Source organism: Paraflavitalea sp. (assembly GCF_059502485.1).
The window spans coordinates 1-57671 of sequence record NZ_JCACET010000008.1 but is presented as its reverse complement, the minus strand read 5'-3'; the positions used below and the strand labels follow the sequence as shown (position 1 = coordinate 57671).

Sequence of the window (57671 nt, the reverse complement as noted above, 5' to 3'; positions counted from 1 at the left end):
GCGTTTACAAATATTACCGCGTTACGATCTCAACCCTCAACGGTAACACGGCTTTCCAATTATCCGAATGGAAACTGCTGGAAGGATTGCCACCCGCAGCACCTACGGTACTGGCTGGCCTGGCTACTGCAGGTTCAGAAGTACTATTGAGCTGGCAGGACAACGCCTCCAATGAAAGCGGCTTCGAAGTAGAACGCTCTTCCAATGGCATCGACTTTGTGAGAGTCGCATCACTTACCTCCAACCGCGTTAGTTATGCTGCCACAGGTTTGTTGGTAAATACATCTTACCAGTTCCGCGTAAGAGCTATCAATGTTTATGGAAACTCTGCGTATTCCAACACGATCATAGTCTCAACACTTAACCAGAGTGGTCAGTTGACAGATGTAACCGACGATGGAGGAGTGCTGGCAGTATCAAAAGACAATGACGGCGGTCCCAACGCCGGAGAAGGCTCTACGAAGTTGATCGATAACAACTACAGCTCCAAGTTCCTCATCTTCGGCGCTATGCCGGTCGACGGCTACTGGGCACGCTACCGCTCACAAAATCCGTGGGTAGTTACTAAATACACCATCACCACGGGCGGCGATGCCCCCGGCCGCGATCCCAAAACATGGAAGTTCCAGGCTACCAACGATACCCTGGCCGGCTGGACCGATCTGGATACACGTACCGGCGTCACCTTCGGTGGCCGCAATACAGGCTACACCTTTGCATTCCCGAATAACACTGCTTATTCCTACTTCAGACTGTTGGTAACCCAAAACAATGGCGACGGCGGCATCATGGGACAGATCAGTGAATTGGAAATATGGGGTATGAGTCCCAATGCACCCAAAGTGCCTGCCGACCTGGACGTAACAGCCGTTACATTCACCACAGCCACTTTGAAGTGGACAGATAACTCCTCCAACGAAACAGGCTTTGAAATAGAGAAATCAGAAGACAGTGTAAACTTTGAAGCAGCAGGCACAGTTGCTGCCAACACATCTACTTATGAAGTACAAAATCTGTTGGGAGGTTTCAAATACTATTTCCGCATACGCGCTATAACAGCCGCCACCAAATCCATCTGGAGCAAGATCGTAGATACAGTTACAGATTATGATCCCAACCTGCCATTGACACCACGCAACCTGCAGGGCACCCCACTCTCCGAAACATCGATATCCCTCGTTTGGGACGATAGAGCCAACAATGAAACAGGCTTTGATATTGAGCGCTCTGTTAACGGCATCAACTTTACGCCACTGGGCAGCGTGAATGCAGATATTGAAACCTATACCGATAACGGCCTCAACCTCGCATCCCGTTATTACTACCGCGTTAAGGCTAAAAACACCTTCGGCAACTCTTACTACAGCAACGTAGTGACGGTGATCACCCAGGGTAAGAACACGGCCCCCACGCTGGACGCCATCACCAACAAAGACATCTGTACCACCGATTCCACATTCACCTTCGACCTCACAGGCATTACCCCCGGTGTAGAAGCATGGCAAATAGTAACACTGGCTGTTACCAGTTCAGATGCTACATTGTTCGACGAGCTATCAGTAACACCGGTAGTGAATGGTAAAGCACAACTGTCTTACAATGCCGCTAAAGGTGGCACGGCTACCATCACAGTGCGGGCACAGGACAATGGCGCTACTTTCAACAGCGGTGCAGATACCTACACACGCACCTTCACGATTGTGGTAAACCCGTTGGTAGTGAACATCGCTTCCGATAAAGGAGCCGTAATACCACGCCTCGAAACAGCCCACCTCACAGCCTCTGGCGCTGATACCTACACATGGAAAAGTGCACACGGTATCGTAAATGGAGAGACGACCCCTGTACTTACAGTACGACCAACGATCAACACTCCCTACACAGTATTGGGCGTAAATAGTCGCGGCTGTAAAGACACCGCTACGATCACCATCCAGTTGCAGGGCAACTACAACATCGATCCGGTGAACGTACTAACCCCCAACGGCGATGGCAAGAATGATCGCTGGGTGATCTGGAACATCAACACCTTCCCCGACAATGAAGTACGCGTAATGGACCGCTCAGGTCGCGTGGTGTTCATGCAGAAAAACTACATGAACGATTGGGAAGGCACCTACAACGGCAATCCATTGCCCGAAGGCGCATACCTCTACATCATCAAGCTGGGAACAGGTATCCCTGCCGCACAGGGAGTTTTAACCATCATTCGCAACCGTAAATAAGCACAACAACATGAAACAACTATATAACTTCCGGAAAACGATCATAGCATTATCAGTAATGCTGGTGGGCATGAATAGTACACAGGAAGCAGCTGCACAGCAAGACCCATTCGCAGCCAGCTATTTCCAAAACCAATACCTGGCAAACCCTGCCATGGTAGGCGGTGATAACAAAGTAAAAGCAGCGGTAGGCTACCGCAAGCAGTGGTCCGGTATCTCCAACAGTCCATATAGCCTTTACGCTACCGGCGAATACAGCAGCAGCGATAAACTGAACTTCGGTGTAAACGTGTACAACGATAAAGCAGGTATGCTCAATACGAGCTCAGCCATGCTGACCTATGCTTATTACCTGCCGGTCACAAAAAATGGAGGACGTGTGCACCTGGGTATTTCTGCAGGCGCTGTAAACAGGCGCATCGACATGAAAAACTTCAATGGCGATCCCGGCGATGTATTACTCACCGATGGCAACAAGATCCGCTTTGATGGAGGCATTGGCATAGCCTTCACCAATAAGCAGATCACGGTACAGGCAGCCTTCCCCAACATGGTTACTTATTTTAACAAGGAGAACGATAGCCTCGTAAACAGATCCACCTTCTTTGCAGCTGCCAGCTACAAGCTATCCTTCAATGATGGCGATCTCACCCTCGAACCCAAAGTTGCATACCGTGGCATGAAAGGCTTCGATAACATCATCGATGCAGGTGCCAATGTGACCTTGAAGTATGTAAACATTTTTGGTATCTACCACACTTCTAAGAACATAACCGCAGGTGCTGGTTTAATGATTGCCGAAAAACTGTGGATCAGTGCGGCATATACCTCAGCAGGTTCCGCTCTTAAAGAATATACCGATGGAAACTTCGAAGTAGGCCTTAGCTTCGCGCTCGGAGGAAAAGAAAAATAATGAAACTAATGAGAAAACACAAGATTAGAATTGTTCTATGCATGATGATCAGCCTGCCTTTGCTGGCAGTTGCCTGTAAGAAGAGTAGTGGCGGCGGAGATACGACACAACCACCGCCCCCCGTAGTAGTAGATCCACCCGATGCACCAATCAAAACCTGGCAGGAACATTGGTTCGAACATCAGCAGTTGCTTAGCCGTGTATACTACGATACAGTACTGGCGGTGTATTATGACAACGATGTTTCCCGCACCATCAACTGGCCATTCACCTTCCTGAAAGAAGTGTGGCTCTACAGCAATGCCACCTACGGCAGATTGTATGGCACAGATAAAAGACTGTACGCTATTTACCACACCGGTAAATACGGTGGAGGCCACCCTGCCTACTATTACGATGCAGGACATGACAACAGAAACGTGATCGACTGCGGCTCCAATGCCAACAACGCCTGGCTCAGTGGCACAGGCAACGACCTCGACCTGTCCACACACGAGATCGGCCACATCGTCGAAAGCACCACCTTCGGCACAAAAGGCTCACCAGCCTTTGCCCTGTGGAAGGATAGCAAGTGGATGGAGATCTACATCTATGATGTGTACAAGGGTTTAAAGCGCGATGCAGATGCGGCACGGTGGTTTAATATGATGAATGGCACCATTGACAATTTCCCGGCCGCCAATACACAATGGTTCAAGAACTGGTTCTTTCCCATCTATGATAAATACGGCGGCAGCAAAGTACTGGCTAAATTCTTCTCACTGCTGGCAACCCATTTCCCAAAAAATGGAGACAATCGTTACAGCAGAGATATGAACTGGGGTGAGTTTATACACTTCTGGAGCGGTGCTGCTGGCGCCAATCTGAAAGCACAGGCCACGATAGCCTTTGGCTGGCCCGCCGAGTGGGAAACACAATTCAACAAAGCAAAGACCGATTTTCCAGGTATTACCTACTAATATCGTTGAGGGCAGTCGCAGTTTTTTCTCTCGTAGCAGTGATTAGTTTGTATTAAGAATGGTCCGTACAGGACAAATGCGTCCCTCTTCAGGGGCGCATTTTCTGTTGCACACCTAACATAACAAAATAAAGCCGCTAATACTGGAGTTATGAAATTTCGCTAAGCGGAAGCATTAACTTACGATAAGGTTTCATCTTCATTTGAGCAAAGTAAGGATGCTCGGGATTTACAATTAATTCCTGGCGCAGTGGGTGAATGATGACATCCATATCCTCCAAAGGAATAGCACCCAACAGAGGTTCTGAATCGCCAGGAAGGACCATTGCCCTGCAAGTAGTTTGTCTGTTTTTAAAGCGAAGCTCAACAGGAGCCACCACATCGCATTCAACTATGTGCCCGTTGGCCAATTGGGCTTTTCGCTTTTCTACAATAGGAAACTGAAGCTGTTCCTGTATAGTTTCGTTGATGGCCAGCATATAAGAACCAGTGTCTACCAACGCATTTACTGTCATGCGCTTTATTTCATCTTCGCCAATCACATGCCTTCTTGCCAAAGCGAGATCATCGCCGTTAATTAGCTCTAATTCAGCGTATACAAGTCCCATGGTATGTTTTTCGGTAAGCATTATTATATGATGAAATTACTATTTATATTCCATAGTGCAATAGCAGGGCTTATAACACTTGTTTTCATATTTCCAACCCCAAACTCCCCTTTTTTCTATTAGCGAAAACCCTTTTCTTTGCACATCGTTAATTTTATACTATTTATTTCATGCTGCCCAAGTACAAACGCATCCTGTTAAAACTGAGTGGAGAATCATTGATGGGAGATAAAAGCTTCGGCATGGATCCCGCAGTGTTGGAACACTACGCCCGCGATATCAAAGAGGTCGTTGACCTCGGCGTTCAGGTAGCCATTGTAATTGGAGGCGGTAACATCTACCGCGGCATGAATGAAGCAGAAACCGGTATAGAACGCGCCCACGGCGATTATATGGGCATGCTGGCAACCGTTATCAACGGAATGGCCATGCAGGCCATGCTGGAAAAAGTAGGCGTTTTTACCCGCCTCCAGAGCGCTATCAAGATGGAGCAGATCGCGGAACCCTACATCCGCCGCCGTGCCATCCGCCACGTAGAAAAAGGCCGTGTAGTGATCTTTGGCGCTGGTACTGGTAATCCCTACTTCACCACCGATACCGCTGGCTCCCTCAGGGCCATCGAGATCGAGGCCGACGTGATCCTCAAAGGCACCCGCGTAGACGGCATCTATACTGCCGACCCCGAAAAAGATCCCAACGCTAAAAAATACGAAACCATCACCTTCCAGGAGTGCATTTCCAACAACCTGCGCGTGATGGATATGACCGCCTTTACCCTTTGCATGGAAAATAACCTGCCCATCATCGTATTCGACATGAACACCGCCGGAAACCTCCGTAAAGTTGTTTGTGGAGAACGAGTTGGAACACTGGTAAAATCCTGATAACCAGCGAACAAAATTTATTACAGCCAACTGGCTTGTATATGTGACATTATCGCACTAATTTAACGGGGTAAATCGTCCTGACCCAACCCCTGGCGGTTATCCAATTCTCCCCGCTATTCAAGTCCCCTTGAAAGATGTGGCATCCTGGGAAGAACCCTGTGCGTTAAGGAAATTCGGAACTGCTATGAACCCATTACTCATTTTACTGGCCGCTAAACTGTCTATAGGTCTTACTGAGATCATTGTATTTCAGTTGGTATCCCTCGTCTTGGGTTTTGCTATCCACTTCTACCTCACCCAGAAAAAAATAATGCCCTCCGCTACTTCCGAACCAGCCGTGCTGGCCGATGAGCCAATTGGTGGCCTGGATGAGTGGAGATTAAAATTCTATGAAGAAAAAGACCTCCACGAACAACTCAACCGTGAGTTGGAAGCATCCAAAGAAAAGCAGGAAATGCTGGAGCTCGAAGTAGAAGACCTGAAAGAAGAGATTACCCGCCTTGAAGCAGCCCTGCCCGAAGAAAAAGAGGAAGAAGAAACCGAAGAACAGCAGGTCGGTCCCACCTTTATGTCGCAATTGAAGAGCGCACAGGACAACCTCCACGTGCAAAATCAATACATCGGTAAGTTATTGCAACAGGTAGATACATTAAAAGAATCTGAGCAGAAGTATAGCGAAGTACAACAACTGAATGAAAACCTCGGCGCGCAGCTTCGCGAAGCACGCCGTTCATTGATGGATAAAGAGGCAGAGCTGAAACAGCTGCGTCAGCAACAGCTACTGAACAATGAAGTAAAAGGCCGCCTGGAAAGAGCCTACGAAGAGTTTGGCGTATTACAGGACAGGCTGCAGAAAATAGAATCAGCTACCGCTCCCCAACACAAGGGATTTGAATACGAAGAACTACAACAAGCCTACTTCAAGATCACCCGTGAGTTCGATGAACTCAAGATGAAGCAGGTGAATATGCTGGAAGAACATCAGCGCCTGGCCCGCCTACTGGCCGATACGGAAGACAAACTGCGTGAGTCCAACTTCCAGCGCCAGCAATTACTGAAGAAAGTAGGCTACCTCGAAGAGCTCAATACCGACCTCCAGCAAGTAGCCGAGCACAACAAAAAGCTCGACATCCAGCTCAAGCGCATCTCTGAAATAGAGAACCTCCTCACGCGCCTCTCAAACGAAAAAGACAACGATCAGAAGAAAAAGTGATCTTCGTCACCCATCAACATTTCAACCCGTCAACTTGTTAACTTTGTACTCTAACCTACATAGCCATGTCATCCATTGCAGATATCAGGAAAGATTACAAGCTGAAAGACCTGCTTGAATCTAAAGCTGAAAAGAACCCCATCGATCAATTTACCCGCTGGTGGCAGGAAGCCATTGCCGCTGAAATAGACGAAGTAAACGCCATGACATTGGCCACGGCATCACCTGCCGGTATCCCCGATGCCCGCATTGTGCTACTGAAAGAATACGATGCCCGGGGATTTGTATTCTTTACCAATTATACGAGCGCTAAAGGAAACCAGCTGCAGGAGAACCCCCATGCTACCCTCGTATTCTTCTGGAAGGAACTGGAACGCCAGGTACGTATCAGCGGTGAGGTAGAAAAGGTAAGCGATGCAGAGAGCGATCAGTATTACAACAGTCGCCCCGAAGGAAGCCGTATTGGCGCCTGGGCATCGCCTCAAAGCAAGGTCATTGAGAGCCGGGAATGGCTCGATGCCGAAGATGTAAAGTTCAAGGAATTATTCAGTGCTAAACCTATAGTGCGTCCTGCACATTGGGGAGGATATCGCGTAAAACCCGTTCGTATTGAGTTCTGGCAAGGCCGTTCAAGCCGCCTGCACGACAGATTACAGTATACTTTAAGCCAACAGGGAAGCTGGACTATAGAGCGGCTGGCGCCGTAGTGGAGTAGGAAAGGTTGACAAGTTAAAAAGTTGACAAGTTGATAAGGAAACACTTCCCCTTATCAACTTATTAACCCATCAACATATCAACTACTTGCTTTCCTTCTTAGGAGCAGCCTTCTTAGCCGTTCTTGCAGGTCTGCTTTTACCGAAAGAGCCCTTGAAAGTTTTTCCTTTTTTGGTTTTTTTATCACCTCTGCCCATTTTACTATGCTTTTAGTTAAGTGAAAAATTAGAGTGCAAAAATACTACTTCGGTCATGTCAAACAAAACCCTTTCTGAAGTGTATTTTTCGGCCGCTTTTTGAGCCCTTTTTCGCCATAGGGGCATAAAAAAAGCTCCGGTACCTTGGGCCCATATCGATGAGCGCTGTAACGGAGCTTTCAATGCAGTATGCAGCAATTATAACTTAGCTTGCAATTCTTTACCTGCTTTAAACCTGGCAACTTTCTTAGCCTTGATCTTGATCACAGCGCCAGTCTGAGGGTTGCGACCATTACGGGCAGCTCTTTTGGAAACAGAGAAAGTACCGAAACCTACGAGGGTTACTTTACCACCACCTTTCAGGGTCTTAGTTACTGCTTCAACAAAAGAATCCAAAGCGGAGTTGGCTTGTGTCTTAGTGATACCAGCGTCGTCTGCAAGCTTTGCGATTAATTCAGCTTTGTTCATAGTGTAATGTTTTAAAAATTTAAGCACGACAAAAATAGACGCTTTTTCAATGCAACAAAATTTTTATCCCCTAAAATTAACATTTGATAAAATGCTATAATCCGCTCGGGGTAAGGATTATACGATATGTGCCCATTTTTGGTGATGTCTTACTTTTCCACAAAGATGCTGTGAAATACAGCGCCAGTCTGCGTTTCACGCTGCGTGGCCTGAAATGCTGTACAGTCAAGGGTTTGCGAGGAATATACAATAATTTCCCACTTACAGCTGATTAAAAATTTATTATCCACACTTAGTTCACAAGCTCCATCAGCGTGCTGAATGATATACTACGCTCACCCCACTTGTTACGTTTCTCCTCTGAAAAACGCTGTTCATGAAGCTCCATGTATCGTAGATAATCATCCTTCGTATGGGAAAAATACTGCACTGCATAAGTAGGCCCGTCAGTCTCATCAGTCTCCAGCAAGCGCACCAGCTGAAACCTGTCGAAACAACCAGTAGCAACCAGAGCAGGCATGTGCTGTTGCTTCATCCACTGAAGCCACGCCTCATGAATGCTCCAATGAACATAAGTAGTTACATTGTATATATACATACAGATACTTGTTATGTTAACTCCAGGTACACAGGACAATGATCACTGTGCTTCACATCAGGATAGATATCAGAAGCCTTTAAGCGGTCGCGCAATGCCTCCGTTGCATTGATATAATCGATACGCCAGCCCTTATTTTGCAGTCGTACAGAGGGGAAACGCTGGCTCCACCAGCTGTAACGATGCGGATCAGGATTGAACTCACGGAATGTATCGATCCAGCCACTACCCAAAAACTTATCCATCCAGGCACGCTCCTCTGGCAAAAAGCCCGATGAATTCTTATTCCCTTTAGGATCATGAATATCGATTTCCTTATGCGCAATGTTATAATCACCACAGAGAATCAGCTTGGGATGTTTGGCGCGCAAAGAAGTTACATATGCATAAAACTCTTCCAGCCATTCATACTTGTATGTCTGACGCACATCACCGGTGGTGCCCGAAGGAAAATAAGCATTGATCAGTCGGATATCTCCAAAGTCCAGCTGAATCACACGCCCCTCCTCATCACTTACCTGGTGACCGGTGCCATACACCACATTGTCCGGTTTTATCTTGGTGAATACCGCCACGCCACTATAACCCTTCTTCTGGGCGCTGAACCAGTAATCATAATAATTGAGATTGTTGAACTGTTTGTAATCCACATTATCCCTGTGCGCTTTTGTCTCCTGGACACAGACAATATCGGCGGGATCTGTCTTCAGCCAGTCGATAAGCCCCTTGGTCATCGCGGCACGAAGGCCATTTACATTGTAGCTGAGGATACGCATGAGTATTATTTTTTACATTTGGCCAGCAATTTACAGTATTGATATGGAAGCAACATCAGTAAAGACCGGTATTAAGCCAATCATTCCGCCCAAAGAACACGTTTACCTCGATGGACCCAAGCCCCGTACCTACGAGTTGGGCTTCGCCTGGAAGGTATTTACCCAGTTCATAAAAGGATTCCGCTGCCTGCACTTTGTAGGCCCCTGTGTTACGGTATTTGGCTCAGCACGCTTTAAAGAAGACCACCCCTACTACGAAAAAGCAAGGGAGTTTGGCAAGCGTATCGCTGAAACAGGATTCACGACGATGACGGGAGGTGGCCCCGGTATTATGGAAGCTGCTAACCGCGGAGCGTTTGAGAACGATGGCCAATCCGTTGGCTGTAATATCCGGCTCCCCTTTGAGCAGAAAGCCAACCCTTACCTCCACCGCTCCATTACATTCGAGCACTTCTTTGTACGCAAAGTAGTATTGGTGAAATATTCTTATGCCTTTATTATCATGCCGGGAGGCTTTGGCACACTCGATGAGTTCTTCGAGACACTGACGCTGGTACAAACGAAGACGATCACCCAGTTTCCCATTGTACTCTATGGCAAAGAATACCACCGGGAGCTGTGGGATTACCTCGAGTACATGGCCGAGCAGGGAACAATTGCCCGCGAAGACCTGAACCTGGTGCTGCTCACCGACAGCGTCGATGAAGCCATGCAGCACATCCATACTTATATTCAGAAGAACTACAAACTAAAACCCAGAAAACGCAATTGGTGGCTGTTTGAAAAGAAATAGCTTACTTAATATTCAATCGCTGCTGAAACTGCTCCTGGTAAGTTTCACCTACAGGAATATAATTCCCGGCAATCACAATCCGGTTGCGCTCGATAAACTGTATCTTATCCAGCGCCACCAGATATGATTTATGCACCCGCATGAACTGGCTCTCAGGCAATTGCTCCTGGAAGCTCCGCATGCTTTGTAAGGTGAGTATTTTTCCTGCGGTAGTATGGATAGCAACATAATCACGCAAGCCCTCCATATACAAGATGTCCGACAGATCAACCTTCTGGATCTTGTATTCCGTCTTTACGAAAATATAGCTGGCAGGAGTGGGGGTAGGAGTAGAGGCTGTGGTACCCGGCGCCTGTATAACGACGGCAGGCTCAGTCGACAACCGCTCCTTTGCCTTATGCGCTGCCACAAGGAAGCGGTCGAAAGTTACCGGCTTTAGCAGGTAGTCTATCACATCAAACTCATAGCCATCCAGCGCATAATCCGCATAAGCAGTAGTAAGGATTACTTTACACTTATGGCCAATGATCTTCATTAACTGTAGCCCCGTCAGTTCAGGCATTTGTATGTCAAGAAATAACAAATCTACCTCCCCCTGCTGCACAAGCTCCATAGCCCTCAGTGGGTTGGTGGTTTGCTCCTTCAAAGTAAAGAAGGGTGTCTTCTGTACGTAATCGGCCATCAGCTTCAACGCCAGTGGCTCATCATCGACTACTACACACGATATGGTCTTTATGCCTGACATGTTTTGATCTCCAGTTGAACTTCAAAAATAGATGCTGTTTGCTGAACCTGTAACGTATACTTACCCGGATACAATAACTCGAGCCTGCGCTGCACATTTTCCAGACCGATACCGCCGCTCGCATCCTTCTGATGGTTTCCCACTTTATTAGTAATACTGAAGCGCATCATATCATCACCGGCATGCAGCTTCATCACGATGGGATGTCCACTCCTGATATCTCCGTGTTTAAAAGCATTCTCCACGAAAGGTATCAGCAGCAGCGGAGGGATATTGCATTTGCCGGGATTACCTGTCAGTTCAAGGTTGGCTGGTAGCGGCTGGTCAAAACGCATCTGCTGCAACTCCATATACTTGTTGATATAATCCAGCTCCTTTTGCAACGGCACCTGCTCATTCGTATCATACAACATATAGCGCAGCAAATCAGATAGCTTGGCAATGGCAGTGAGCGATTGATCAGACTGGTGATAGACCAGCGAGTATACATTGTTAAGACTATTGAATAGGAAATGCGGATTGATCTGCGAACGCAAGAACGATAACTCAGTTTGCTTATTGGCCAGCAACAACTTTGCCTCGTTTAATTTATGCTGCTGTTCGCTCTGCACAAAGAAGTAAACAATACCGAAGGCAGAATACAATACGGCAAAGTAGATATTATCGATGTAATAATAAAGGATAGACACCCCCTTCCGGTAGTTACGGAAATCGAAGATCGCCGGATATAGTAGTTCCTCCACTACATAGCGGATAGTAATAATTACAATCACACCTATTATCCAGTAAAGAAGCGCTTTCCCTTTATTTTTCCGGAACACCCTGTTAAAAATGATGAAGCTGGACAAAGCATACAGCAGGAAGATGAAAAACCCGCTAATGTTTAACATTTGCTCCTGCAGATCGTCGAACATAGAAAAAGGAGAATACCCGTTTACCCACAGCGAAATAGCACTGCCGGTTTCACGGAGCAGCTCAAACAAAAAGTAAAAGAGGATGATCCTGAGTAAATGTCTGCGCATAGCCAAATCTATGGCACTTATCGGTAATATTTTGCCCGGATAAGCCTGTCCCCGGCCTTTGTCTGCCAATCCCTGCCTTTTATCTTCCAAATCCCCCGTCTGATGAACCCCGGGCTTGCAGACAGAACCCACCGGTTGGCAGATCGACAAAAAACCAGCGGAAAGCAGCCGGTTACTTTGCTGAAAATTATAACCATGAAATATCTGCTCCCCCTGCTCGTCATGATCATTGCTGCAGGCAAAGCCGTGGCACAACCCGTCAACTGGAAAAAGATCGAACAGACAAACCCCGATAAAGTATTGATCGACCCGGCCCACCCACCCACAAAAGTATTGCTGGTAGGCGCTTTTCACTTTGGCTATCCCAACTTGGATGGACATAAAACGGACTCATCCAAAATGCTCGACGTGCTTTCTCCCCGTCGTCAAAAAGAGATCCAGCAGCTGGCAGATGTGATCGCTTCCTTTAAACCTACCCGTATTTACATAGAGTCACGTAGCCCACGTTATTCAGACTCTGTCTACCAGGCTTATCGTGCAGGAACGCACACACTGCGCCGCAATGAGATCGATCAGGTGGCTTATCGTGTCGCGAAAATGATGAACCTTCCCACGATCTATGCAGTAGATGCACCGGGGTTTAGCAATGAAAACTGGGACAAATACACTTTCCTCGACAGTCTGTGGAGGAATGACAAACCCGTTGATTCTGTCCGCGATAAGCTGTTCAACCAAAAGTATAAACGCTTTTATGACCTAGGCGACTCATTGGAAGTGGAGAACACGATACTGGAAAGCTTTCTCATCATGGCCGATCCGCTGGTGTCGCGTCGGATGCACGGACATTATATGACCGGTGGATTTAACACCGCCGACAATAAAGGACCCGATAGACTGACGATGTGGTGGTACACCCGTAACCTGCGCATATTTAACAACATCCTTAAAACGCAACCTGGTCCCAACGATCGCATCATGGTATTATTTGGCAGTGGCCATATGCCCATTATAAAACATTGCTTCGAAACATCACCTGAGTTTGAAGTGGTGGAACTGAAAGACCTGGCGCTCAAGATGCAGGCTGCCGGCAAATTAAAATAACAACGTTGGGGCGGCGTTGTTATGAACACAATGAAAAAGAGCCTAAATTAGAGGATACTAAACCACGTGCAATGGAACAAAACCCTCAACAACCCGAAAAACAACCAGGTTCCGCCCCACAACAGGAGAACCTCCTGGAAGATATGTACGATTACAATTCCATGGAAGGCTATGACAAGCCCGTTCGCAATGCCCGCATATTACTGTTTGTGCTTGCAGCATTACAACTGATCCCGATCTTTCTGGCCACAGACTTACCCGAGCCCGAAAACTGGATTACCATTGGTATTTACGTGGTACTGGCCGGCATATTCGCAGGGCTTGCATTCTGGACAAGGACCAAGCCTTACACAGCTGTCATTACGGCCCTCTCCATTTATACCGGCCTTATATTACTATCGGCTGTTTTGGAGCCCTCCAGCCTCTTCCGGGGCATCATCCTGAAGATTGTAGTATTTGTGCTGTTGATCAATGCACTGAGAAACGGCAAGGAAGTACAGGAGTGGCTTGATACCAAGAACGCCAGAAAGAACCAACAATAATCTCCTATAAAAAGAAAGCTGCCAGGTGCTTTACAACCTGGCAGCTTTTTTATTTGTAGAAAACAATGCTTATTCCAATACTGGCCTGAGCCACTTTTCAGCCTCGTCGAGCGACATGCCTTTACGCTTTGCATAATCTTCAAACTGGTCCTTCTCGATCTTACCGATACCGAAATATTTACTTTCAGGATGAGCAAAATACCAGCCACTGACAGAAGAAGCAGGATACATAGCGAGCGATTCAGTGAGCGTAATACCAGTAGCTTCTTTACCACCTAACAAGTCGAACAACTTGTACTTCTCAGTATGGTCCGGACAGGCAGGATAGCCGGGCGCAGGACGGATACCGAGGTATTTTTCACTGATAAGCTCTTCATTGCTCAGGTGCTCTTCCTTGGCATAACCCCAGAAATCCTTACGCACACGTTCGTGCAGCAACTCTGCAAAAGCTTCCACCATCCGGTCAGCCAGCACCTGCAGCATGATCTTATTATAGTCATCCATTTGCTTGGCAAATCGCTCCACGTGAGGCTCGATACCTTGCATGGTAACAGTAAACGCACCCATATAGTCAGCAGGAGTAGCCACACCATTAGCTGGCTTGATAAAGTCAGCGAGGCTTATATTGGGCTGGTCGGCAGCCTTCTTCACCTGCTGACGCAGGAAGTCGAGTTGCGTAGTACCCTTGTCACTATAAATCTCTACCGTGTCAGCTGCAGTAGCTTGTGCAGGCCACATACCAATAACACCGCGGGCGGTGAGCCATTTTTCATCGATGATCTGCTTCAACAACACCTTCGCGTCTTCATACAACTTGGTAGCTTCCTTGCCTACCTTTTCATCCTTCAGGATCTGCGGGAATTTACCATGCAGCTCCCAGGCAATGAAGAAAGGACCCCAGTCGATGTACTCAGCAATAGCCTGCAGGTCATAGTTCTCAAATATTTTGGTGCCGGTAAAGGTGGGCTTTACGGGCGTAAAGCTCGACCAGTCGATCTTAGTCTTATTCTTTTGAGAATCGGCAAAAGACAAATATTGCTTGGCTGATTTCTTATTACCGAAATCTTCCTTCAGCTTAGTATACTCCAGTTTGATCTTGCCCAGGAAGTCAGGCTTTTGTTCGTTGCTCAACAGGGAGCCCGCTACAGTTACACTGCGCGAAGCATCCAGCACGTGCACTACACCCAGATCGTATTCAGGAGCAATTTTCACAGCTGTGTGCATCCGTGAAGTAGTAGCGCCACCAATCAGCAGCGGCTGCTGCATGTTGCGGCGTTTCATTTCCTTGGCCACGTGCACCATCTCATCCAGCGAAGGAGTGATCAATCCACTTAAGCCAATAATATCAGCCTTTTCCTTCACGGCAGTTTCCAATATCTTATCGGCAGGCACCATCACACCGAGGTCGATAATGTCATAGCCATTACAGCCCAATACCACACCCACAATGTTTTTACCAATATCATGTACATCCCCTTTTACAGTAGCCAGCAGGATACGTGGAGCACCACCCTGTTGAGCATTGGGATTGTTTCTTTTCTCTTCTTCAATATAAGGAGTCAGCACGGCCACACTCTTCTTCATTACGCGGGCACTCTTTACCACCTGCGGCAGGAACATCTTACCACTGCCAAACAAGTCACCCACCACGTTCATGCCATCCATCAGCGGGCCTTCGATCACCTCCAGCGGACGTGAATACTGTTGACGTGCTTCTTCAGTGTCCAGTTCTATATAATCGGTGATACCATTTACCAGTGCGTGTGTCAGTCGCTCTTGTACAGAGCCATTACGCCATGCTTCATCCTTTACTTCTACTTTGCCCTTTGCCTTTACAGTGTCGGCAAAAGCGATCAGGCGATCCGTAGCATCAGGACGACGGTTCAGGATCACATCCTCACAGAGGTCACGCAGTTGAGGCTCTATCTGATCATACACCACGAGCTGACCGGCATTCACGATACCCATATCCATGCCCGCTTTAATGGCATAATACAGGAACACACTGTGCATGGCCTCCCGCACGTGATCATTACCACGGAAAGAGAAAGAGATATTACTTACACCACCGCTGATCTTGGCCAGTGGCATGCGTTGCTTGATAACGCGGGTAGCCTCGATAAAGTCGATAGCATAATTATTATGCTCCTCGATACCGGTTGCAACAGCAAATATGTTGGGGTCGAAAATGATGTCCTGCGGAGTAAAGCCTACTTGTTCGACTAATATGTTATAAGCCTGCGTACAAATGTCTACCCGGCGTTGGAAAGTATCAGCCTGTCCCTGCTCATCAAAAGCCATTACCACTACAGCAGCGCCAAACAACTTACAAATGCGTGCCTCGCGGATAAACTTATCAACCCCTTCCTTCATCGAAATAGAGTTCACGATACATTTACCTTGTACGCATTTAAGACCCGCCTCGATGATCTCAAACTTGGAGCTGTCGATCATGATCGGGATCTTGGCGATATCAGGCTCACTCTGTACGAGGTTGAGGAAGGTGGTCATGGCCTTTACGCCATCCAATAAGGCGTCGTCCATGTTCACGTCCAGCACCTGAGCGCCACTCTCCACCTGCTGGCGGGCTACGCTGAGCGCCTCTTCATACTTGTTTTCCCTGATGAGACGGGCAAACTTCTTGGAACCGGTAACGTTGGTACGCTCACCTACGTTCACAAAATTTGTTTCCGGGCGCACCACCAGCGGCTCGAGACCCGACAGCCGTAAGTAAGGCTTGATAATAATTTGTTCGGACATACTATTTATTTCCGTTTTGGAATTAACCAACAGGTTTAATGCTTTACAATACTTCCTCTACTACGGGCAACTTCCTCGGAGTGATATTCTTTACATGCTGGGCAATATGCCTGATGTGATCCGGTGTGGTACCACAACAGCCACCCACGATATTTACGAATCCCTCTGCTGCCCATTCTTCAAGGAAGTGAGCAGTTTGCTCGGGTTGCTCATCATATTCACCCATGGCGTTGGGCAGGCCCGCATTGGGATAAGCTGAAGTATAGCATGCAGCTATCTGGCTCAGCTCTTCAATGTGAGGGCGCATTTCAGCAGCACCCAGTGCACAGTTAAGGCCGATGCTCAATGGCTTGGCATGAAATACAGAGGTGTAGAAAGCTTCCAGTGTTTGTCCGCTCAGCGTACGGCCAGAGGCATCCGTAATGGTGCCGCTGATCATGATGGGCAACTCAGGCTTGCCGGTATCCTGGAAGAACTTTTTAGTAGCGTAGATAGCCGCCTTAGCATTCAGTGTATCGAAGATGGTTTCGATCAGAATGATGTCAGCACCGCCTTCTACCAGGCCCGATACCTGCTCATAATAAGCAGTCATAGCCTCGTCGAAAGTCAGCGCCCTGAAGCCAGGGTTGTTTACATCCGGCGATAAGCTCAGTGTTTTATTGAGCGGTCCTATCGCACCGGCTACATACCGGGGCTTGGAAGGATCCTTTTGCGTGTATTTGTCGGCAGCACGGCGGGCACACTGAGCAGCAGCCACATTGAGCTCATAAGCCAGTGACTGCATCTCGTAGTCGGCCATCGCGATAGTAGTGCTGGAGAAAGTGTTCGTCTCGATGATATCGGCCCCTGCATCCAGGTATTGGCCGTGAATCTCTTCAATGATATGAGGTTGAGTAATACACAGGAGGTCGTTATTACCCTTTACATCCAGGTGCCAGTCTTTGAAACGTTCTCCCCTGTAATCAGCTTCCTCGAGCTTATATCGCTGGATCATGGTACCCATGGCCCCGTCGATGATCAATATCCTTTTTTCTAATGCTTTCCTGATGTCCATATGCGTAAAATTTTATTTACTGCCGGCAATAGACCTGCAGCGATAAATGGCAGCGTTGGTAATGCATAAGATTGACAGGCAGTGGGTGAAAACTGTTCGATATCAGAACATCATAAACGTTGGGAAAATGGTGTGAAGGTTTTCCTGCGTTTATTAGTTCCGTTTTTAGCACTACCCTTGTGGGAGTGAGCCCCTTTACCGGGCTACAGGCCGAACAATAAACAAATCCGCCTGCGATCAGAGCGCAAAGTTACATTATGTTCCTTTAATATCAAAACAGGGGTCAAAGAGAGGCATTTAGCGGTTCGCCACATAGCTTTCCACAGGCAGGCGGTTCGTAATAGACCTGGCCAGCGTCATTTCATCGGCATATTCCAGCTCACCGCCGAAAGCGATGCCACGCGCGATGGTGGTAACCCGTACGGGGAATGATTGCAGCTTTTTTTGTATATAATAGATCGTGGTATCCCCCTGGATGTTGGGATTCAGGGCAAAAATGATCTCTTCGATCTTCTCCTTCTGCACCCGCTGTATAAGAGCTTCAATATGAAGCTGATCTGGCCCAATGCCATCGAGCGGTGATATAATGCCCCCCAGGATATGGTAGGCGCCGCTATATTGCTGGGTACTTTCTATGGCGATAACGTCACGCACATTTTCCACCACACACACCAGCTCCTGCCTGCGCATAGAGTTGGCGCAGATAGAACAGATATCCGCATCCGCCACGTTGTAACAGCGCTGGCAAAACCTGATCTCCCGGCGCATCTTGGTAATAGCCTCGCCAAAGTGCTCCACCTTTTCCGGTTCCTGCTTCAGCATATGCAGCACCAGGCGCAAAGCAGTCTTCTTGCCAATACCCGGAAGCTTGGCAAATTCATTCACGGCATTTTCCAGTAACGCAGAAGAGAATTGCATAATGCAAAGATACGAGTTTCGTATTTGGGGGTTTATACAATATCCACCCCTTATCTTCGTTCACCTGTTCAGGTTCTTAACCCCTTAATCACTTTTATGAGAAAAGTTCGTCAGCTCCTGCTGCCTGTATTATTATTCACCACACTTTTAACCGCCCAGGGTCAAACCAACTACCAACCCGGCTCAGTACAATTGAAAAATGGCCAACAGGTCAATGGCCTTATAGACTACCGTGAATGGCGCCAGAACCCCCGCACCATAAGCTTTAAAAAAGAGGCAGCTGCCCAGGCGGTACAGTATGGTGTAGAAGACCTGACAGCCTTTATTGTCAACAACCAGGATTCGTTCGAGAGAGCAGTAGTAACAAAGGATATGCGGCCGGTGGAGCTCCGGGAGTTGATAGATCAGGCTCAGGTGAGCGGCGATACAGCAGAAATGAAACAGGTCGATACGGTTTTTCTGCGCATATTATCAAAAGGTGGAAAAGCAGAGCTGTATGAACTGGTGGATGCAAAACCACACTATTACATCAGAGAGCAGGGCGATTATAAAGAACTACAATATAAAGTGTATTATGCTGCCGGAACATCAGGCTTGTCATACAGCTACACATTCCGCAATCAGCTACAACAATATGCATATGGCCATAAAGAAGAAAGCAAGTTGTACAGGCTGCTTGAGAAAGCTGAATACAACGAACGTGACCTGATGCGTATAATAGCCACTGTTAACAACGTACAGTTTACGCAAAAGAAAAAAAGCCCGCCACAGTTTTTTGTAGCCGCCGGACCGGCTTATTCTAACATGAAAGTAGAAGGCCCCACTAAAGCGGCAGGATTGGATTATAGCGGTAACCTGGGGTTTGCAGCAGGCGCGGGTGTAGATATCGTATCAGAAAGAAGCTTACAGGCATTTGTGATCCGTCTCGAACTCTTTTATTCATCCTTGAAGTATGAAGGGAAATCAGCGACTGCTACCTATACCGTTAAGCAGAATAATATTACACCAGCCTTGAATTTGTTGTACAGCTTCCTCAGAAAACCTACCTACAAAGCATATGTTGGTGCAGGCATTCAGTACAACTTCTCCTCCTATCCCGACAATGTATATGTAACCAAAGGCAATGAAAACAATCCGGAAAAAGACTTCATGGACTTTGAAAAAAGCTGGCTCAGTGTGCCGGTTCGCATTGGCGGCACCTTCAAAAAGATAGATGTAGGCTTGCTGGCCAATGTAGCAGGTGCATTTGAAACATTTAGCTTTATTTCAGTAAAGCCTTCCATTTATTCGCTGAGGATCGGCTACCGGCTTACAGGGAAATAACAGCACTTATCTATAAGGTAATATCGATTTCATTATCCCAATTGGCCTTGATATTTACCTTACGGGAAACCGGGGCTACTATTTCCGGCTGCAGGTGCTTACCAAAGAATTCACCGGGGTCCCATTTGCCGTTCTTATTCGTGTCGTACACGATGCGCAGGTCATACTCACCAGGCACGAACAACCGGGCATTGAAGTTCCGGTCAGTAAACACATGACTGAACTTTACCTGGTCGTTCTGTACAAACTGTAATACAGGGCTCTTCGACAGGTCGAGATTGAGGAAACGGAGACGCACCAGGCCATAATCACTTTCCTTTTTAGTGCGGAACTCCAGCGTGTCTGTCCGGAGGAGCTTATGACCGAGCGTATCCTCGGCAAAGTCCTTATCCACAATAAGATTATAAGCAGTATTCGGCTGCCATTTATATTGAAGCGTAATTCTCTTATTGCTATCGTTGATAAAGCGATAACCGGTAAGCGGCTCATACTTTTCGTTTAGGAACTGCACTTTGGTAGAGTCAAAGTATTTAAGCGGTGCTGTTTTGAAACTGATCTCCAGGTTGCCCAGTAGGTCCAGTTCCTGACCAGAAAGATTGGTTTCCATACGCAACCTTTTATCCTGTACTACACCACCGCCCCTGTTGGGTGTGGTTGGCCTTACAGTAGGCGTAGCAGGCTTCTTGTCTTTATCCTTTTCTTCCTCTTTATCTTTCTCCAGGTAAGCGTATAAAGTAAAGGTCTTACCACTTTGTGTATTCACTAGTGTATCGGAAAAAGCAAACAGCTGTTTATTACTGAGGTACTTCCGTTGCCCGCCTTCATCTTTAAACGCATACAGTGCAAAAGTGCCGGGAGGCAGGTTACGGAAAGTAAAATTGCCATCCCTGTCGGTCTTGGCCACATAACGAGGACGCTCTTTGATAACGGCAGAGTCATCCGTATTGCGGTGCAATACGGCAATGAGGGTAGAGTCGGTTTTACCTGTTTCGGCAATGATCACTTTTCCTGAAACAGTAAGTGAATCGATCCCACTGCCTGTGCTGAACACATAAGTAAAATCATTCAGAATATTACCCTCATTAATGTCTTTGATTGCTTTCCCGAAGTTGATAGCATAAGTAGTATTGTCTTCGAGCGTATCCCTGATGGTAACAGTGAGGGTGCGTAGCTTACTTACTACCAGCGGTGCTTGCTTGGGCACGGGAGACACCAGCAGGTTTTCCATGACGTTTTCCGGAGGCGCGATAAACTCATCAAATTCGAACACGATCTTCTTGCTCGCAAAATTCCGGGACGAGTCGTGCGGATTTACCCTTAACAAGGTGGGCGGGAGTGAATCCCTGGGACCGCCGGTAGGCGGAATAATATTGGCGCAGCCTGTGGTAAATACCTGGAATTGAGCAACGACTACTATGATGAAAAGAAAAGTTAATACCTGCTTCATGGAAATAAATACAACTTCAATAAGCTGCAAACATAGCTTGTTTGCGCGGATTATTCATGTAAGGCCACTGCCAGCCTATATGATTTAACAAAATGGCACCAGTGGCAGCCTGGCTTGCCGCAACCAATATAGAAATCACGCTGTTGGATACGTTGCCACGCAGTAACGATCTGTTGAGTGACGATAGTAACCTCTGCGGGCGTAATAAATAACCTTTCTTTATGGTAAAGCCCGCTCTTGTCCGGCTCGATAAAGTCGAACTCGGTGCTGCTCACTTTCCATTCCTTCTGTTGGTAATTATCCACCAGTATTTTATAGAACACAGCCTGCCGCCAGTAGTCTCCACCATTGGGGAGCGTTTCACCGGGGCGTTCTAACCGCGCTCTGGACTTATCCGGGTCGCCGGTTTTATAATCCACCAGGTTCACCGATCGGCCATCAAATTCCAGCTTATCTATCTTGCCTTTTATGGGTACACCGTCAACGATCACATTACGGATATTCCTTTCCACGGCTACGATCGTATGCCATTTGTGCGCATACTCATCGTAATAATTACTTAATATCTCATGACCATAATGTAAACGCCGGTTAAATTGCTCGGGTGTAAAGCTCTTGCGGTGCTGATGCATATACCCCTCGAAGTCGCTTATAAAAACGGCCTTCGACGGAAAAGCATCATTATCCGTTTGCATTTTGCGAAACAGCAGCTCCAGCGCATGGTGCACGGCAGAGCCAAACTCCGTAGCTTCATTACGGGGAGAAGGCACACGCAGCATACTCTGAAAATAAAACTCCAGCGGACACCTGAGGAAGCTATTGAGCGCAGTAACATGCAGCATGAACCGCTGTAGCAGTTTGCGCACTGTCGCTTCATCCAGTTGGCCGATCTCCGGCCTGCCAGCATGTACCGGCGCAGGTCCATTATATATTGTTTTACTTACAGGCTGATAAAGCGGTGCAAGCACAGCCATGATTTGTTCCTGACCATTGACAGGTTCTGGCAAGGTTGTTGGTGCAATGTGTTCCAATAACATCAACAGCTTCACCAATAGCTGCAGGTCCATAGCAGGATTGAGACGCACTTCTGCTTTGATGCGATCAATAAAGCTCATGACCGGTATTGCCTGTGCAGGATTGTTGTTGATGAAATCCCCCATCCCGGTTTCCCGTAGTATAAGATCAACCAGCGAAGACAGCGGAGTGCTGGGCGTCATACCTGTTAATCGCTCTATAGCTTCCGATGCTTTCTTCAACCCTTCATGAACAGGCGGCGTAAACAGGTCGCGGGGCGGCGTATTTACTGTTGACTGCAACAACTGGCGCAGCGAAGTTTCATCACGCCGTTCGGACAATGCCAGCGTAAGCTGCGCAATGTCAAAAGGAGGGATGTTGAACCAGGGCCCATGCAATAGTTCAAACAAAATAGCATCGCCACTATAGAGAATATCCTGCTCCGCCGCAAGATAATGAAGCAGGAGCATGAACTGTTCTACCAGTGGATGATCTGGTATTGCCTGTTCCATACTATCCAATATCCCATTACGGTTATCCCAATTGAACTGGCCAAGAAGCAGCTGGTAATTGTCGAATTCATGCACAGCGGCCCGTAACTTGTCGGTCCATGCCGCTTCGATCACTGCCTGCGTAGGTTCCAGGCGGGCGAGGTAAGCATCTATTTGCTGATTGATGAGGCCGGAAGTCCAACCTTCCCGCTCCATGATGCCGAAAAGAAAGTAAAAGTTACTGGTCTCGAAATACACATCGCCCCGGTAGCGTTTGAGCGGGTGACCCTTAGGGAAGGCGTCGATGAGCCTGGTAAACAACGCTATACGCTCCAAATCGGACAATGGCGGAGTGCTGGTGGACATGATTCAAAGATAAGGAGGGCATTTTAAGGCAAATTACTTACCTGCCCTCCCGCGAAAGCCTTAGCATTTTGGGAATGATTTTCCGGTTTACGGAAAAAATCTTCATTTTGGGAATACTTTTTTATGGTTCCTACGTTTATATAGTTATATAGTAATATTTAGTCCTTTACAAATGAAAAATCAGCATGCCCTCAGGATCTTTGTCCTGGAAGATGATGTTTGGTATGGCTCCATGCTCGAACATTATCTGTCACTCAATCCAGATTATGAAATAAGGCGCTTCGAAAGCTCTACCGCCTTTTTCAACCAGCTGCATGAGCGGCCCGACGTGGTGACGCTCGACTACTCGATGCCGGATATGGACGGTAGCGCCGTGTTGAAAAAGATCCGCGAAGTAAATCCCGATATACAGGTTATTATTATCTCAGGCCAGGAAGATGTAGGCACAGCCATCAGCCTCCTGAAGAATGGAGCATTTGATTACATCGTAAAAGACGATGATGTAAAAGACAGACTGTGGAATAGCTTACTGCACCTGCGGGAGATCGTGGGACTGCGCCAGGAAGTAGAACACCTGAAAGAACAGGTAGTTAAGAAATACGACTACTCCAAATTCCTGATCGGAAAGAGCGAGTCGATGGATAAAGTATATGGACTCATTGAAAAAGCCTGCAAGACCAATATTACCGTATCGATCACGGGCGAAACAGGTACCGGTAAAGAAATGGTGGCGAAGGCCATTCACTATAACTCCGAGCGGCAAAAGAAACCCTTTGTGGCGGTGAACGTGGCCGCTATTCCCAAAGAGCTGATAGAAAGTGAACTCTTTGGCCACGAGAAAGGAGCCTTTACAGGTGCTGTTACCCGTCGCCTGGGTAAATTTGAAGAAGCCAACAACGGCACCTTGTTCCTCGATGAAATAGGAGAGATGGACATCAGCCTGCAGGCAAAGCTCCTGCGGGTGTTGCAGGAGCGGGAGATCACCCGTATCGGAGGCAACGAAGTGGTGCCGGTGAATGCGCGCATCATCGTAGCTACCCACCGTAACCTGCTGGATGAAGTACAAAACAAAACCTTCCGTGAGGACTTGTATTACCGTTTGATCGGCTTACCCATACAGCTACCTGCATTGCGTGAACGCGGTAATGACATTATATTACTGGCAAGGTATTTCATGGACCTTTTCATTAAAGACAATGGCCTCGATAAGAAAACATTGTCGATGGAAGCACAACAGAAACTATTACAATACTCTTTCCCGGGCAACGTGCGCGAACTGAAATCGGTGATGGAGCTCACAGCCGTAATGGCCGACGGCGAATCCATCCTGCCCGAACACATCACCATTAATACAGCTGCCACGGTGAACGACCTGCTGAGTAAAGAACGCACCCTGAAAGATTTCGAGATACACATCATTCAACATTACCTTGATAAGTATGATAAAGATGTACTCTTGGTAGCCAAGAAACTCGACATTGGCAAATCGACCATTTACCGCATGATACAGGCCGGTGAATTAAATACCAAATAACCGGAATGACGACTACGACCACCAATTATCAAAGCCTGGGAAAACGGCGGATTCTTGTAGCTGAAGATGTGGAGATCAACCAACACCTGGCCCGTCACATGATGGAGTCGTGGGGGTTTGAAGTGGATATCGCTGGTAATGGCCGCGAGGCATTGGTGCTGGTACAACAGAAGAGTTACGACCTGGTGCTGATGGATATTCAAATGCCTGAAATGGATGGCATGGAAGCTACCCGTCAAATACGCAAACTGACGGACGCTATCAAAGCAACCATACCTATTATAGCACTTACGGCCAACGCCCTCAAAGGCGACCGTGAACGGTTCCTGGCAGCGGGCATGAATGACTACCTGCCCAAGCCTTTCAACGAACCGAACCTTTTTAGCATCATAGCCCACAACCTGACTGAGATGACCACCACTACCAAACCCACTGTTAAAGAACCATTGCAGGAGACAATACTTCCTGCAGCGGATCCCCCCGTCAAACTGTACAACCTTACCATGATCTACGGCATCGCCGGCGGTGATGAAGGTTTTGTAAAACGTATGCTGCAATTGTTCCTCGATACCATGCCCGAGACACTCGTGGAAATACAGCAAAACACCGCCATGCAAAACTGGACACTGGTAAGCAAACTGGCCCACAAGATGAAATCCACTATCGATTCGATGGGTATCGTTTCCCTGAAAGAGATCATCCGCCAGATAGAACAAAACGGTAAAAAAGGAGAACAAACTGAACTGTTGGCCGCGCAGGTAAACCTCGTGGAAACAGTAATGAGAGAATGCATTGTGCAGGTAAAAAAAGATTACAGTTTGTAGAACCAATGACGTTCTTGCTGGTTTAGGATAGTATTTTATGAGCGTGCACTCCATCAAAGCGGTTCAGCTTATACCCGTATCCCTTGCGGAAGCATGGGATTTCTTTTCCAGTCCCGTCAATCTACAGGCCATTACCCCTGCCGATCTCAAGTTTAATATCATTTCCAAACATCATGGCGATAGGGTATACCCCGGCCAGATCATCGAGTATAAATTGAGGCCACTGTGGGGCATCCCCTGTTATTGGATGACAGAGATCACCCATGTAGAGCCGGGCAAGTTCTTTATCGACGAACAGCGTTATGGGCCTTATAGTCTATGGCACCATCAGCACCATTTCAGGGAAGTGGAAAGCGGTGTGGAGATGACGGACATTGTACATTACAAAATACCCGGCTGGTGGATAGGTGAAATACTGCACAGCCTGGTGTTGAAAAAGAAGCTGGATGGCATCTTTGCTTACCGGTATACGAAGATTGAAGAGCTGTTTGGGAAATGGGATACCCCTTCGTTAAGAGGCGGATCGCTTTAATTAGCTAACGATTTTTATCAATAAAAAAGGTTGACAAGGATTATCCTTGTCAACCTTTTCACTTTTTAGCGGATAGCTTATCCCGGTATACGGGAGATATATTTTTCGATCTCTTTGATCTGCTTTACGATCTCAGGGCTGGTAGGCTTCAGCGCCTTTGTTTTGCGGAAGAACTCTTTAGCCGCACGGAACTCCCTTTTGTTCATCATGATATTGCACATCTGCAGGTAGGCGGCAGCTTCGTTTTCTTTGTCGGGCAGCCCTTCGCGGATGGCCTGACGGATGTATTGCTCACCCTGTTTGAAGTTGTTCTTTTGCATGGCGATCATACCCATTTGCAGCAGGTTGGCGCCTTTCACTTCTTTCATGGGAGTGCCCAGGGAGAGGCCTTTCTTCATGTTGGCCTCGGCAGTGTCAAAATCCTGTTCCATCATCGCCAGCTGACCTTTGAAGGTGTAAAAAGCAGAGCGTATGGGTTTATAAAGTAAGCCGGGAAATTTGATGGAGTCGAGTACTTTTTTAGCACCTTCTATGTCACCGCCTTCCATATGCTCCTGGATAAGGCGCATAGGACCGATGAAAAAGTGGCCGAAAATAAGGATGGCGCCGATGAAATACAGGGGGAATGCGGGCCAGAAACTGCTATAGATATTCGCCACGATACCCAATACCACCAATCCCAGTCCGAGGTACAGGCGGTAGCGGATAAGCCAGGTATAAAACTTCATACATCTTTTTTTAGGGGTAGCAAAGATAGGTGGATTTCAGGTGCAGTTGAGGAAATTTGTAAGGGCGTGAGGAAGGGGTATAAGAATGGAAATGAAGCCCTTCTTACTGCCTGTCGCTGAACAATTTGCCCTTTTTTCTGAGCAGCCGCAAATACTACGCTTTGTTTTCTTATTTTTGGCGCCCGGAAAACAGAAAATGAGCGCTACCCGCTCACCTTTCCACTTCCCGGTCCGGTAGTTCAATGGATAGAATAGAAGTTTCCTAAACTTTTGATACAGGTTCGATTCCTGTCCGGACTACGAATAAAAATTAATGGTATTCAATCCGCGTACCATTTTAAGAGTTTAGGTGCCAAATTCGCAGTGCGGTTTGGGGTAGAAGCCGTCAGTAATTACACTCGCTACACAAAGCATCAGAATTTTCATTTTGTTCTCATCGCATTTGCCAACTATATTTTCTGTCGATCTTGATCAAATATTTCGGCACAAGCTAAAGGATCGCTATACCCCCTGTGAGAGCCAGGACGATTAGAATGAAAATGAACACAGTTAGCAATACCACCAGAATTTGACTCGGCTTCCAGCCTTCCGCTTCCAACTTAAACAAGCCTAACATGTTGATTTTAAACTTACTTCTTGCCATAGTCTTCATGTTTTCTTACTCAAACATCGGTACAGAAATTTGCCTTTTCTGGGCATTTATGATTGCAATTGGCAAGAAACTGGACACCTTTTGGCAATATTTTGGCAATTATTGCCGAAAGCGCACAATAATTAGCTACACAGCATACTCATAAATTCAAATGAGGTATTTTCGCATCATAGTTTGAGTATTCACCCTGCCATACAACTACTTACGATCAGCCTTGTGCGATTTAAATTTGCCGATTATGCTTACATGCCAACGGCGGACAAAATCGACTTGAAACAGGCTCAATTAATAATCCAGGAATTGCGGGAAGATGACTTGCATTATGGTGGGCAAGAAGGTTCATCGCTGCGAAAGCGCTTAAACCTTTCGAAGGGTTCCCGCTTTACATCGACAATCACCACTTTACAACCTCTTTTTGATTGGATCACAAGCGACCCACGTTTTACTGGCAGCCGGTCAATTCAAGCATTTGTCCATGCCGAAACCGATCATTTAAAAAATTCCTCACCATACCTGTACCAAGCACTTGCAAAGCCAAGTAACCCTGCCGACAAAAAAAAATTCTGTTGGGGTACCGTTATAGATGCAAATGCAAACTCCGGCATACTCTCTAATGGTAAAAAAATAAAACCTTTATTGGTTGAGCAACTTGAAGGCTACTTGGAGGGCAGGTGCAAAGAATTATTTGGTTTGCCTTCAACACCTCCTCCCGTTCGCACTTTCATTCCCCAGGAGGCTAATCGATTTTCCTTAGAAGACTACTCATATGAGATAAGAGGTAGGGAGCTTATTGTCAAAAAAATACTGGAATATTTCGACCGAATAATAAGAACTTCTTTCAACTTATTACATTCGGGTTCAATTCCTGTCGGTACTGTGGTTAAGCCAAAATTTGAATCCGAAATCTCATTAAGTTCAACTCAAGAGTCATTCTATTTAAAGAGAATGCATGACTTAGGTAATGTATTTAAGATTCAGGAATCTCCTAAAAACTTTATCCTGATCATTGAAGGTGTTGGATCAGTCATAGAGTTTAATAGACTTAAAGAATATAATTCTAGAAACACTCACGAAAGTGACTATTATTTGATGGTTATCTGTACAGATCAAGAAAACCGGAGTGCTTCAAATCATTTTAAGGAAGTCTACAAAAAACAGATGATGATAAAATTATTTGAGGATAGTGAATTGAAAGGTTGCACAGATAAGATGTTTATAAAAACAAATAAAGAAAGTAATAATCAATCTGAATTTGGAAAGACGGAGCTCAGACAAACGATGTGTATAGATTACTTTGATGACTATTTTAAAGAAGCACATAAGCAAAAAATAAGTGTAAGGTTTTTTGAGGACGATGAATTCAAAAATTGGCCAGATAAAATGTTTGTCAAAACAGACAAAGAAAACAATAATCAATTTGAATTCGGAAATGCAGAACTCAGACAGTCAATACTTAGAGATTCTTTTTATGACTATCTTAAAGAAGTGTATAAACAACAAATGATTATAAGATTTTTTGAGGATGCTGAATTGAAAGATTGGGTAGATAAAATGTTTGTCAAAACAGACAAAGAAAGCGATAATCAATATATGAGTGTGCTATTTTTCGAGGATGCTAAATTGAAAGGTTGGACAGATAAGATGTTTATAAAAACAAATAAAGAAAGCAATAATCAATTTGAAATTGGAAAAACGAAATCCGGACAAACAATACTTAGAGATTATTTTGAAAACTCAAAATTCAAGGGAAATAAAGAAGAAAATACTGAAGAAGTTATCTGTATAGATCAAGAAGCTTGGATTGTCTCAATATATTTTAAAGAAGTTCACAAGCAACAGATGGCCATAAGATTCTTTGAGGATGCCGAATTGAAAAATTGGGGAAATAATGTTTTTATCAAAACAAACAAACAAAGGAATAATCAATTTGAAAAGACAAAACCCAGACAAGTAGCCCTTAGAGATTATTTTGCCGATTCAAAACTTAAGTCGAATAAGGAAGAAAGCAGCGAAGATGTAATAATTAAAGAAAGGGAATGTTCTTTTGACAATATGATGTGGTGTTTGAATTAAACATGCGAGGATATTAAAATCAATAAGGCTATCTCAACTGTAATTTGAGATAGCCTTATTGATTTTCTAGGTTTATACAATGCTCTTGATTGATGAGAAAAACAAGGTTGTGGATTGAAATGAAAGTATGAGCTGTCCCCAAAGAGAAATTTTTTAGAATATACACTGCTTTGAATGGTGGAAGTAAGAGATATGGTCAACATACAATTACACAAAACGAAATTCATGAACTGTAATCCCTTGTTGACCAATGTGGTTATTGGATTGTTTTCAATGGAGACAATGAAGAAGCTGCCGTTGAACTTGAAGCCTGGAAGAAAATGTATGCAGGCAGAAAGATAATTTAGTAAGATATGCAGTCTCAATTAGACATAAGGATTAAGAATCTCATATATGTATTCCTGCAAAAAGGTTGGGAATTCATCGGACCAGCCGACATGCAGTCTGACTGGTGGTTCAGCGATATTTTGCAACTTAGCTCAACATGGAGACCAGTCGGTACTCAACTTTACCTGACTCTATTGACCGATCCGCAAATACTTGACGAAAAAATTGTATGGTGTGTGGCTATTTCATCAGCAATTCCTGAAAGTCGTCACTATCAATTTAGCGATCAATTGACATTAAATGACATAAGCAGGATTGATTTACAGGAATTTGTTGCGAATATCAATAAGTCCATTCTTGTAGAGCAGTAACTATATATTTACACGAAACCCTGTTTTCACTTTGTCAATCACCACATGCGTGTAAAATTGTTTAACCGTGGTATTGTCCATCAGGTTTTTTTTAGAAAACTCCTCATAGTGCTGCATATCCATGGTATTTACAATTACTACGAAATCATATGATCCTGTTACATAGTAGCACTGCATCACATCGGTGCATTCATTCATTAGCTTTTTAAAATTGTCAATAACCTGGGAGTTGCCAAGGTATAACGTTACATCCACCACGCAGGTAATGCCATAGCCAACAGCGGCTGGAGATACTACAGATATATCGGCTTCAATAACTTTATCATCCCGAAGTCGTTTTAACCTTCGCTGTACTGAACTGGTACTCAGGTTTACCATGGCGCCGAGTTCCTCGTTTGTGACCCTGTTATTTTGCTGAAGTTGGTTCAATATCTTTTTATCGAACTCATCAAGCTCTTGCATAGTTTTCCCGTTTAGGTCGCCTGTTTTGAATGTTTTGCCCGCTAACTTAACCAGATTTGCTCAAAATACACGCCTTCGGGGGCATAACTTGCACGAGCACCGTCGAGCCATTTTTGCTGCTGTGTTACAAACGGAAATATTAAAATTAAAACGCATGAAGTTTTTCCTGAGAACTATCCTGTTACTATCGGTTGTCATTTACTCAAGGGAGTCAGTATGCCAGTCTGCAAAACAGCGTATTCAAAGCATAACAAATCCTCTTGATACATTTATTGAGAAACGAATGAAAGAGTCCGGACTGATTTGCGTTGGGGCTGCTATAATTGTCGATCAGAAACTGGTTTGGTCAAAAGGATATGGTTATGCGGATAAAGACAACAAAATTCCTTTTTCTACCCATACCATTATGAACATTGGTTCTATTTCCAAGACTTTTACGGGAGTTTGCATCATGAAAGCTGTAGAAGAAAAAAAGCTTTCCCTTGATGAAGACATTAACCGGTATCTGCCGTTCAGGATTGTCAATTCTTTCTTTCCGGATGAAAAAATAACGTTAAGACACCTGACTTCACATACTTCAGGACTTACTGACCGGTTCCCGTTTTATGACAGCACGTATTACTATGGAGGTGACGCCCCCGAGCCACTGGGGGGATTTTTGAAGAACTATTTTATGCCAGGCGGAAAGTATTATTCAAAGGATAATTTTTTGAATAAAAAACCTGGAACATACAGGGAGTATTCCAACATAGCCGCCGGATTGGCCGGGTATATTGTAGAAGTGGTGACTGGCAAAAAATTAAATGAGTACAGCAGGCAGTACATCTTCAATCCATTGAAGATGGAGAACACAGGCTGGTTTTTACGCGAAGTGAATTTGGCAAATCATTCAAAGCTTTATAACATAAAGGGTGATACCACTCAGCTTATTCAGTTGTACGGGCTACCTACTTATCCGGACGGAGGCGTACGTACTTCTGTCGCAGATCTGACAAAGTTTTTTATCGCCCTGCTGAATGAAGGAGTGTATAATGGGACAGCCATTTTGAAAAAGGAAACGGTTAAAGAAATGCAACGATTTCAGTTTACCCCAGACAACAAACCAGAAAACGTAGAAGCCGAAAAGTTAAACACTGGTATCTTTTGGGCCAGCAAGCAAAACGTAACAAAGATGGGACATTCCGGAACAGACCCGGGTGTAAAAACGGAAATGCTCTGCGATCTGTCCAGAGAGGTGGGAGTTATTCTGTTTACAAATACTACTGTTGAGGACAAAAATTTGTTTAAGTACTATTTCCAGATCTTCGATGAACTGTATAAAAGCGGAGTAAAACTAAAAGAGAACAAAAGCCGTTAAGTGCTGACAAATTACTTCAAAGACATCAGAAGCTCTGTCTCTAATTTACTTTCATCACTTGTCCAATGTCCATAGATCTCAATGTAGGGAAGGCCTGCTTCAAAGCCCTTGCTTTTTAATTCATGTTGCATATTGAGCCCAACCTGCTTTATAAGATGGTAAGAGCCGATATGTTTATAATAAGCATACTTTGTCAATATTATACTTTTGGGCTCTAAACTGATGTCATGCTTTGGAGGCTCGTTAAGTTCGATGCCGGTAAACACCATTTCATTGGGTTCATAAACCCAAATGTTAAGTCCCTTATTTTTTAGACTGTTCGCCTTGACTATCTCCCACATTTTGCCGCTTAATTTAAATGCAGTGCCGACATAGTCCTTATTAGGTGCAAACCCGGAAATCCCATAGATATCTAATCTGAACGGGGTATTAATGATTTCCATATTCATTATTGCATTTATGCATTCCCGAATTTACCAATCTTTTTTAACTGTTATTTCGGTTGCCCGGTTGCTGTGGCGTTTACTCTGCTTTCAAACTTTTCACCGGGTTCATCAAGGCTGCTTTAATACTTTGATAGCTCACTACCAGCAAAGTGATAATGATGGCTCCCAAACCTGCCACAGCGAAGACCCTCCATTCAATCCTGGTACGGTACTCAAATTGCTGTAACCACTCCTGCAGAAAATGATAAGCCACAGGCACTGCGATAAGGCAGGAAATAATTACCAGTACTACAAACTCTTTTGATAACAATTGCCATACACTAAGCACGGATGCGCCCAACACTTTGTGGATACCTATTTCTCTCGTTCTTTGTTCAGCAACAAATGCTGCAACACCAAACAAGCCGAGGCAACTGATAAAAATAGCAAGGGCGGCAAAAATTCCTGCAAGCGTGCCTATCCGTTCTTCATTCCGGAATTTCTTATTATAATCGAGGTCCGCAAAACTGTATTCGAACGGATTGGCCGGATCATAGTTCTTAAAGACCGCTTCAATCCTGGTCAGGGCTTCGCCGGCACTGACATTGGCTTTTATTTTTATATTGGCGAGGTTTAATCGCTTATGATGAACAAAGAAAATGGTTTGTTTTATGGGGTCATAAGGAGATTGCGTTACCAGATCTTTTACAACGCCGATCACTTTGAACGTTTCTTCGTCACCCCACTTGATCAGTTGCCCAACCGGGTCTTTTAAACCCATGTATTTCACCGCGGCCTCATTCAATATAAAGGCGGCTGTATCGGTGGCAAAATCTTTTGAAAAATCTCTTCCTTCTTTGATCTGCCAGCCCACCGTTTTCCCAAATTCAGGTTTAACCCGAAGCGTTACAAACTCTTCGGCCATTTGTGGGTCTTTACCGGGCCAGCTAAAACCACTGTTGGTTACTGAAGTTTGGGTGATCGGACAATCAGTTGCTGCTACTTCTTCTACGACCCGCGTATTCAGCAAGTCGGTCCTGAATGCGTCATAATGATCAATGATGTTTTTTGTTTTAATAGGAATAGTTACCAATTCATTCCTGTTATACCCAACGGGCCGGCTTTTTGCAAATTGAATTTGCTTTAATACGATCAGCGTGCCAATGATCAGCGTTATCGAAACGGTAAACTGCAATACTACCAATGCCTTGCGTGGAATGGCTGCCAAGCGCCCTGCCTTGAAAGTTCCCTTTAGTACCTTCACCGGCTGAAAAGAGGATAGATAAATGGCAGGATAGCTACCGGCAATAAGTCCCGTTACCAGGGCAAAGCCGACACTCATTATCCAGAATACAGGCTCCTGCCATAAAACAGACATCTTCTTCCCGGATACTTCATTGAAAAGAGGAAGTAAAAGCTGAATAAGTAACAGAGATATTACAAAAGAGAGCATCACCACCAGAAGAGATTCACTAAAAAACTGGCCGATCAATTGGCCTCGCACGGAACCAATAGCTTTACGGATGCCCACTTCTTTGGCTCTTTTTTCAGAGCGGGCAGTGCTCAGGTTCATAAAATTGATACACGCAAGCAGCAATACAAATATGCCTATGATCCCAAACAACCATACATATTCTATTGCCCCTCCGGCATTGACCCCATCTCTGAATTGACCATACAAATGCCACCGGTTCATGGGATGAAGAAAAAGCGTTGGCTTGTACTTTGTTTTATACTCACCATCTATTCTGTCGAGCTTTGCATTTTTAATGTTAGCCGACACGGTGGCCATATCTGCATGATCAGCTATTTGAACAATTGTCTGAAACCAGTTATTGCCCCAGCCTACCCTGCTTTCGAGGTTATCGGATTTCACCAGCAATTGCCAGGGAGCTATAAAAGCCAGATCTGAAAAGCTGGAGTTATGAGGCAGGTCCTGATATACACCAGTCACTTTAACGCCCAGCTTGTTATCGATCTTTATGATCTTGCCTATCGGGTCAGTGTCTCCAAAAAATGATCTGGCGGCTGTTTCTGAAAGCATTATGGAGTTGAGATCATATAGTCCATTCCGGGATCCCCTCAGCATATTTAGTGAGAGCATTTCAGTGACCTCCGGCTCCATATAATTTCCCGTCTTTACCATTTTCTTTTCGTCGAATGACAAAAGATGGGAACTTGGCCAGGCTGCTGTTACAACATATTTAAAATTATTGCCGTAGGTATTGCGTAGCTCGGGACCAACCTGCATTGCCTGGTTGGCCGATGTCTCTATGCTGCCGTTGAATGTCTGGTTCTGCATTACCCGTGCAATCCGGTCATAATGCTTATGGTATTTGTTGAAAGAAAGCTCGTCATGTATCCACAAGCCGATCAGCATCGCTACCGCTATGCCCACTGCAAGGCCACCAATATTGACGAAAGAGAAGACCCTGTTTTTCAGAAGATTCCGGAAGGCGACCAGCAAGTAATTCTTCAGCATATTTTTCGGTTAAATGGATGCACAATGGTGATGATGACCTCAATTAAACACTAAGACAGTGCCGGAATAGTATCTTCTTATCAATCAATGATATGTGACTTGTTTGTATGCATGAAATTGTCCGGTTTCGATACGTTTGCACATACACCTGTACTCATTTCATGTTATTTGTTAAGAAAAAGTCGAGTATTGTCGCGGCTTCATCTATATTAAGTCTTGCGCCACTGATGTTAGCGGTTATTGCAAAAATATATCCGCTTTCAGGGTAGAAAAAGACAAAAGCCCTTCCTCCATCGATCAGTCCGCCGTGGTGAATATATTTCACGCCACGCCTGGTTTCATTGATCCGCCACGCTATGCCCACATTGGTACTCGTACCATTCTCAAGCTGTTGAGGGGCAAACAGGAGCTTAACCGTTTTCTCATCCAGCAGCCGATGGTTTAACAGGCCTCTGATCATATTAACCAGATCGACTGGTGTAGATAGAAATCCACCACCTGCCCACTTATAGCTGTTGTCAACAAGTGCTGCATTGACCAATCCGTTTTTATTACTTTCATAGAACCTCACCCTGCCGGGTAGAATGCTGTCACTATAATCAGGAAAAGTATTTGCCATGCCCAGCGGTATAAAAATACTGTCACGCATATAGGAAAGAAAGTCTTTGCCTGCAGCAGCCTCCAAAACAGCACTTAGCAGGTTGTAGCCATAAGAAGAATAAGCATAAGCAGTTCCGGGCTTGAATACAAGGCTATCCTTACTGAAGATCGACAACGACTCCGCTACGCTTTTGTAGCGCCTGGGAGTAGCGATAGGATCGTTATTTCCATAATGCCTGATTCCCGCCGTATGCCCTGCCAGTTGCCGGGCTGTGAAGGAATATTGTTTTTCAGGAAAATCAGGAAGGTACTTTTGAATAGGTGCATCTAAGTCCAGCTTCCTTTGCTGATAAAGCCGGCCAACTGCCATAGAGGTAAGCACTTTAGAAACAGACCCCAGGCGGAACATAGATTGTATGGTAACGGGAGCTTTATTTTCCAGGTCAGCAAATCCAAAGCCTTCTGCCCAAAGTATTTTTTCTCTGTTGCCTACACAAATTGAAATTCCGGGAATATGCTGGCTTATTTTTAAAGAGTCAATAAATCGCTCAGCAGTTAGGATCGCTTTCTTAAAGGACTTATCACGAATGACTTGATCAACCTTTTTCGATTGTGCCGAAGTTGAACAGAAATAAAGTAGAAGAGTAGCAGTTATGATGGCCCGCATGTGTTTATTATTTGATAGCCTCAAAACTGCCGTATTCCAGGCAACGGTAAAGTAAATTCGGTATAACGCAATAATTTACCCGTAAACTCCTCGAAAAAGCCGGTAAAAATTAGCGTATTGCTGTTACTCTTGCCCCAGCTTTTTGTACAACGCCTCTTTGTAGGTTACTCCCAGCGGTAGCTCTTTATCAAGTATTCTTACCAGGTTGCCTTCTACGAATTGTATATGCCGCAGATTGATGATAAATGATTTGTGGATACGCATGAACTGTTGTTCGGGCAACAGCTCTGCAATTTTATTGAGGGTTGAGTAGGAAGTATGAACGGTATTTGCTGTCACTACTTTTATATAATCTCCGAATCCCTCTATGTAGAAGATGTCCGGATAGGCGATGCGCAACAGCCGCTTTTGCACTTTGATAAAGATGGCTTCATCTGAAGGTTGACTTGACGTAACGGCTGGCACTTCTTTTTGTGTTCCGATCTTTTGGATCGCTTTGATGAACCGTTCGAAGGTGATAGGCTTTAATAGATAATCGACTGCCTCCAGCTCAAATGCTTCTACGGCATATTCCATATAGGCAGTCGTAAATATTACTTGGGGAGGATTCTTGAGCGACTTCAGGAAATTGAGACCCGTAATGCCTGGCATCTGGATGTCGAGAAACAGCAGGTCGATCTGTTCGCGGTGTAACAGCTCGAATGCCTCGATCGCTGTTTCACAGGTGCCTACTACCTGCAAGGTTTTTACCTGCCTTACGTGCGACTCCAGCAGTTGGCGTGCCAATGGCTCATCATCTATTATAAGGCACCTCGTCATTTTGCTGGTTTTAGTTGAACACTTAAAGTAACGATAAATTGTGAATCTTCTTCTGTGATCAGCAATTGGTGGCGCCCCGGGTATAATAATTCCAACCGTTTGCGCACATTGTATAACCCGATGCCGCTCTCTTTAGAGGGGGCGCCTGTTTTGGGTGCTATGAGGTTGGAGGTTTGAAAGGTAATTTCTTCTTCGTCGATGGTCATGAGTACCTGCACCTGGTTGCCCGGAATCTTGTGATGAAGTGAGTGTTTGAAGCAATTCTCGATCAATGGCAGGAATAGTAACGGCTCGATCATCGTTCCGTTGGGATTGCCCTGTACGCCGAATTGTAGTACATTATCATCGTTGTGACGAATACGCTCCAGTTCGATGTAGCTATGCATGAAAGCTATTTCTTTTGCCAGCAATACTTTTTCCTCCCTGGCTTCATACAATACATACCGCATAATACCAGATAGATTGGCAATGGAAACGGAAGTCTTTGGGGAGCCCTGCAAGCTGAGGGTGTACAGGTTGTTCAATGTGTTGAAAAGGAAATGTGGTTGTACCTGTGATTTTAACTGGTCGAGCTCCAGGCGTAATTTGTCGGATTGTAATTGATCCACCATGTGCTGCCGCTTGAATAGTTCACGAATGAATAATAAGCTTATTGAAGAAAGCAGGATCAGCAGGGTGAATCCGAGGTTTTGTAGCAGGTTTCCTGTCCAGTGAGCGGGATCGACCGATGCCAGGTTGGAACGGTACTTTTCAGGCACAAAGGACAGGCTGATCATCAGGATGTAAGAAAGCCTTGCGTTGATCTCATACAGCAATATGTAAAAAGGCAGAGATGCCAGGAACCACCAGGGCCGTTTATTGAACAGGGTACGCGGAAGCAGCCACCGGTAAAAGAATATAATGGAAGGCAGTTGTAATACATTCAGGAAGATGAGGCTCAGCGTAAAAGAGAACTTATCAAATATCTGTAGCCCTATGGACAAAGGGGTGATGACCGACAGTATTACAAGATAAAGCACCTCTACGAGGGTTACCTTTTTATAATAGCTCCATTTCTTCATGCCTTCAAACATCCTACAAATTAAAACAGCCTTTTATGTAGTGGGGCATTTATTTCGCCCAATTTGCTGTTTTGCCCGCCCAATTTAAATGCCAATATTCAACGGGCCGGTTTGTGTATTGGGCTAAAAGTCAATCCGGAGCGCTAATAGCGTCTGCAAATTTGCGTTCAAATCAACCGCATGAAAAAGATAGTTTTCCTGGTATTGTTCAGTATTATCGGATACGGCAGCCAGGCTCAAACCGGCACGCAGGCTGCACAACTTACCACATTTGGTAAGGTCTGGGGTTTTCTGAAGTATTACCATCCGGACGCTGCTAAAGGAAAGCCCGACTGGGACGGCGAGCTGATACGTATGCTCCCACTCGTGGAAGGCGCTAAAACCAGTAAAGCTTTTGACGAATTGCTGGAGGCATGGTACCGGTCTTTGCCGGCTGCGCGGTTAGCCACTACGCCTGTTAATTGGGGTGCTGATTCGGTGGCAAGGATCTTTACAGAAAAGGATATACAACATTTCAGGGTATCCAAATGGCTGAAAGCTGAACTGGTCCGCCTGTACCAATATCATATTCCTGACTCCAGCCGCTATATTTCCCGTTACTACAAGGGGCATCAGTATGATCATATTATCCATAATGAGGATGAATATGCTGCACCTGCTTATCCCGATCGCTCAGTGCGCCTGCTTACGTTGTTCCGTTACTGGAACACCATTACATATTTTTATCCGCATAAGGCGCGCATTAGTGCCTGGGATAAAGTGTTGGACAATTATATCGGGCGCTTCCTGCAAGCGAAAGATTCAGCGCAATATCAATATGCGGTACGTGAACTTATTCATGAGCTGCCCGACTCGCATTCTTTTATGCAGGGCGCTGGAGGTGTTGGCTATTTTTATCCTTTCCGTATCGATTATATTGAAGGCAAATACCTGATCGGTGAATGTGATGACAGCATTGCTACAAAATGGAATTATCGTTTAGGAGATGAGGTCGTGGCCATTAATGGCAAGTCTGTCCGGGAAAGAGAAGCGGAGCTGCTAAAGATCACAACTGGTACGAATGCCCTTTCTGTGCACCGCAATATTGCCCAGGAGCTTCTGAAGGTTGGAGATACTGTTTTGCAGGTTAGCTTCAAAAGAAAAGAAGAAGTCATTACTATCCCTGTAGAGTTGCATAGTTGGGAGGTTTACCGGCGTATTCCCAGGGCGCCTGCAAAACCTTTGTGGGTAGAGTTGGAAAAAGGTATCTGGTATGTTCGTTTTTGTAGTATCAGCAATCCGGATACGTTACGTCGTTTATTCCGCGATATTCAACAGGCTAAGGCTGTGATTTGGGAAATGCGTGCTTATCCTAATTATCGCGTGACTACCGAGCTGGGTAAATTCCTTTTTCCTGCAAAGACGCAATTAACGGAAGAGACGAATGCTTCGGATCAATACCCGGGTATGTTTATTAAAAGCCCGTATTATTTCACGCCTGCTGGCAAAGAAGATATGATCTATAACGGACCACTGATCGTTTTGGTAGATGAGCGCACGCAAAGCCTGTCGGAGTCAATAGCAGCGCTTTTAAAGATCAGGCCCAATACCGTTACCATGGGCCGGCAAACGGCTGGCACCACCGGTAACATTACCTGGTTTTCATTGCCCGGTGGCATAGGGGTTAGTTACACCGGTGTGGGGGTGGTAGGTATGCAGCAAGGCTTTAAACAGGGTGATGGCGTTAAGATCGATATCCCGGTTACGCTTACGCAAGACAGATTGATGGAAAGCAAGGATTATATATTGGAGCAGGCGATCTTACAGGCGAGGAAATATAAATAAAAACAGCCTCTTTACTGTTGATTTGGGCAATTATTTCGTTTTATTATAGAATATTATTAATTTTCTATACTTCACAGGTTAATTAACTATGTGGCTATCTGTAGTATTAAGTGGGGTGATATTATTTGTGAAGATTTATAAAACGATATTAGTGCGATGCGATATTCAGAAGCAGATATTCGAGCGATTTATATTGATCCTGCGTTGCAGGAGAGCAGTTGGAAGCCATTCAATATAAAAAGAGAATTCTATTTTAAATATTCGGAAAAGAATAAGGAGGCAAGAGTCTTTGTTGATTATTTGCTGGTAAATGATAATGCCTATTTGGCAATAATAGAAGCAAAGCGTTGGGATAAAAAGGTGAACTCAGGATTGCAAAAAGCGATTCTTTACGCTACAAAACTTCAAGTTCGATTTGTATATGCCGCAAACGGGAAAGAAATATACGAGTTCGATATGAGTTCCGGGAAAGGAAAAATTGTTCCGAATTTTCCTACTCTTGAAGAGCTTCTTGCGAAAATTATGATGCCTCATGTTACGCTTGAAGAATTACTAAGAAGTACCCCATTAAATCATAAAAATAAGCCTCATCAGTATCAGAATACAGCAATTGAAAACCTAATTGAAAGCATTGCTCAGCGAAATAAGAGAGCATTAATCAGAATGTCGCCTGGCACAGGAAAAACATATGTAGTTTTCCAGGTTTTATATAAGCTTATAAAGAGTAAATGGAATATTGAAGGAGCTGATAGGAATCCACGAGTATTATTTCTTTCGGATCGGAGAGAAATCGTAGAACAAAGCGCTCACTTTTTTAATCAGTTTGCTGAAGATATTGCTAAGGTTATTATTACTGACTCAAATAATTTAAAATTTTATCCTGAATCAGGTGTTTTCTTTTCTACTTATCAGTTGTTTTCTTTCAGAAAAAAGAAACTGGAGCTTTTTAGGAAGTTTAGTAAGAGTTTTTTCGATATTATTATAGCAGATGAGTATCATAAGCCTTCTATTTCAAAAGACGGTAAGTGGAACAAAATTCTATTGTATTTTGATCATGCCATACAGATAGGTATTTCATCTTTTGTACCAATTGAAAGGCTTGATGAACAAGATACTTATGAAGTGCCAGTGTTTGAATATTCCATTAAAGATGCTATTGAGGATAATGTATTGGCTACCCCTAAAATTTACCGTATTGCTGTGCATAAAGACAGCTTTTTTAATAGTGAGCTAGAACCATTATTAAAACGTATTTCTTCCCATGAGGAAGCAAAATTTATAGCAAAAGGAATTATTGAGCTAATAGGGACAAAGGATAAAACAATTGTTTATTGTAAAAATCAAGTGCATGCTCTCCAGATTAGCGACGCAATAAATGAAATAAAAGGTCTAGATGGTTATCCATATTGTGTTCGGGTTACTTCAGCAGATGGAGATAAAGGCAAAGATCTTTTGGATAGATTTGCAAGAAATATCGATGGAAGTCCAACGATTTTGACAACGGCTAAACTTTTAACTACAGGATTCGACATAAAGGAAATACGAAACATTGTTATTTGCCGCCCAATACATTCGTTAATCGAACTTTTACAAATTATTCAAAGGGGAGCTCGGCGAACTGAGGGGAAGGACTATTTTAATGTATTTGATTTTACTAGAGCAACTGATTTATTGTATAAATATCCGATTTAATCAGCTATCCAGTTTTAATACTTTCCTGGCCTGATTTTTTAATAAGCTTCGGTAGGCGCTGCTATTCTTTTGGCCGGCGTTCATAATTAATAAGTTATGCAGATCAATACGCTTTGGACAGGACGTGAATATTATTCGCTGGAGAACTGTTTGGTTACTATATCGGATACTGGTGTGGTGATCAATTCTACTATCATCGGGAAGTACCAGGAAAAGCTCTACCAGGTTGATTATACGATCAGGACGAATCAAGGGTGGCAAACCTTGTTGCTGGACTTACGCTACCGGCATAGCGATTTCAAAGAGCATCTGCTGCTGGAATGTGATGGGAAAGGTAACTGGCAGATGAATGGACGCGATGCCAGTCAGTTTAATGGATGCACCGAAGTAGATATTCCATTGACTCCTTTTACCAATACGTTGCCCATCAGGAGGCTTAATCTGAGTGACGGCCAATCGCAGGAAATCCAGGTTGTCTATTGCGATGTGCTGGAGCAGCAGATCCAACCGGTGCGCCAGCTGTATACCTGCCTTTCCAACAAGCTATACCACTACGAGAATATTCCCAATGATTTTGAAGCTGATATCATCGTTGATGAGCATGGCCTGGTGGTTGATTATCCGGCCCTGTTTGTACGAACTGCCGCTTTGCAAACAAACTATCTGCCATAATTAAACCTGGCATAATCTCGCTATTTCTTGCAAGGCCCTGCAGCCAATTTTACTGCCTTGTCACAAACGAGTTTTTGCGGTGTACTTAGTAAATAGCCACCTCAAAAGCTCTTTGTCATGAAAACAAAACCAACTAACCTCCTTATTGTCTTATTGATAGGTGTCTGCTTGCCAGTTCTTCCTGCGCTGGCTATTTCTCAAACAAGCCCGGTTGCCGACACGCCCTCCACTGTACCCAGAAAGCTTACTGTTTCCGCCATGCAAGCCGACTTCGACTTGCTGCGTAAAGCACTTGAAGAAGCGCATGGCGGCCTTTACCGTTTTTCTACCAGGGCCGAAATGAATAAACGGTTTGATGCTTACCGCAAGAGGATAGAGGGCATCAATAATCAACATGCTTTTATTGCACTCCTGTGTGAACTGCTGGCCACCACCCGCGATGGGCATATGCGTTTGGAGTATGATCCGGCAACAATTACGTCACTGGTTCAGTCCCGGTTATTCCCCCTCCGTGTATCGATTGAAGATGCCGGTTTAATGGTACTGTTCAATGATTCCCGGGGCGACTCTTCTATCTGTCCCGGCATGGAGATTGTCGATATCAATGGACATAAGGCAGGCGAGTTGGTGAAGCGGATGTTGTCATGTATTTCAGGAGATGGGTTTGTTGAAACGGGTAAGAAGAGACGCCTTGAACGAGGCTTTGCTGCTTATTACTGGTTGTTGGTTGATCAGTCTATGGAGTTCTCTATTACGGCTCGTGATTCGACAGGCAAGGTGATTGTTGTGAAACTACCCGGTGTTTTGAACGCTGAGCGGGAAAATAACAGAAACAACAATGTTGTGAATGCAGTTGCAAGAATGAATGTTTCCAGTCTTGATGGGGCGAAGGATAATATCTCTTTTCGATTTATGCAGGATCCTGCTATTGCTTACCTGCGTATCCGTTCTTTTGATACGGAGAATTTCCAGGCGCCTGTTGATTCTATATTCCGAATACTGCACATGCAGAAAACGAAGGCGCTGATCCTCGATCTGCGTGGCAATGGTGGAGGTATCGATATGCATGGGGCTTATCTGGTGTCTCAGTTTACCAATAAGCCATTCCGCTATTTTGATCGCATCCGGTTGAAAACTATCCAACCCTCCTTTACTTCTTTTAAAGCGAGTACGCTGGATGACCTGCGTAACGGTGTTGTTGCTGATCCCAATGGTGGTTACCTGGTAACGGCGAAATTGCATAATGGAGTAAGTGAACAGCAGCCGGCGAAATTCCCTTTCTCGGGGATGGTGTATGTATTACTGGATGGCGGCACTTTCTCTACTGCTGCCGATGTAGCTGCCGCTTTGTGGAATGTAACTACTTCATCGTTTATTGGCGAAGAGAGTGGTGGCACTTACGAAGGCAATACTTCCGGCCTTAACGCGCAGGTTAAATTGCCCAACTCCCAACTAAGCCTGAAGATCCATATGTATGAATACTGGAATGCCGGCCAGGCTACAGAGAAAGGGGTAGGCATACGGCCGGATCATGCCGTTGAAAAACGGATGGCCGATGTGCTACAGGGCATTGACAAACCCATGAACCGGGCAGTAGAGCTGGCCATGGCGAAACTGAATAAATAAAAAATGCAGGAAGTTATTAGCTTCCTGCATGCGCTGGCTATAAGGGGGATTTGCTTTTACGTTTGTTCCACGCTTACATTTTCACGATCCTGATCACAGTAGCAGGTGTCTTATCGAGCCCTGTGATGGTAATGAAGTAGATTCCTGGACCTACTGCTGTAAGATCTAGCGGTATGAGGTTCCAGCCTTTGGTAAGCCTCAGTTGTTGTTGCTGCAATACCTTTTGTCCAAAGGCATTGGTAACTGTGATGTTCTGCCGTGTGCTTTCAGCCAGAAGTGCTTTTACCGTGATGTGACCGGTAGTGGGGTTTGGCTGTGCTTTTGTTGCTATTACCTGGTCTTTCTCGCCACACAGTGACAGGCTCACAGATTTGTTGGTAACAACTGTACATCCATTGGCATTGTTGTAAGTGTACTGGATCATGTGGCCGCCTGGTTTCAGGCTATCGATGTACCAGGTATTGCCGCCCACGCCTTGTCCGGAGAATACGCCGCCTGGCAGGGAAGCGCTCAGCGTAAATCGTGCTTCTGACAGACAGATTGTATTGGGCACATTAATGATTGGTTTGTCGACAGGTTTTACTACCAGTTTTACTCCATCTGTATATACTTCTCTACCCGGCGCCTTCAATACGCAACGGTAGTAGAGATCGTTGGCTGCTGTGGTGTTGAGCTCGGTTTTGTTGGCACCGGCTATATTGTCCCAGTCATTGTTGTCACTACTTTGCTGCCATTGGTAGGTAATGGTCGCCGACATGGAGGCGGTTGCAATCGTAGTAAAGTTGACTGTACTTCCTGCGCATACTGTTTGTGCTGCCGGTTGCTGCTGTATGGTGATTATAGCGCCTTCTACGATAAGGGTACCATTGATCAGTTTAAACGAGTAGTTGTCTGCGTCACCATGTTTTAATATGATCGGGTATTCGCCCGGCGCGCTGGTGGCGGTAGCCGTGGTAACGATCTCCGGTGCAATGATGGAGTGTACGCCGTCGGTGCCTACAAAACCAGCGTAGCTGATCGTCAATGCCGGCAGGGCTTCTCCATATGCTTTTGTCTTATTCTCAGCTGTAGCCACCAGTTCTTTACGGTTCACGATGAGCAGTATCTCTACATCCGGTGCAGGATCATAGACGAGATCACCGGGCTGGCTTACTGTGATAGTTACGGCGCCTGCTTCTTTGATCTTTATCTTCCATTTACCATCGCCCGGGTCCTGATAGATCTCTGCGGTGGAGTCGCTGGCTAATGTGTAGCTTACCGGCAGTCCTGAGCTGGCTGTGGCCGTCAGTTCGTAGTCGGCATCTCCATAAGTAATGTTGATATCGTTTGCTGTAATGTTCTGATCTTTTGAGCTTGATTCGTATACACCGAGGTCGATGGCACTGCCGGTGATACGTGGCTTGCCGGCAATGTCTGTCAGCAGCCACGACAGATCGGGTGTTTCTCCCTCTTCATAATAATTCCTGTTACCTGCATTGATACCCGGGCTTTCGGCTTTTAGGGTGTAGTTGCCACCTGCCGGATTCAGGAACATAGGATCGAGGGCGCCATCGAAGTTATGGTTGGCCGGGTCTTCAGGCAAGCCTTCAATTAAGCTGAAGACTGTGAAGGGCATACTGTTCATGTTAGACATGCCATCACTGTTGCCATATACTATAGTATTACGAATGGATGGGCTGGAAGACATGTTGGCGATACCTCCTCCACTCACTGCTGCATTGTTGTTGCTGATGGTGAGGTTGGTGAGGATGGGCGATGAGAGGTTCGAGTTTGCCATACCACCTCCCTGGAATTCCGCGAGGTTATCTGTAATGAGCACATTGGTATAGATAGCTGAGGACTGGTCGTTGTAAATACCCCCTCCAAAGAAGGACGATGTATTACCAGTTACGATCAGGTTGGTGTAAACCGGTGATGCAAGGTAGTTGTGCAATCCGGCACCTGCCAGCTTGGTGATCGTATTGCCGTTGACATCTATATCGTTCAGCGATTCTACATCTCCACCACCACCTTTGATGGTAAAGCCGTCCATCGATGCTGTTTCCACATCGCCGGAAGCGATCACTACGTGGCAGGCATTCTCAAAACGGTTGTCGATGACCAGTGAGCTGCCGGTACCGATGATCTGGTCATCGTTATTATAGTCTCCACTCAGCATACTTGTATTGGCGGTAAGGGAGAGGTCTCTTTGTTCCAGTGTGTTTTCGTTGCCTGCAAAACCTCCATAGAGCCTGGTGTTTTTTACCAGCAGGAAGGCGTTGTTCATACCATCGTCATTACCGAAGTTGTTATCGGCAGGGCTATACAAAGGTTTGTAGGTCCCTCCTGCCACCCAGATCTGCAGCGGAGTGGCGGCAGTCCAGTTGTCCTGTCTTGCTTTGGCATAACGCAAGGCATCTGCCAGTTCGATCAGAGGAGCGTCCCAGCTGCTTCCATCACCGGGCACTATACTGTTTTTGTTGACGTATAATATATTGTTAGTGGGGTTGATGCCCAGTACGTCCATGGAATAGTTGCCGATAGGTGATGTGGTGCATCCGTTGCGGCTGATCACAACGTGAACCTGATCGTATGGTTTGGGGTAATAAGTATACTCGCTATTGGCTGATGATTGTACTACATTGCCGTTTACCTTGAAGGTATAATTTTCATAGCCGGATGTAGCCATGAATGTCACCTGCCTTCCTTCCATGATCTGTCCATATACGGATATGTTCAGTTCGGCAGCCATTTCTCCTACTGCTCCTATCTTAAGATTGCCGGGACCGGTATATTCTGTACCTGTACCTCCACCATCGGGGAAAGTATAATACCTGTTGGCAGGTGTAGCCGTGGGCGATGACAACCCAACGGGGTTATGTCCTCCCTCTGCCTGGCGGATGCCTATATAAAATGCTTCTCCTGGATTGATGATGGCAGCATAGTAGAAAGGGAGTTGTACGATAGTGTTGAGGTCGCTGGCGGTGATTACAAAGTCTGGCCCATCGTTTATAATGATGCCACCTTCATCGAGCATCATGGGTGTAACTGTTTTGCCGATGTTGGCAGGGTTATCGGCCACGTGAAAAGAAACGCCTGTAAGCTGTACCGGTACACCTGGTGCATTGTAGCGGGCGGTAATGATACCGGGTGCTGCAAGGCCAAAGCCATCATATATCGACTCGGTTCCTGTATAAGCAAAGTTGCTACAGGTTACTTCCTGTGAGATGGATACGGTGTTGTTGGCATTGTCTTCATCGTCGGGCACTTTCACTTCAATGGTTTGGGTGCCTGTGTTGGCAACCGATCCCATGAATGTTACTGTTGTACTGGTCCCTGCAGCGAGGAAGGGAATTGTTTGTACCTGGTGCTCTGCATTGGCACCTGTTACAGTAAAGTCTACTGTTATATCAGACTGGTCCTGCGTACCAGCGTTCCTGATAGTAGCTTTAATATTATTCTGGTCGGTCCATAACCTGCTGATGGTCCCAATTTCGGGCTCCACACTAACTACCTCAATATCGTTATTGACCGCGGTACTTATCCGCCGGCTCTGTGGTATGATAACTGTTGCCAGTACTGTTGCAGATGCAGCCAGACAAGTGGCTATCATCAGCGGCTTGCGTTTGTTCCTTGTAAATGACTTTAAAAGGGAAGCATGTACAGATTTTATCATGGGAAAGGGATTATAACCCGGTATTATATGCAGCCGGGGCATTGTAACAGGTAACGAATCCCAACATGGTTATATTGTTCCTAAAAAGGGAATAATAGCAGGGCAGAGAAGCCCGGAGTTGACTGCATTTATATTATGATGATATGTGTGTGCTTAGTACTTGTGTGACAGAGACTTATTTTGGTAAATACCGGGTGTCGATCCACTTTATTTCACGCTCGCTGCTGTAGAAAAAATATTGCCCATCGGGTGAAATATAAGGGCAAAAATCACGTGTCTGGGTATTGAACTTTGGGCCAAGGTTGGCAGCCGATTGCCATTGTTTGTTGGCGCCTGGCCGGGAATAGTACAGGTCTGCGGCTCCAAAGCCATCTTCTCTGTTCGAAGAGGCGAATAGGAGGATATCGTCTTTGGCTGATATGCCGGGGTCGAATTCTGAATTGGGGGTATTGATGGCTGCGCCCAGGTTCTCCGGTGTTGTGTATTGTCCGTTGATCAGTTTGCTTACATAAATATCTTCTTTTCCGAATCCGCCGCTACGGGATGATGCAAAGTACAGATTGCCATTGGTAGTAAATGAAGCATAGTAGTCATTACTATCGGTATTGATTTTTTGCAGGTATTCCGGTTTAGTCCAGGTGCCATTGGGTAATGGTGTTATGGAATAGAGATCGTAATCCTTCAGTGTGTCAGACTGGTCTTTGGGCCTGTTGGAAATGAAGTACAGTTTGCCATCGGGCGCGAAAGCAGGATCGGCATCCGAATAAGTAACTTCTACATTTGATAACAGAACGGGCTCATCCCAGGCGGTACCGTTGTAATGGCTAACATATATTTTGGATTGTTTATTCATGGTCCTTGAGAAGTAATAGAATTTGCCATCCGGAGAGAATGCCGCATTGAAATCAAAGGAGTCTTTGGATACTATGCCGGGCAGGAAAATGAGGGGGATGGAATCCGGTAAAGGTTGCGGATAAGGTATGGCCGTAGCTGTTGGCTGCTGCGTGGTGGTGTCGTTGCAGGAAGGGAGGCTGCTTAACAGAAAGCAGGCTACCACTATGGCGGAAGCAATTCGCAGGATGGTTTTCATGTATGTAAATATATAGAAATGGCCTGGTTGTTCAACCAGGCCTGCACGTAAGTGGAAACCGTTATGCCACCATATTTTCGAGGGCGCCGAACGCGTGGTCTATCACGATCTTCCAGGTGCCGTCGGGCTGCTGTTTCATTACTTCGATGCCTTTGGCGCTTATTTTCACTTCATCGCCATCGGTAATGCTCCATTCGGACCTTCCTACTGCGAGGTTGCCTGTTTGCAGGCAATAGACTGTTTTGATTTCCATCGTTCCTTTAATAGACAGGATGGCTTTGATGGCCTGTTCAAACTGGTCTTTGCCTGATACCGGTTTGCCGGGCTCCGGGACAATGATGCCATTGAAGTCATACATGCTCAACACAGTGGCTACATCGCCTGTATTGAATGCTGCTGCCAGTGTTGCATGCGCGTCTGCTGCCTTTGTAGGTAGGTTCATGTTTGTTGATTTTTTATAATGAATGATGATTGGAAATGTTCCCTTGCTATGCAAGGATGGGTTCAAAGTTTTGAACTTTAGCGATCGCGCGGGAAAGTGTGCCGATGTTGTCGTACAGTTTATTAAAGAAGAAATTCCCCATGCTTACGCGCTTAACACCCATGTTGTTGAGTTCTTCAAAGCCAGGGAGGCCAGGTATGCACATCACATTGAGGGGTAGGTTGGTATTGCTTATTACAGTGAGGATATCTTCTTCGCGCGCAATGCAGGGAAGGAAGATGCCGTCTGCTCCTGCTGCCTCGTAGAGTTTTGTGCGTTGTAGGCTTTCCTGCAGCTTGTTTGCGACATTGAGGATAAAGGTGTCGCAACGTACGTTGATAAAGACATTGGTGTTATCTGCAGTCAACCTGTTCTTTACCCGCTCTATTATCCTGGCAAAGGGGGCTGCTTCTTTTAGCTTTCTGCCCGCCTTATTGACCATGGAATCTTCGATGTTGATGCCAGCAACCCCAAGATCGGCCAGCTGTCTGATGTTGGCATATATCTCTTCGTCGGTTGTTCCGTAGCCTGTTTCAATGTCTACTGTTAAGGGTACCTGTATGGTTGATAATATACGTTTAACGACAAGAAGGTATTCTGCAAACGTCATTTCTTCTCCATCTTCATAGCCCAGGCTGTTGGCTACTGCAGCGCTGGAGGTAGCGATAGCCGGGAAGTTTTGTTCCTGGAAGAGGCGGGCGCTCTTTGCATTCCAGGCGTTGGGAAGTACAAACAGGTCGGATGCGTGGTGTAGTTTTCTAAACTGATCAAATGCTGAGGACATAATTTTTTGTTTACCGATTACTAATGTGTCTTGCTATCGGCATCAAAATTATCGTAGTGGCTATGCCTGTAAATTGTATAAAACGGAACTGCTTAGTGGCTGGCAAATGCCAATGTAAGCGGTGAGTTGTCGACGGAATAGCTGGAAGGGGTAGTGCCGGTGAAGCTTTTAAATTCCCTGATGAAGTGTGACTGGTCGAAGTACCCGCAATCGTAAGCAATGGAAGTGAGGGAAGCGTCTTTCTTATTGTTCAATAGACGAAGACTATTCTGGAAGCGATTTATTTTGCTGTACAGTTTAGGAGTAAGCCCTGTGTGTTGCAGAAAGAGTTTTTGCAGGTATCGTGCGGAGATGCCGTAGCGGGATGCTACGTTCTCGATGTTATCGAAGAAATCTTCGCGTTGTAGTTCGTTCATGATATCGCTGACTACTTCTACTTTATCGAGCCTCTTTTCCGACTGGGAAAGTCTATGCAGGAGGAATCTTTCCACCAGTTCTATTCTTTGTTGCCAGCCCGTTATTTCCTGCAGTTGTGTATACAGTGCATCTACTGTATTATTGGACACAGCACGGAAGTCGATGATCTGATCATTGAAGTGGTCGATGTTGTTGGGAACAAAGCAAGCGGCGCCATGGGGAAAGAGGCGGATGCCCAGCATGATATTTTTGCCGATGGATTTGATAGGCAATGGCTTGATGAGCTGTCCCCACAGTTCTATAGAAGGTGTTGTAATGTAGCTATCGCCTACGGCTGTTTGCCATTGGCCGGTGCCGAGGTTGAATATTATTTCCATTAAGCCGCTCGGGTACACGGTATCTTCAAATGCTACGTCTGATGAGGATTCATAGACAAAGTAACATTTTACATAGTGCTTTAACCTGCTATCGGGCTTTATTTCGGTATAGTTCATTGGTTCTGCACGATTTACAACAACAAGTCACTCAAAACCGTCTTTAAAGGTAGTAAAGTTAGCCAGACCGGGCGCTCTGGAATTGTACAATTCGGAACAAAATAAAAGAGTCCCACATGCAGGTGGGACTCTTTGTCGCTTAACTATAATACTCCCTACGATATCTTAATAACTGTCGTTTTGTTTCAGGTAGTCTTTCAGGTTGCTGGCGCCGTCGATGGCTGTCTGAGGAATCGGGAAGAGCCTTTTCTTCGGATTGTTGTCGCTCTTCTCTGTCCAGGCTCCTTCATATTTACCAAAGCGGATCATATCGGTCCTTCTGAGGCACTCCCAATATAGTTCGAATCCACGCTCTCTGAACAGCAGGTCGAGGGTCATGCTGGTGAGGGCTGGTGCTTTTTGACGTGCGGTACGGGCTGCTCTTATGGCATTCACATCGGCCAGTGCTCCGGCTACATCGTTGCTTTTCCTGAGTTTCGCTTCGGCACGCATGAGGTATACGTCTGCAAGACGGAGGATCACGATATCTGCTTCGCCAAAGTTCCGTCCACTCACTGATTTGCGGCTGAACATGTATTTGGATACGCGATAACCGGAAGGATAATCGCTACCAGCGGTGGTGAAGTCTACTTTTTCGGTAAAGATCACAGGCTGTGTAGGCTTGTTGCGGGTGTCGTGGAATAGCTGACCTACTTTCATGCTGCCATTAACACATTTTACAAATACACCGTTCTTTCTGATCAAACCGTATTGTTGTCCACGCAGGATACCACGGTTGATGAAGAACTGTGCAGCAGGTACACAGCTATCGGCAGGATTGGAATAGATCGACAGGTTTTCTTTATAGAAGCGTGGGTCTGCTGAAGGATCAGCAGGTGCATATGCCTGTGCCCACACCTGGTAGAAATCGGATGTAATGGCCGGACCATCTGTTCCGTTGGCGCCAACATAATCGGGTAAAGGAAACTGATCACCGGAAAGGGAGAAGTAAGCCATACGGTTATGACCGTTAAGGTCGGCACGTTGGTCTACTGCAAAGATGATCTCTTTGTTGGTGTCGTTGTTGTCATCGAAGATGGCAAAATACTCAGGAGAGAACTGGTACTTGTTGGAAGAAATGATCTTGTCGCAATACTCGATCACCTTGTCCATGTCGGCTGGTGCGAAAGTGAGTTGCGTACCATAGATATTTTTATAGGCAGCGCTGTTGAGGTAGAGGCGTGCCAATAATCCCCAGCAGGCTTCTTTGGAAACCCTGCCGGTAGTAACACCACTTTCGAGGTTGGGCTCTGCATCAAGCAGTTCTTTTTTGATGTACTCCACTGCTTCAGTGCCGCGTAGTATAGCTGATAATGCACTGGGATCATCTTTCACGAATATCAATCCGAAAAGGTCCAGCAGCATCATATTGTAGTATGCGCGCATGGCTTTGGCCTCTGCGGTGAAGGTTTTTACGGATGGATCATTTAATGTGGGCAGTGAGTTCAGCGCCGAGATCGACCTTGAAACGCCTTGTACCAACAGGTTCCAGGTGTTGCGGAGGTTGGGGTCGGTGGAAGTGGATGCGTGCCTGTGCAGCGCCAGGTAAATGCCGTTATCACCCCAATCGGTACCGCCGCGGTAAGGGAGGATAGCTTCGTCTGTAGAGATCTCCTGGATAGCGAGGTAGTTGGTATGCAGGAAGATGTTGGGCAGCTGTGCGTATACGGGTGCAATAGCGCCCTCTGCTGCCTGCTTGGGTGTAAGCCCTGTTGCTGATGATTCGTCAAGTACCTTTTCGTTCAGCTTGGTACAACCTGTACCTGCTACGATGGCACTAAGTATAAGTGGTATGAATATTTTCTTTGTCATGGTAATTAACTTTAGAAGGTTACATTGAATCCAAGGAGGAATGACCTTGCTTTAGGATAGCTGAGGTAATCGATTCCATAGGATGAGATGCCATTGATGGTCCTGTCGGTATTTACTTCAGGATCGTATCCATCGTAAGGTGTGATGACAAACAGGTTTTGTCCTGTAAGCGACACTCTCATTGCATTGATCCATTTGCCTAAGCCCATTGCTTTGGTGTTGAAGGTGTAACCGATACTCAGGTTGTTCATCCGCAGGAACTTGGCGTCTTTCAGGTAGCGGGAAGACACAGGCGCTGAGTTGGTGGTTGCTTCTTTAGGATCGGCAATAGCTTCGGGAGTAGTGTTCACGCCTTTTGCCAGCAGGTTTTTGTAGAAGCTGGAGTTGGCAGTGTTGTCATAAACCTTGTTGCCGGATACGCCATTGAAGTTGGCTGACAGGTCGAGGCCTTTGTAACCAAGGTTGAAATAGAAGTTGTACATGGTTTTGGGCAACGCTGATCCGAGGGCCTGACGATCTTTATCGTTGGCAACGCCATCTCCTGTAACATCACGGTACATGCTCAGGCCATTGGCGTCAAAACCAATAAACTCCTGGAGGAAGAATGTTCCAATAGGTTGACCATTCACATAACCGTTGATGGTAGCGGATGTAAGACCGGCACCGGAAGCAGAACCTGAAGGGATCACTGAATAGGGCGAATGTTCAACTTTGTTATTGATGAATGTAACGTTACCGCCTACTGAATACGAGAATCCGTTGGGGGTAGTATGACGATATGCGAGATCAAATTCCACCCCTTTGTTGGTGATGGTCATGTCTGGCACATTGGTCCACTGGGTAGATGCCGGCTGAATAGGATCGGCAGGTATTACTTCGAGCAGGATGTTGTCGGTCACTTTGCGGAAGTAATCAACGGTACCAGTCAATGCTCCGCCAAACAATTCGAAATCCAGACCTATGTCTGTTTGTGCAGAAACTTCCCACTGGATATCAGGATTAGCCAAACGCTGGTAAGCTGTACCTACAGGGTAGGCAGTGCCTGGATAAAGCGGATAGCTGGCTGCTGCGCCTGGTGTGGCGGTAAACAGCGCCTGTGTGATCTTGGAAGGAATTTCCTGGTTACCTGTTTTTCCCCATCCTGCACGCAGTTTCAGGTTATAGAAGGGGCCATTTTCCAGGAACTTTTCTCTGGATATTATCCATGCTCCGGAGAAGGAAGGGAATACACCATACTTGTTGTTGGCTCCGAATTTAGATGAACCATCTGCACGTACGGTGGCAGTGAACAGGTACTTGTCATCGTACGAGTAGTTTACACGTCCGAAGAATGATTGCAGTTCGTTGATGACAGCATAACCGGAAGGCCTGTTATTGGCAAGGGTAAGCTCCTGTCCGAGACCTGGATTATAGATTGGTTCTACATCAGAGATCGGGAAGTTGTTGATGCTGGTGCCGCGACCTTGTATAAAGAACTTCTGATAGGAGTGACCTGCCAGTGCTGTGAGCTTATGGTTATTGATCGTTGTTGCGTAGGTGAGGTAATTTTCGATCAGGTGGTTGCGGTTAACGTTGCTATAGGTTTCCAGGCGACCCAGGCGCAGGGGTACTGTGTTGGGCAGTGACTGGATGTCTCTGGTAGCAGTAGAGTTATCGATACCGAAGTTGATCTTATATACCAGTCCTTTCAGGATGGTCAACGAACCGCTGATATTACCCAATACCCTGTTGATGGAGGTGATGTCCTTTTCGAGGGCTAGCACCGCGAGTGGGTTGATACCGTTCTGGAACTGGAAGGGCTTTCCATCAGCACCATAGGCAGGGATGGTTGGGTTGGTAGAGATAGCGCCACCGATGAGGCCGCCAATGTTGGGGCGCAGGTTGGATGTGTTGTTGGCGCTCAGGTTAGCCTCTATCACCAGCCTGTCGTCGAGCAGTTTCTGGCTCATGTTGAAACGGCCGTTGTAGCGTTTCACGTCATTACCTTTTAGGATACCTTGCTGCAATTGCATGCCGAAAGAACCATAGTAGGTGAACTTGTTGGTGCCTCCTGACAGGGTAACGTTGTGGTTTTGTGTCCAGGCTGTGCGGCTTACTTCTTTTTGCCAATCGGTACTGCCTTTGAAATCTTCCAGTGCATTGCCGAGTGCGGCTACTTGTTTCTTATACTCATCTGTTTTGTAAACGGGTAATGGGTTGGCCATGGTGCTGAAGCCTCCGCTGAAGTTATAGCTCACTGTGCTAAAACCTGCGCGGCCTTTTTTAGTAGTGATGAGTACTACACCATTAGCGCCTCTTGATCCATAGATGGCTGTAGCTGATGCATCTTTCAGTACGTCCATGGATTCGATATCCTGTGGGTTGAGGAAGCTGATCGGGTTGATGGCGCCGCCTACTGATGAGTTGTCGAGGGCCATACCATCTACTACAAATAGTGGTGTACTTCCGGTACGAACACCGCCCGGACCACGGATGGTAATATTCTGAATAGCGCCGGGCTCACCGCTGGCGGAAGTAACGTTCACGCCTGATACCTTACCTTGTAAGAGTTCCTCGGGTGTGTTGATGATACCTTTGTTGAAGTCGGCTGCTTTTACTGATTTCACAGCTCCGGTTACATCGCGCTTGGTGGATTTACCATAACCTACCACCACTACTTCTGCTGCCGTGTTGGAAGAAGAGGGCTCCAATGTTACATCCACTACAATAGCGCCGGCAGCATCGGGTTTATTTCCACTTACTTTTTTTTCTGCGTAGCCTACATGCGAGAAAGTGAAGCTGTAGGTGCCTGTTGCATCGAGGTTTTTAAATTCGAAGGCTCCTTTTGAATCTGTTTGTGCTGATCTTTTAAATTGATTTTTTTCGTTGGCTACCAATACCGTGACGCCTTGCATCGGTGCGGAGCTTTCATTGACTACAGTTCCTCTGGCAGTTGTTTGGGTCGTTTGGGAAAATGCAGTTGCATACATTAGCAGATGCGCCAATAGCAGTACACCCCACACGGTAACCCGTGGGTTGATTAATTTCATTTGGCTCTAAGTTTTAATTTAGGTGCAAAGTTGTTAGAATTAGCGGGGCCATCCCCCTCAGTTTTGGTTATGAATACATTAAGTTAAAGAGAAGGGAATATTATCTTTTATGTTATTGCGAAACCGGTTTCGTGCGAAGTGTGATTTCAATCATGGTATTGTATACCTATTTATAGTATTACTAAACCAAATAATCTTGATGAGTGAGCTGTTAATTGGATGAATGTGACAGAAGTGGGTGTGGCTTCAGTAAGCTGGGCTCATCCTGTATGCTTTTAGATATATATTCAATATTCGTAATGTAAATTCTAAAGACGCTGATGAACCCGGTAAAGGCAATTTGGGTTATTATTGTGCATGCTGCAAGCATCTTCTGCTGATAAAAATTTAGTTGTCGATATTCTTACAAAAGCTTTTTGGGATAACCTGAGTGTTAATTATGTAATCGATCCAAAAAAGGATAAGGCTTCTGCTATAAAAGCGCTGATGGCTTATTCTTTCGATGTGTGTATGGCTTATGGATCGGTGTTTCTCAATAAGGATAGGGATGCTGCCGCTTTGTTTTTTTATCCGCACAAGAAGCGAACGACTTTTCAAACGATATGGTGGGATGTGCGTTTGTTGCTTACTTGTTTTGGTGCAAAGAATGCAGGTAAGATCACTGGTCGTGAAAAGATCATCCACCAGGTGAAGGGTAAAAAAGATATGTTGTATTTGTGGTTTATTGGGGTGCTGCCTTCAACCCAGGGCAAAGGGAAAGGCAGCGCATTGCTGACTGAAGTATTGCAAATAGCGCAACAGGAACAACTACCTGTGTACCTCGAAACTTCCATGACACAGAATCTGCCATTGTATAAACGGTTTGGGTTTACGATTTATCATGAACATGAATTTAGTTACCGGTTGTATTTTTTGAGGAAAGATGTTTAAATGATAGGCTTTTTAGGCGTAGATTTTACGGGTCAATTATAGCTTGTATTATATTTATATTCTATAGGGACGTATTCGTCCCTTTTTTATTTCCCAAATCAAAACCTGTATGAATCCCATCCAAAGCGCTGTTCAAAATTTCCTGAATCATTGTCGTTATGAGAAGAATTTAAGCACCAAAACTATCAAGGCTTATTCTACGGACTTGTTGCAGTTTTCGGCATTTATTGAAGCAAAGTCAATTGTGTTGATCGAGCACGTGACTAAAGTAGAATTGAGGAGCTTTCTTGAAGAGATATCCTCATTAAAAGCCAAATCTATCAAACGTAAGGTCGCTACGTTAAAGGCGCTTTTCAATTTCCTGGAGTTTGATGATCTGATAGCTGTTAACCCATGGAGAAAGATGAAGATCAGGATCAAAGAGCCCAAGGTGCTTCCGACGGTACTGGATCTTTCTGAAGTGGGCAGGATGCTACGGAGCCTTTATAAGAGGAAGCAGGCGTTGGAGGGTAAGCATAGTTATGCTTATAAAGAGGTGGTACGCAATATTACTATCCTAGAACTGCTTTTTGCTACCGGTGGCAGGGTATCGGAGATTGCGAGGTTGAAGAATGAGGATGTGAGTTTACAAACGGGTGTGATCATCATTCAAGGGAAAGGGGATAAGGAGCGTATTATCCAGGTTTGTAATGAAGAGGTATTGTCGTTGTTGAAGCATTACCGTAAAATATGGGGTGCTGAGATCGCTTCCGACGGCTATTTTTTAATAAACAGGTTTGGGAATGTGTTGTCTGACCAATCGATTCGGAACCTGGTAAAGCGGGTGTCGAAGGAGGCTGGCATTGCCAAGCATGTAACACCCCACGTTTTCCGGCACTCTTTTGCTACGCTGCTGTTGGAAAAGGATGTGGACATAAAGTATATACAGTCGCTTCTCGGCCATAGTTCTGTGAACACTACTCAAATCTATACGCATGTGAATAAGCATAAGCAGCGGCAGCTGTTGAAAGCAAAGCATCCGAGACGGGATTTGATGATGGGTGATGTAGTGTCCTGAATGCAGGATAACTATTTATTAT

48 protein-coding genes and 1 tRNA gene (1 of these 49 running past the window's edge) are annotated in these 57671 nt (G+C 45.5%); 23 read left to right on the top strand and 26 right to left on the bottom strand.

The features are described from left to right. The 3 genes in view from AC5JBY_RS02900 to AC5JBY_RS02890 are tightly spaced (at most 10 nt apart) and all read left to right on the top strand, a layout consistent with a single transcriptional unit that may run on beyond the window. Positions 1-2225: the 3' portion of a fibronectin type III domain-containing protein gene (locus tag AC5JBY_RS02900; RefSeq protein ID WP_495903046.1), read on the top strand. It extends 412 nt beyond the left edge of the window; the window shows 2225 of its 2637 coding nt (coding positions 413-2637); its start codon lies beyond the left edge, outside the window; its stop codon occupies positions 2223-2225. A 10-nt stretch (positions 2226-2235) separates the two neighbouring features. Further along, positions 2236-3138, top strand: coding sequence for a PorP/SprF family type IX secretion system membrane protein (locus AC5JBY_RS02895; RefSeq protein WP_495903045.1), 903 nt, complete (start codon positions 2236-2238; stop codon positions 3136-3138). 8 nt (positions 3139-3146) lie between these two features. After that, the gene (locus AC5JBY_RS02890) at positions 3147-4097 is read left to right on the top strand and encodes a hypothetical protein (protein ID WP_495903044.1); all 951 of its coding nucleotides are present in this window, start codon (positions 3147-3149) and stop codon (positions 4095-4097) included. Positions 4098-4245: 148 nt separating this feature from the next. Here the strand turns inward: AC5JBY_RS02890 and AC5JBY_RS02885 are convergent, their stop codons facing one another. Further along, a complete protein-coding gene (locus AC5JBY_RS02885) occupies positions 4246-4725 on the bottom strand; it encodes an aspartyl protease family protein (protein ID WP_495903043.1) in 480 nt (159 codons plus the stop codon). A gap of 149 nt (positions 4726-4874) precedes the next feature. On the opposite strand from AC5JBY_RS02885, the gene pyrH reads away from it, so the two are divergent. From pyrH to pdxH, 3 genes are all read left to right on the top strand, one after another. Next, a complete protein-coding gene (gene pyrH, locus AC5JBY_RS02880) occupies positions 4875-5588 on the top strand; it encodes a UMP kinase (RefSeq protein ID WP_495903042.1) in 714 nt (237 codons plus the stop codon). Between the two features lie 187 nt (positions 5589-5775). Next, positions 5776-6804: a hypothetical protein gene (locus AC5JBY_RS02875; RefSeq protein WP_495903041.1), complete on the top strand. Its 1029-nt coding sequence runs from the start codon at positions 5776-5778 to the stop codon at positions 6802-6804. Between the two features lie 65 nt (positions 6805-6869). Beyond that, positions 6870-7511 carry a pyridoxamine 5'-phosphate oxidase gene (gene pdxH / locus AC5JBY_RS02870; protein ID WP_495903040.1) on the top strand — a complete coding sequence of 214 codons (642 nt, stop codon included), beginning with the start codon at positions 6870-6872 and terminating at the stop codon, positions 7509-7511. Positions 7512-7601: 90 nt separating this feature from the next. Here pdxH and AC5JBY_RS02865 read toward each other — a convergent pair whose 3' ends face one another. The 4 genes from AC5JBY_RS02865 to AC5JBY_RS02850 all read right to left on the bottom strand — a co-directional run bounded on the left by AC5JBY_RS02865 (position 7602) and on the right by AC5JBY_RS02850 (position 9557). Further along, positions 7602-7715 carry a 30S ribosomal protein THX gene (locus AC5JBY_RS02865; RefSeq protein ID WP_495903039.1) on the bottom strand — a complete coding sequence of 38 codons (114 nt, stop codon included), beginning with the start codon at positions 7713-7715 and terminating at the stop codon, positions 7602-7604. 198 nt (positions 7716-7913) lie between these two features. Then, entirely contained in the window at positions 7914-8210 is a 297-nt protein-coding gene (locus AC5JBY_RS02860) for an HU family DNA-binding protein (protein WP_495903038.1), read from the bottom strand. A 265-nt stretch (positions 8211-8475) separates the two neighbouring features. After that, positions 8476-8781: a DUF4286 family protein gene (locus AC5JBY_RS02855; protein WP_495903037.1), complete on the bottom strand. Its 306-nt coding sequence runs from the start codon at positions 8779-8781 to the stop codon at positions 8476-8478. Positions 8782-8792: 11 nt separating this feature from the next. Beyond that, complete coding sequence (locus AC5JBY_RS02850) at positions 8793-9557, bottom strand: exodeoxyribonuclease III (protein WP_495903036.1); 765 nt, start codon at positions 9555-9557, stop codon at positions 8793-8795. Between the two features lie 43 nt (positions 9558-9600). Between AC5JBY_RS02850 and AC5JBY_RS02845 the strand changes: the two genes are divergently transcribed. Next, a complete protein-coding gene (locus tag AC5JBY_RS02845; RefSeq protein WP_495903035.1) occupies positions 9601-10350 on the top strand; it encodes an LOG family protein in 750 nt (249 codons plus the stop codon). Between the two features lies 1 nt (position 10351). Here AC5JBY_RS02845 and AC5JBY_RS02840 read toward each other — a convergent pair whose 3' ends face one another. Together AC5JBY_RS02840 and AC5JBY_RS02835 are read right to left on the bottom strand one after the other, a co-directional pair. Continuing rightward, positions 10352-11095, bottom strand: a complete 744-nt coding sequence (locus tag AC5JBY_RS02840; protein ID WP_495903034.1) for a LytR/AlgR family response regulator transcription factor — start codon at positions 11093-11095, stop codon at positions 10352-10354. After that, a complete protein-coding gene (locus AC5JBY_RS02835; protein ID WP_495903033.1) occupies positions 11083-12117 on the bottom strand; it encodes a sensor histidine kinase in 1035 nt (344 codons plus the stop codon). Before AC5JBY_RS02835 ends, AC5JBY_RS02840 begins: the two co-directional genes overlap by 13 nt. Positions 12118-12312: 195 nt before the next feature. Here AC5JBY_RS02835 and AC5JBY_RS02830 point away from each other — a divergent pair, with 195 nt between their 5' ends. Continuing rightward, positions 12313-13218 carry a DUF5694 domain-containing protein gene (locus AC5JBY_RS02830; protein WP_495903032.1) on the top strand — a complete coding sequence of 302 codons (906 nt, stop codon included), beginning with the start codon at positions 12313-12315 and terminating at the stop codon, positions 13216-13218. 71 nt (positions 13219-13289) lie between these two features. Continuing rightward, the gene (locus tag AC5JBY_RS02825; RefSeq protein ID WP_495903031.1) at positions 13290-13760 is read left to right on the top strand and encodes a DUF5336 domain-containing protein; all 471 of its coding nucleotides are present in this window, start codon (positions 13290-13292) and stop codon (positions 13758-13760) included. A 69-nt stretch (positions 13761-13829) separates the two neighbouring features. Here the strand turns inward: AC5JBY_RS02825 and metH are convergent, their stop codons facing one another. The 3 genes from metH to recR all read right to left on the bottom strand — a co-directional run bounded on the left by metH (position 13830) and on the right by recR (position 18492). Next, the gene (gene metH / locus AC5JBY_RS02820; protein ID WP_495903030.1) at positions 13830-16520 is read right to left on the bottom strand and encodes a methionine synthase; all 2691 of its coding nucleotides are present in this window, start codon (positions 16518-16520) and stop codon (positions 13830-13832) included. A 43-nt stretch (positions 16521-16563) separates the two neighbouring features. Next, on the bottom strand, positions 16564-17574 hold the full coding sequence (locus tag AC5JBY_RS02815) for a homocysteine S-methyltransferase family protein (RefSeq protein ID WP_495903029.1): 1011 nt from the start codon (positions 17572-17574) through the stop codon (positions 16564-16566). Positions 17575-17871: 297 nt separating this feature from the next. Next, positions 17872-18492, bottom strand: a complete 621-nt coding sequence (gene recR, locus AC5JBY_RS02810; RefSeq protein ID WP_495903028.1) for a recombination mediator RecR — start codon at positions 18490-18492, stop codon at positions 17872-17874. Positions 18493-18588: 96 nt separating this feature from the next. Here recR and AC5JBY_RS02805 point away from each other — a divergent pair, with 96 nt between their 5' ends. Next, a complete protein-coding gene (locus AC5JBY_RS02805; protein WP_495903027.1) occupies positions 18589-19815 on the top strand; it encodes a hypothetical protein in 1227 nt (408 codons plus the stop codon). Positions 19816-19825: 10 nt separating this feature from the next. Here AC5JBY_RS02805 and AC5JBY_RS02800 read toward each other — a convergent pair whose 3' ends face one another. Then, positions 19826-21262: an Ig-like domain-containing domain gene (locus AC5JBY_RS02800; RefSeq protein ID WP_495903026.1), complete on the bottom strand. Its 1437-nt coding sequence runs from the start codon at positions 21260-21262 to the stop codon at positions 19826-19828. A gap of 50 nt (positions 21263-21312) precedes the next feature. Beyond that, positions 21313-23133, bottom strand: coding sequence for a RecB family exonuclease (locus AC5JBY_RS02795; protein ID WP_495903025.1), 1821 nt, complete (start codon positions 23131-23133; stop codon positions 21313-21315). Between the two features lie 172 nt (positions 23134-23305). Between AC5JBY_RS02795 and AC5JBY_RS02790 the strand changes: the two genes are divergently transcribed. From AC5JBY_RS02790 to AC5JBY_RS02780, 3 genes are read left to right on the top strand one after another with little or no spacing between them, the layout of a single operon-like run. After that, on the top strand, positions 23306-24667 hold the full coding sequence (locus tag AC5JBY_RS02790; RefSeq protein ID WP_495903024.1) for a sigma-54-dependent transcriptional regulator: 1362 nt from the start codon (positions 23306-23308) through the stop codon (positions 24665-24667). Between the two features lie 5 nt (positions 24668-24672). Then, on the top strand, positions 24673-25491 hold the full coding sequence (locus AC5JBY_RS02785; RefSeq protein ID WP_495903023.1) for a response regulator: 819 nt from the start codon (positions 24673-24675) through the stop codon (positions 25489-25491). A 37-nt stretch (positions 25492-25528) separates the two neighbouring features. Beyond that, a complete protein-coding gene (locus AC5JBY_RS02780) occupies positions 25529-26023 on the top strand; it encodes an SRPBCC family protein (protein WP_495903022.1) in 495 nt (164 codons plus the stop codon). A 77-nt stretch (positions 26024-26100) separates the two neighbouring features. Here the strand turns inward: AC5JBY_RS02780 and AC5JBY_RS02775 are convergent, their stop codons facing one another. Then, entirely contained in the window at positions 26101-26751 is a 651-nt protein-coding gene (locus AC5JBY_RS02775) for a tetratricopeptide repeat protein (protein WP_495903021.1), read from the bottom strand. A 228-nt stretch (positions 26752-26979) separates the two neighbouring features. Here AC5JBY_RS02775 and AC5JBY_RS02770 point away from each other — a divergent pair. The 3 genes from AC5JBY_RS02770 to AC5JBY_RS02760 all read left to right on the top strand — a co-directional run bounded on the left by AC5JBY_RS02770 (position 26980) and on the right by AC5JBY_RS02760 (position 30174). After that, positions 26980-27051 (top strand) — tRNA-Arg (locus AC5JBY_RS02770). 568 nt (positions 27052-27619) lie between these two features. Further along, on the top strand, positions 27620-29476 hold the full coding sequence (locus AC5JBY_RS02765) for a hypothetical protein (protein ID WP_495903020.1): 1857 nt from the start codon (positions 27620-27622) through the stop codon (positions 29474-29476). A gap of 353 nt (positions 29477-29829) precedes the next feature. Then, complete coding sequence (locus AC5JBY_RS02760; RefSeq protein WP_495903019.1) at positions 29830-30174, top strand: hypothetical protein; 345 nt, start codon at positions 29830-29832, stop codon at positions 30172-30174. On the opposite strand, the gene AC5JBY_RS02755 is transcribed toward AC5JBY_RS02760, so the two are convergent. Then, positions 30175-30636: an Lrp/AsnC family transcriptional regulator gene (locus AC5JBY_RS02755; RefSeq protein ID WP_495903018.1), complete on the bottom strand. Its 462-nt coding sequence runs from the start codon at positions 30634-30636 to the stop codon at positions 30175-30177. A gap of 154 nt (positions 30637-30790) precedes the next feature. Between AC5JBY_RS02755 and AC5JBY_RS02750 the strand changes: the two genes are divergently transcribed. Next, the gene (locus AC5JBY_RS02750; protein ID WP_495903017.1) at positions 30791-31993 is read left to right on the top strand and encodes a serine hydrolase domain-containing protein; all 1203 of its coding nucleotides are present in this window, start codon (positions 30791-30793) and stop codon (positions 31991-31993) included. Between the two features lie 11 nt (positions 31994-32004). Here the strand turns inward: AC5JBY_RS02750 and AC5JBY_RS02745 are convergent, their stop codons facing one another. From AC5JBY_RS02745 to AC5JBY_RS02725, 5 genes are all read right to left on the bottom strand, one after another. Next, entirely contained in the window at positions 32005-32436 is a 432-nt protein-coding gene (locus AC5JBY_RS02745) for a hypothetical protein (RefSeq protein ID WP_495903016.1), read from the bottom strand. A 79-nt stretch (positions 32437-32515) separates the two neighbouring features. Beyond that, positions 32516-34900 carry an ABC transporter permease gene (locus AC5JBY_RS02740; protein ID WP_495903015.1) on the bottom strand — a complete coding sequence of 795 codons (2385 nt, stop codon included), beginning with the start codon at positions 34898-34900 and terminating at the stop codon, positions 32516-32518. Positions 34901-35054: 154 nt separating this feature from the next. Continuing rightward, entirely contained in the window at positions 35055-36167 is a 1113-nt protein-coding gene (locus AC5JBY_RS02735) for a serine hydrolase domain-containing protein (RefSeq protein ID WP_495903014.1), read from the bottom strand. Positions 36168-36290: 123 nt separating this feature from the next. Next, positions 36291-36986, bottom strand: coding sequence for a LytR/AlgR family response regulator transcription factor (locus tag AC5JBY_RS02730; RefSeq protein WP_495903013.1), 696 nt, complete (start codon positions 36984-36986; stop codon positions 36291-36293). After that, a complete protein-coding gene (locus AC5JBY_RS02725) occupies positions 36983-38059 on the bottom strand; it encodes a sensor histidine kinase (RefSeq protein ID WP_495903012.1) in 1077 nt (358 codons plus the stop codon). The genes AC5JBY_RS02730 and AC5JBY_RS02725 overlap by 4 nt, the downstream gene beginning before the upstream one ends. A 168-nt stretch (positions 38060-38227) precedes the next feature. Here AC5JBY_RS02725 and AC5JBY_RS02720 point away from each other — a divergent pair, with 168 nt between their 5' ends. The 4 genes from AC5JBY_RS02720 (at position 38228) to AC5JBY_RS02705 (ending at position 43861) form a co-directional block, all read left to right on the top strand. Continuing rightward, positions 38228-39871 (top strand): S41 family peptidase, encoded by a 1644-nt coding sequence (locus AC5JBY_RS02720; RefSeq protein WP_495903011.1) that lies wholly within the window; start codon positions 38228-38230, stop codon positions 39869-39871. A 156-nt stretch (positions 39872-40027) separates the two neighbouring features. Continuing rightward, the gene (locus AC5JBY_RS02715) at positions 40028-41563 is read left to right on the top strand and encodes a DEAD/DEAH box helicase family protein (RefSeq protein WP_495903010.1); all 1536 of its coding nucleotides are present in this window, start codon (positions 40028-40030) and stop codon (positions 41561-41563) included. A gap of 96 nt (positions 41564-41659) precedes the next feature. Continuing rightward, entirely contained in the window at positions 41660-42235 is a 576-nt protein-coding gene (locus AC5JBY_RS02710; RefSeq protein ID WP_495903009.1) for a putative glycolipid-binding domain-containing protein, read from the top strand. Positions 42236-42352: 117 nt separating this feature from the next. Further along, positions 42353-43861, top strand: a complete 1509-nt coding sequence (locus tag AC5JBY_RS02705; protein WP_495903008.1) for a S41 family peptidase — start codon at positions 42353-42355, stop codon at positions 43859-43861. 73 nt (positions 43862-43934) lie between these two features. On the opposite strand, the gene AC5JBY_RS02700 is transcribed toward AC5JBY_RS02705, so the two are convergent. The 7 genes from AC5JBY_RS02700 to AC5JBY_RS02670 form a co-directional block, all read right to left on the bottom strand. Continuing rightward, entirely contained in the window at positions 43935-47516 is a 3582-nt protein-coding gene (locus AC5JBY_RS02700; protein WP_495903007.1) for an MBG domain-containing protein, read from the bottom strand. Between the two features lie 175 nt (positions 47517-47691). Next, entirely contained in the window at positions 47692-48606 is a 915-nt protein-coding gene (locus tag AC5JBY_RS02695) for a hypothetical protein (protein ID WP_495903006.1), read from the bottom strand. Positions 48607-48667: 61 nt separating this feature from the next. Further along, positions 48668-49048, bottom strand: a complete 381-nt coding sequence (locus AC5JBY_RS02690) for a YybH family protein (protein WP_495903005.1) — start codon at positions 49046-49048, stop codon at positions 48668-48670. A gap of 46 nt (positions 49049-49094) precedes the next feature. Continuing rightward, positions 49095-49871 carry an isocitrate lyase/PEP mutase family protein gene (locus tag AC5JBY_RS02685; protein WP_495903004.1) on the bottom strand — a complete coding sequence of 259 codons (777 nt, stop codon included), beginning with the start codon at positions 49869-49871 and terminating at the stop codon, positions 49095-49097. A gap of 92 nt (positions 49872-49963) precedes the next feature. Then, positions 49964-50782 carry a helix-turn-helix domain-containing protein gene (locus AC5JBY_RS02680; protein WP_495903003.1) on the bottom strand — a complete coding sequence of 273 codons (819 nt, stop codon included), beginning with the start codon at positions 50780-50782 and terminating at the stop codon, positions 49964-49966. Between the two features lie 165 nt (positions 50783-50947). Continuing rightward, positions 50948-52633, bottom strand: coding sequence for a RagB/SusD family nutrient uptake outer membrane protein (locus AC5JBY_RS02675; protein ID WP_495903002.1), 1686 nt, complete (start codon positions 52631-52633; stop codon positions 50948-50950). Positions 52634-52644: 11 nt separating this feature from the next. After that, a complete protein-coding gene (locus AC5JBY_RS02670; protein WP_495903001.1) occupies positions 52645-55662 on the bottom strand; it encodes a SusC/RagA family TonB-linked outer membrane protein in 3018 nt (1005 codons plus the stop codon). 357 nt (positions 55663-56019) lie between these two features. Between AC5JBY_RS02670 and AC5JBY_RS02665 the strand changes: the two genes are divergently transcribed. Further along, the gene (locus AC5JBY_RS02665; RefSeq protein ID WP_495903000.1) at positions 56020-56592 is read left to right on the top strand and encodes a GNAT family N-acetyltransferase; all 573 of its coding nucleotides are present in this window, start codon (positions 56020-56022) and stop codon (positions 56590-56592) included. Positions 56593-56701: 109 nt separating this feature from the next. Next, positions 56702-57649, top strand: coding sequence for a tyrosine-type recombinase/integrase (locus AC5JBY_RS02660; protein ID WP_495902999.1), 948 nt, complete (start codon positions 56702-56704; stop codon positions 57647-57649). Positions 57650-57671: the final 22 nt, after the last annotated feature.

Bases quoted from the DNA above. Each gene is read 5' to 3' on its own strand.
- recR (WP_495903028.1), bottom strand. From the start codon at position 18,492: ATGCAATTCTCTTCTGCGTTACTGGAAAATGCCGTGAATGAATTTGCC.
- AC5JBY_RS02740 (WP_495903015.1), bottom strand. From the start codon at position 34,900: ATGCTGAAGAATTACTTGCTGGTCGCCTTCCGGAATCTTCTGAAAAAC.
- pdxH (WP_495903040.1), top strand. From the start codon at position 6,870: ATGTCATCCATTGCAGATATCAGGAAAGATTACAAGCTGAAAGACCTG.
- AC5JBY_RS02680 (WP_495903003.1), bottom strand. From the start codon at position 50,782: ATGAACTATACCGAAATAAAGCCCGATAGCAGGTTAAAGCACTATGTA.
- AC5JBY_RS02725 (WP_495903012.1), bottom strand. From the start codon at position 38,059: ATGTTTGAAGGCATGAAGAAATGGAGCTATTATAAAAAGGTAACCCTC.
- AC5JBY_RS02735 (WP_495903014.1), bottom strand. From the start codon at position 36,167: ATGCGGGCCATCATAACTGCTACTCTTCTACTTTATTTCTGTTCAACT.
- AC5JBY_RS02800 (WP_495903026.1), bottom strand. From the start codon at position 21,262: ATGAAGCAGGTATTAACTTTTCTTTTCATCATAGTAGTCGTTGCTCAA.
- AC5JBY_RS02710 (WP_495903009.1), top strand. From the start codon at position 41,660: ATGCAGATCAATACGCTTTGGACAGGACGTGAATATTATTCGCTGGAG.
- AC5JBY_RS02780 (WP_495903022.1), top strand. From the start codon at position 25,529: ATGAGCGTGCACTCCATCAAAGCGGTTCAGCTTATACCCGTATCCCTT.
- AC5JBY_RS02695 (WP_495903006.1), bottom strand. From the start codon at position 48,606: ATGAAAACCATCCTGCGAATTGCTTCCGCCATAGTGGTAGCCTGCTTT.
- AC5JBY_RS02785 (WP_495903023.1), top strand. From the start codon at position 24,673: ATGACGACTACGACCACCAATTATCAAAGCCTGGGAAAACGGCGGATT.
- AC5JBY_RS02815 (WP_495903029.1), bottom strand. From the start codon at position 17,574: ATGGACATCAGGAAAGCATTAGAAAAAAGGATATTGATCATCGACGGG.
- AC5JBY_RS02745 (WP_495903016.1), bottom strand. From the start codon at position 32,436: ATGGAAATCATTAATACCCCGTTCAGATTAGATATCTATGGGATTTCC.
- AC5JBY_RS02750 (WP_495903017.1), top strand. From the start codon at position 30,791: ATGAAGTTTTTCCTGAGAACTATCCTGTTACTATCGGTTGTCATTTAC.
- AC5JBY_RS02805 (WP_495903027.1), top strand. From the start codon at position 18,589: ATGAGAAAAGTTCGTCAGCTCCTGCTGCCTGTATTATTATTCACCACA.
- AC5JBY_RS02825 (WP_495903031.1), top strand. From the start codon at position 13,290: ATGGAACAAAACCCTCAACAACCCGAAAAACAACCAGGTTCCGCCCCA.
- AC5JBY_RS02660 (WP_495902999.1), top strand. From the start codon at position 56,702: ATGAATCCCATCCAAAGCGCTGTTCAAAATTTCCTGAATCATTGTCGT.
- AC5JBY_RS02835 (WP_495903033.1), bottom strand. From the start codon at position 12,117: ATGCGCAGACATTTACTCAGGATCATCCTCTTTTACTTTTTGTTTGAG.
- AC5JBY_RS02715 (WP_495903010.1), top strand. From the start codon at position 40,028: ATGCGATATTCAGAAGCAGATATTCGAGCGATTTATATTGATCCTGCG.
- AC5JBY_RS02830 (WP_495903032.1), top strand. From the start codon at position 12,313: ATGAAATATCTGCTCCCCCTGCTCGTCATGATCATTGCTGCAGGCAAA.
- AC5JBY_RS02850 (WP_495903036.1), bottom strand. From the start codon at position 9,557: ATGCGTATCCTCAGCTACAATGTAAATGGCCTTCGTGCCGCGATGACC.
- AC5JBY_RS02720 (WP_495903011.1), top strand. From the start codon at position 38,228: ATGAAAAAGATAGTTTTCCTGGTATTGTTCAGTATTATCGGATACGGC.
- AC5JBY_RS02685 (WP_495903004.1), bottom strand. From the start codon at position 49,871: ATGTCCTCAGCATTTGATCAGTTTAGAAAACTACACCACGCATCCGAC.
- AC5JBY_RS02675 (WP_495903002.1), bottom strand. From the start codon at position 52,633: ATGACAAAGAAAATATTCATACCACTTATACTTAGTGCCATCGTAGCA.
- AC5JBY_RS02840 (WP_495903034.1), bottom strand. From the start codon at position 11,095: ATGTCAGGCATAAAGACCATATCGTGTGTAGTAGTCGATGATGAGCCA.
- AC5JBY_RS02890 (WP_495903044.1), top strand. From the start codon at position 3,147: ATGAGAAAACACAAGATTAGAATTGTTCTATGCATGATGATCAGCCTG.
- AC5JBY_RS02730 (WP_495903013.1), bottom strand. From the start codon at position 36,986: ATGACGAGGTGCCTTATAATAGATGATGAGCCATTGGCACGCCAACTG.
- AC5JBY_RS02775 (WP_495903021.1), bottom strand. From the start codon at position 26,751: ATGAAGTTTTATACCTGGCTTATCCGCTACCGCCTGTACCTCGGACTG.
- AC5JBY_RS02690 (WP_495903005.1), bottom strand. From the start codon at position 49,048: ATGAACCTACCTACAAAGGCAGCAGACGCGCATGCAACACTGGCAGCA.
- AC5JBY_RS02760 (WP_495903019.1), top strand. From the start codon at position 29,830: ATGCAGTCTCAATTAGACATAAGGATTAAGAATCTCATATATGTATTC.
- AC5JBY_RS02700 (WP_495903007.1), bottom strand. From the start codon at position 47,516: ATGATAAAATCTGTACATGCTTCCCTTTTAAAGTCATTTACAAGGAAC.
- pyrH (WP_495903042.1), top strand. From the start codon at position 4,875: ATGCTGCCCAAGTACAAACGCATCCTGTTAAAACTGAGTGGAGAATCA.
- AC5JBY_RS02795 (WP_495903025.1), bottom strand. From the start codon at position 23,133: ATGTCCACCAGCACTCCGCCATTGTCCGATTTGGAGCGTATAGCGTTG.
- AC5JBY_RS02885 (WP_495903043.1), bottom strand. From the start codon at position 4,725: ATGCTTACCGAAAAACATACCATGGGACTTGTATACGCTGAATTAGAG.
- metH (WP_495903030.1), bottom strand. From the start codon at position 16,520: ATGTCCGAACAAATTATTATCAAGCCTTACTTACGGCTGTCGGGTCTC.
- AC5JBY_RS02845 (WP_495903035.1), top strand. From the start codon at position 9,601: ATGGAAGCAACATCAGTAAAGACCGGTATTAAGCCAATCATTCCGCCC.
- AC5JBY_RS02705 (WP_495903008.1), top strand. From the start codon at position 42,353: ATGAAAACAAAACCAACTAACCTCCTTATTGTCTTATTGATAGGTGTC.
- AC5JBY_RS02755 (WP_495903018.1), bottom strand. From the start codon at position 30,636: ATGCAAGAGCTTGATGAGTTCGATAAAAAGATATTGAACCAACTTCAG.
- AC5JBY_RS02790 (WP_495903024.1), top strand. From the start codon at position 23,306: ATGAAAAATCAGCATGCCCTCAGGATCTTTGTCCTGGAAGATGATGTT.
- AC5JBY_RS02865 (WP_495903039.1), bottom strand. From the start codon at position 7,715: ATGGGCAGAGGTGATAAAAAAACCAAAAAAGGAAAAACTTTCAAGGGC.
- AC5JBY_RS02855 (WP_495903037.1), bottom strand. From the start codon at position 8,781: ATGTATATATACAATGTAACTACTTATGTTCATTGGAGCATTCATGAG.
- AC5JBY_RS02875 (WP_495903041.1), top strand. From the start codon at position 5,776: ATGAACCCATTACTCATTTTACTGGCCGCTAAACTGTCTATAGGTCTT.
- AC5JBY_RS02895 (WP_495903045.1), top strand. From the start codon at position 2,236: ATGAAACAACTATATAACTTCCGGAAAACGATCATAGCATTATCAGTA.
- AC5JBY_RS02665 (WP_495903000.1), top strand. From the start codon at position 56,020: ATGCTGCAAGCATCTTCTGCTGATAAAAATTTAGTTGTCGATATTCTT.
- AC5JBY_RS02670 (WP_495903001.1), bottom strand. From the start codon at position 55,662: ATGAAATTAATCAACCCACGGGTTACCGTGTGGGGTGTACTGCTATTG.